Source organism: Helicovermis profundi, assembly GCF_033097505.1.
Lineage (GTDB): Bacteria > Bacillota > Clostridia > Peptostreptococcales > Acidaminobacteraceae > Helicovermis > Helicovermis profundi.
Map to the genome: position 1 here is coordinate 2,665,172 of NZ_AP028654.1, position 57,671 is coordinate 2,722,842.

45 protein-coding genes, 9 tRNA genes and 3 rRNA genes (2 of these 57 running past the window's edge) are annotated in these 57,671 nt (G+C 30.2%); 8 read left to right on the forward strand and 49 right to left on the reverse strand.

Going from position 1 to position 57,671, the window contains the following annotated elements; genetic code table 11:
- The 4 genes from AACH12_RS12110 to AACH12_RS12125 form a co-directional block, all read right to left on the reverse strand.
- Positions 1–317, reverse strand: partial view of an ABC transporter permease gene (locus AACH12_RS12110; RefSeq protein ID WP_338535648.1) — the start only. 532 nt of this gene lie to the left of the window's left edge; the window shows 317 of its 849 coding nt (coding positions 1–317); it begins with the start codon at positions 315–317; its stop codon lies beyond the left edge, outside the window.
- Positions 318–378: 61 nt separating this feature from the next.
- Complete coding sequence (locus AACH12_RS12115) at positions 379–1,392, reverse strand: ABC transporter substrate-binding protein (protein WP_338535649.1); 1,014 nt, start codon at positions 1,390–1,392, stop codon at positions 379–381.
- A gap of 186 nt (positions 1,393–1,578) precedes the next feature.
- Positions 1,579–3,090 carry a putative glycoside hydrolase gene (locus AACH12_RS12120; protein WP_338535650.1) on the reverse strand — a complete coding sequence of 504 codons (1,512 nt, stop codon included), beginning with the start codon at positions 3,088–3,090 and terminating at the stop codon, positions 1,579–1,581.
- Between the two features lie 10 nt (positions 3,091–3,100).
- Positions 3,101–4,003 carry a nitroreductase family protein gene (locus tag AACH12_RS12125; protein ID WP_338535651.1) on the reverse strand — a complete coding sequence of 301 codons (903 nt, stop codon included), beginning with the start codon at positions 4,001–4,003 and terminating at the stop codon, positions 3,101–3,103.
- Between the two features lie 236 nt (positions 4,004–4,239).
- Between AACH12_RS12125 and AACH12_RS12130 the strand changes: the two genes are divergently transcribed.
- The 4 genes from AACH12_RS12130 (at position 4,240) to AACH12_RS12145 (ending at position 8,427) form a co-directional block, all read left to right on the forward strand.
- Positions 4,240–4,872 carry a hypothetical protein gene (locus AACH12_RS12130; protein ID WP_338535652.1) on the forward strand — a complete coding sequence of 211 codons (633 nt, stop codon included), beginning with the start codon at positions 4,240–4,242 and terminating at the stop codon, positions 4,870–4,872.
- Positions 4,873–5,061: 189 nt separating this feature from the next.
- Entirely contained in the window at positions 5,062–6,459 is a 1,398-nt protein-coding gene (locus AACH12_RS12135; RefSeq protein WP_338535653.1) for an MBL fold metallo-hydrolase RNA specificity domain-containing protein, read from the forward strand.
- 62 nt (positions 6,460–6,521) lie between these two features.
- Positions 6,522–7,061: a MarR family winged helix-turn-helix transcriptional regulator gene (locus AACH12_RS12140; RefSeq protein ID WP_338535654.1), complete on the forward strand. Its 540-nt coding sequence runs from the start codon at positions 6,522–6,524 to the stop codon at positions 7,059–7,061.
- A complete protein-coding gene (locus AACH12_RS12145) occupies positions 7,051–8,427 on the forward strand; it encodes an MATE family efflux transporter (RefSeq protein WP_338535655.1) in 1,377 nt (458 codons plus the stop codon). The genes AACH12_RS12140 and AACH12_RS12145 overlap by 11 nt, the downstream gene beginning before the upstream one ends.
- Before the next feature lie 526 nt (positions 8,428–8,953).
- Here AACH12_RS12145 and truA read toward each other — a convergent pair.
- From truA to AACH12_RS12220, 15 genes are all read right to left on the reverse strand, one after another.
- Positions 8,954–9,688: a tRNA pseudouridine(38-40) synthase TruA gene (truA, locus tag AACH12_RS12150; protein WP_338535656.1), complete on the reverse strand. Its 735-nt coding sequence runs from the start codon at positions 9,686–9,688 to the stop codon at positions 8,954–8,956.
- Positions 9,689–9,698: 10 nt separating this feature from the next.
- Positions 9,699–10,166, reverse strand: coding sequence for an HAD family hydrolase (locus AACH12_RS12155; protein WP_338535657.1), 468 nt, complete (start codon positions 10,164–10,166; stop codon positions 9,699–9,701).
- Positions 10,167–10,207: 41 nt separating this feature from the next.
- Positions 10,208–10,660 carry a hypothetical protein gene (locus AACH12_RS12160; protein WP_338535658.1) on the reverse strand — a complete coding sequence of 151 codons (453 nt, stop codon included), beginning with the start codon at positions 10,658–10,660 and terminating at the stop codon, positions 10,208–10,210.
- 108 nt (positions 10,661–10,768) lie between these two features.
- Positions 10,769–14,305, reverse strand: a complete 3,537-nt coding sequence (gene nifJ, locus AACH12_RS12165) for a pyruvate:ferredoxin (flavodoxin) oxidoreductase (RefSeq protein WP_338535659.1) — start codon at positions 14,303–14,305, stop codon at positions 10,769–10,771.
- A gap of 266 nt (positions 14,306–14,571) precedes the next feature.
- Positions 14,572–15,441, reverse strand: coding sequence for a UTP--glucose-1-phosphate uridylyltransferase GalU (gene galU / locus AACH12_RS12170; RefSeq protein WP_338535660.1), 870 nt, complete (start codon positions 15,439–15,441; stop codon positions 14,572–14,574).
- Between the two features lie 36 nt (positions 15,442–15,477).
- A complete protein-coding gene (locus tag AACH12_RS12175) occupies positions 15,478–17,223 on the reverse strand; it encodes a Crp/Fnr family transcriptional regulator (protein WP_338535661.1) in 1,746 nt (581 codons plus the stop codon).
- 17 nt (positions 17,224–17,240) lie between these two features.
- Positions 17,241–18,440 carry a glycosyltransferase family 4 protein gene (locus AACH12_RS12180; protein WP_338535662.1) on the reverse strand — a complete coding sequence of 400 codons (1,200 nt, stop codon included), beginning with the start codon at positions 18,438–18,440 and terminating at the stop codon, positions 17,241–17,243.
- Between the two features lie 29 nt (positions 18,441–18,469).
- Positions 18,470–19,642: a hypothetical protein gene (locus AACH12_RS12185; RefSeq protein WP_338535663.1), complete on the reverse strand. Its 1,173-nt coding sequence runs from the start codon at positions 19,640–19,642 to the stop codon at positions 18,470–18,472.
- Between the two features lie 139 nt (positions 19,643–19,781).
- Complete coding sequence (locus AACH12_RS12190; RefSeq protein ID WP_338535664.1) at positions 19,782–20,528, reverse strand: lytic transglycosylase domain-containing protein; 747 nt, start codon at positions 20,526–20,528, stop codon at positions 19,782–19,784.
- A gap of 140 nt (positions 20,529–20,668) precedes the next feature.
- Positions 20,669–22,129, reverse strand: a complete 1,461-nt coding sequence (locus tag AACH12_RS12195; RefSeq protein ID WP_338535665.1) for a hypothetical protein — start codon at positions 22,127–22,129, stop codon at positions 20,669–20,671.
- A complete protein-coding gene (locus AACH12_RS12200) occupies positions 22,126–23,919 on the reverse strand; it encodes a sensor histidine kinase (protein WP_338535666.1) in 1,794 nt (597 codons plus the stop codon). Before AACH12_RS12200 ends, AACH12_RS12195 begins: the two co-directional genes overlap by 4 nt.
- Positions 23,919–24,596: a response regulator transcription factor gene (locus AACH12_RS12205; protein WP_338537390.1), complete on the reverse strand. Its 678-nt coding sequence runs from the start codon at positions 24,594–24,596 to the stop codon at positions 23,919–23,921. The genes AACH12_RS12200 and AACH12_RS12205 overlap by 1 nt, the downstream gene beginning before the upstream one ends.
- A gap of 16 nt (positions 24,597–24,612) precedes the next feature.
- A complete protein-coding gene (locus AACH12_RS12210) occupies positions 24,613–25,068 on the reverse strand; it encodes a hypothetical protein (RefSeq protein WP_338535667.1) in 456 nt (151 codons plus the stop codon).
- Positions 25,068–25,712 carry a flagellar brake protein gene (locus AACH12_RS12215; protein WP_338535668.1) on the reverse strand — a complete coding sequence of 215 codons (645 nt, stop codon included), beginning with the start codon at positions 25,710–25,712 and terminating at the stop codon, positions 25,068–25,070. Before AACH12_RS12215 ends, AACH12_RS12210 begins: the two co-directional genes overlap by 1 nt.
- A gap of 60 nt (positions 25,713–25,772) precedes the next feature.
- Positions 25,773–27,026, reverse strand: coding sequence for a glutamate-5-semialdehyde dehydrogenase (locus AACH12_RS12220; protein WP_338535669.1), 1,254 nt, complete (start codon positions 27,024–27,026; stop codon positions 25,773–25,775).
- A 350-nt stretch (positions 27,027–27,376) separates the two neighbouring features.
- Here AACH12_RS12220 and AACH12_RS12225 point away from each other — a divergent pair, with 350 nt between their 5' ends.
- Positions 27,377–28,681 carry an IS110 family RNA-guided transposase gene (locus tag AACH12_RS12225; protein ID WP_338535670.1) on the forward strand — a complete coding sequence of 435 codons (1,305 nt, stop codon included), beginning with the start codon at positions 27,377–27,379 and terminating at the stop codon, positions 28,679–28,681.
- Between the two features lie 157 nt (positions 28,682–28,838).
- Here the strand turns inward: AACH12_RS12225 and proB are convergent, their stop codons facing one another.
- The 22 genes from proB to pyrF all read right to left on the reverse strand — a co-directional run bounded on the left by proB (position 28,839) and on the right by pyrF (position 46,721).
- Positions 28,839–29,954 carry a glutamate 5-kinase gene (proB, locus tag AACH12_RS12230; RefSeq protein WP_338535671.1) on the reverse strand — a complete coding sequence of 372 codons (1,116 nt, stop codon included), beginning with the start codon at positions 29,952–29,954 and terminating at the stop codon, positions 28,839–28,841.
- Positions 29,955–30,184: 230 nt separating this feature from the next.
- Positions 30,185–31,909, reverse strand: a complete 1,725-nt coding sequence (locus tag AACH12_RS12235) for a sigma 54-interacting transcriptional regulator (RefSeq protein ID WP_338535672.1) — start codon at positions 31,907–31,909, stop codon at positions 30,185–30,187.
- Positions 31,910–31,979: 70 nt separating this feature from the next.
- Positions 31,980–33,269: a CdaR family protein gene (locus AACH12_RS12240; protein WP_338535673.1), complete on the reverse strand. Its 1,290-nt coding sequence runs from the start codon at positions 33,267–33,269 to the stop codon at positions 31,980–31,982.
- Complete coding sequence (cdaA, locus tag AACH12_RS12245) at positions 33,244–34,083, reverse strand: diadenylate cyclase CdaA (RefSeq protein ID WP_338535674.1); 840 nt, start codon at positions 34,081–34,083, stop codon at positions 33,244–33,246. The genes AACH12_RS12240 and cdaA overlap by 26 nt, the downstream gene beginning before the upstream one ends.
- A gap of 187 nt (positions 34,084–34,270) precedes the next feature.
- A complete protein-coding gene (locus AACH12_RS12250) occupies positions 34,271–34,534 on the reverse strand; it encodes a chorismate mutase (protein WP_338535675.1) in 264 nt (87 codons plus the stop codon).
- A gap of 1 nt (position 34,535) precedes the next feature.
- Positions 34,536–35,636, reverse strand: a complete 1,101-nt coding sequence (gene aroC / locus AACH12_RS12255; RefSeq protein ID WP_338535676.1) for a chorismate synthase — start codon at positions 35,634–35,636, stop codon at positions 34,536–34,538.
- Positions 35,637–35,690: 54 nt separating this feature from the next.
- Complete coding sequence (aroB, locus tag AACH12_RS12260; RefSeq protein WP_338535677.1) at positions 35,691–36,803, reverse strand: 3-dehydroquinate synthase; 1,113 nt, start codon at positions 36,801–36,803, stop codon at positions 35,691–35,693.
- Between the two features lie 240 nt (positions 36,804–37,043).
- Positions 37,044–37,119 (reverse strand) — tRNA-Phe (locus tag AACH12_RS12265).
- Positions 37,120–37,124: 5 nt separating this feature from the next.
- Positions 37,125–37,213 (reverse strand) — tRNA-Ser (locus AACH12_RS12270).
- Positions 37,214–37,221: 8 nt separating this feature from the next.
- Positions 37,222–37,298: transfer RNA gene (locus AACH12_RS12275), tRNA-Arg, on the reverse strand.
- Between the two features lie 6 nt (positions 37,299–37,304).
- Positions 37,305–37,379, reverse strand: a tRNA-Gly gene (locus AACH12_RS12280).
- A gap of 31 nt (positions 37,380–37,410) precedes the next feature.
- A tRNA-Leu gene (locus AACH12_RS12285) sits at positions 37,411–37,494 on the reverse strand.
- Positions 37,495–37,512: 18 nt separating this feature from the next.
- Positions 37,513–37,588, reverse strand: a tRNA-Val gene (locus tag AACH12_RS12290).
- Positions 37,589–37,626: 38 nt separating this feature from the next.
- Positions 37,627–37,701, reverse strand: a tRNA-Glu gene (locus AACH12_RS12295).
- Between the two features lie 15 nt (positions 37,702–37,716).
- A tRNA-Asn gene (locus AACH12_RS12300) sits at positions 37,717–37,791 on the reverse strand.
- Positions 37,792–37,797: 6 nt separating this feature from the next.
- A 5S ribosomal RNA gene (rrf, locus tag AACH12_RS12305) occupies positions 37,798–37,914 on the reverse strand.
- Between the two features lie 105 nt (positions 37,915–38,019).
- Positions 38,020–40,945 (reverse strand): 23S ribosomal RNA (locus tag AACH12_RS12310).
- Between the two features lie 694 nt (positions 40,946–41,639).
- Positions 41,640–41,715 (reverse strand) — tRNA-Ala (locus AACH12_RS12315).
- A 214-nt stretch (positions 41,716–41,929) separates the two neighbouring features.
- A 16S ribosomal RNA gene (locus tag AACH12_RS12320) occupies positions 41,930–43,463 on the reverse strand.
- The 16S, 23S and 5S rRNA genes sit together here with 9 tRNA genes alongside, the layout of an rRNA operon.
- A 474-nt stretch (positions 43,464–43,937) precedes the next feature.
- Entirely contained in the window at positions 43,938–44,843 is a 906-nt protein-coding gene (locus AACH12_RS12325; RefSeq protein WP_338535678.1) for a dihydroorotate dehydrogenase, read from the reverse strand.
- Positions 44,843–45,661, reverse strand: a complete 819-nt coding sequence (locus AACH12_RS12330) for an iron-sulfur cluster-binding protein (protein ID WP_338535679.1) — start codon at positions 45,659–45,661, stop codon at positions 44,843–44,845. Before AACH12_RS12330 ends, AACH12_RS12325 begins: the two co-directional genes overlap by 1 nt.
- 142 nt (positions 45,662–45,803) lie before the next feature.
- The gene (gene pyrF, locus AACH12_RS12335; RefSeq protein ID WP_338535680.1) at positions 45,804–46,721 is read right to left on the reverse strand and encodes an orotidine-5'-phosphate decarboxylase; all 918 of its coding nucleotides are present in this window, start codon (positions 46,719–46,721) and stop codon (positions 45,804–45,806) included.
- Positions 46,722–47,070: 349 nt separating this feature from the next.
- On the opposite strand from pyrF, the gene AACH12_RS12340 reads away from it, so the two are divergent.
- Positions 47,071–48,375 (forward strand): IS110 family RNA-guided transposase, encoded by a 1,305-nt coding sequence (locus tag AACH12_RS12340; RefSeq protein ID WP_338534762.1) that lies wholly within the window; start codon positions 47,071–47,073, stop codon positions 48,373–48,375.
- A gap of 118 nt (positions 48,376–48,493) precedes the next feature.
- Here AACH12_RS12340 and AACH12_RS12345 read toward each other — a convergent pair whose 3' ends face one another.
- On the reverse strand, positions 48,494–49,735 hold the full coding sequence (locus AACH12_RS12345; protein ID WP_338535681.1) for a dihydroorotase: 1,242 nt from the start codon (positions 49,733–49,735) through the stop codon (positions 48,494–48,496).
- 425 nt (positions 49,736–50,160) lie between these two features.
- On the opposite strand from AACH12_RS12345, the gene pyrB reads away from it, so the two are divergent.
- Positions 50,161–51,087, forward strand: a complete 927-nt coding sequence (pyrB, locus tag AACH12_RS12350; RefSeq protein WP_338535682.1) for an aspartate carbamoyltransferase — start codon at positions 50,161–50,163, stop codon at positions 51,085–51,087.
- Complete coding sequence (locus tag AACH12_RS12355) at positions 51,087–51,533, forward strand: aspartate carbamoyltransferase regulatory subunit (protein ID WP_338535683.1); 447 nt, start codon at positions 51,087–51,089, stop codon at positions 51,531–51,533. Before pyrB ends, AACH12_RS12355 begins: the two co-directional genes overlap by 1 nt.
- Before the next feature lie 492 nt (positions 51,534–52,025).
- Here AACH12_RS12355 and AACH12_RS12360 read toward each other — a convergent pair whose 3' ends face one another.
- From AACH12_RS12360 to AACH12_RS12390, 7 genes are all read right to left on the reverse strand, one after another.
- Positions 52,026–53,405, reverse strand: a complete 1,380-nt coding sequence (locus AACH12_RS12360) for a sodium-dependent transporter (RefSeq protein ID WP_338535684.1) — start codon at positions 53,403–53,405, stop codon at positions 52,026–52,028.
- 466 nt (positions 53,406–53,871) lie between these two features.
- Positions 53,872–54,660, reverse strand: a complete 789-nt coding sequence (locus AACH12_RS12365) for a sulfite exporter TauE/SafE family protein (protein ID WP_338535685.1) — start codon at positions 54,658–54,660, stop codon at positions 53,872–53,874.
- Between the two features lie 11 nt (positions 54,661–54,671).
- On the reverse strand, positions 54,672–55,055 hold the full coding sequence (locus AACH12_RS12370; protein WP_338535686.1) for a rhodanese-like domain-containing protein: 384 nt from the start codon (positions 55,053–55,055) through the stop codon (positions 54,672–54,674).
- A 116-nt stretch (positions 55,056–55,171) separates the two neighbouring features.
- A complete protein-coding gene (locus AACH12_RS12375) occupies positions 55,172–56,761 on the reverse strand; it encodes an NAD(P)/FAD-dependent oxidoreductase (protein ID WP_338535687.1) in 1,590 nt (529 codons plus the stop codon).
- 66 nt (positions 56,762–56,827) lie between these two features.
- Positions 56,828–57,229, reverse strand: a complete 402-nt coding sequence (gene ndk, locus AACH12_RS12380) for a nucleoside-diphosphate kinase (RefSeq protein ID WP_338535688.1) — start codon at positions 57,227–57,229, stop codon at positions 56,828–56,830.
- Positions 57,230–57,271: 42 nt separating this feature from the next.
- Entirely contained in the window at positions 57,272–57,493 is a 222-nt protein-coding gene (locus AACH12_RS12385; protein ID WP_338535689.1) for a hypothetical protein, read from the reverse strand.
- Positions 57,494–57,539: 46 nt separating this feature from the next.
- Positions 57,540–57,671, reverse strand: the final stretch of a protein-coding gene (locus tag AACH12_RS12390; RefSeq protein WP_338535690.1) for a glycosyl hydrolase family 18 protein. 1,509 nt of this gene lie beyond the right edge of the window; only the last 132 of its 1,641 coding nucleotides appear in the window; its start codon lies off the right edge, out of view — the gene reads right to left on this strand; the stop codon is at positions 57,540–57,542.

The following is a 57,671-nucleotide window of genomic DNA, read 5'->3' on the forward strand; positions in this document are numbered from 1 at the left end:
GAAATTAAAACTGATGTTAAAACTATTGCAAGAGTCAGCATTGTATCATTCCAATAGCCAAGTAAGCCTATTGTTAATAACATTAGAGAAAAACTTATTCCAGCTTTTATACTTTTAACTTTCCAACCAATTAAGAATAATAAAATTAAAAGAACAAACCAAGGAATAGCAATCAACCCTCTTTGTATTCCAATTAAGAACCACAATATAATTCCTTTAATACTGTCAAAAAAACCTTCGTAATTTATTGTAATCCATTTTATGAAAGTTTCTACTGGATCGCCTAAATGAATTCTAAACAAATTTGGAAACCCCATAATACACCTCCCTGTAAAAGCAAATAAAAAGCAAATGATTTGCTTTTTATTTGTCTTTTATTTATTTTAATGTAGCTAATACTTTTTTGTAAATATCTTCCGAAACCCACTGCTTCCAAACATCCTGTTTTTCCTCTAAAAACCATTTCGCAGTTTCATTAATATCTGCATCATTATTCATCATATATGCAAGAGACTCACTAATTAAAAGAGAATTCGTTTTATATTTTGATAAAAACTCAACAACGTCTGGATCATTTTCGTAAGTTGCTTTATCTACTGTAATTGTACAATCAACGGTTTTAAATTCACACTTATATCCATCATCCCATAAAGCTTGATCAAATGGCGCTTCACCTAATCGTACAATTTCATATTTTCCACTAACCCACGTAGGCTCCCAGTAGTAACCTACCCATGGTTTACCTTTTTCATAAGCCGCAGATAAAGAGGCAGATAATGCTGAATCTGAACCAGAACTTACAAGGTTAAATTTTTTATCCAATCCATATAATTTATACTTTGCTTCCATTACCTCAGATACTGCCCATGAAGGTGGAGCATTAACTATTGCTCCCATACCTGGATCTTCTTGATCTGGGAACAGCTCGCTATATTTATTAAGATCTTCTACTGTTTTTAAATCTGGTGCAAGAGCTTTAATTCCTCTTGATTCATCACCCTCAATTAAATACTTTGGAACATAAAAGCCCTGCGCATTATCATCAAAGTTAACTCCAACTTCAACAATCGATCCATCTTTAACTGCAGTATGATATGATTCTAAATTATCTGGCCAATTTTCCATAAATATATTAACATCACCTTTAGCGTGTGCTGTTATTAAATTCGGACTTGAACCAGGAATCATCTCAATTTCATATCCATATCCCTTTTCTAATATATAACCAGCTACTGCATTATGCAGTCTAATACTATCCCAACTGGCATCAGCAAATACCAATTTTTTATTTACTTCTGTAGTTGAATCTTTTTTAACTTCATTCGTAGTTCCACAACCAGCCAATGAAATTAATAATATTAGTGCAAGTATTACAATTAAAACCTTCTTCAAAATGTTTCCCCCTTTATGTTCTAATTATAGTATATTTTTATATTTGCTATATGTCAAATCTTAAAACGCACTTAAACAGCCATTTTATCTAAAATCAATCAGTAAATGTTTCAATTATTTAACACTTTGCAATGGTAAAGGCAAGTACTCTACAGAATACTTGCCTTATTAATATATAATATAAAATTAATTTGTTAACGCACCTTCATGATAATAATTTCCAGAATTCCAAAGAATATATTCATTAATATTATTATCTTTTAAGGCTTTAATCTGAAGTCTTACTTCATTATCACCATACTTGATATGACCTTTTACCCAAGGTGCTGTAAAATCCTGAATCCAAGGTCTAATTTTTGCTGGAGTTACTAAATTTTCGTCTCTTTTTATTGCATCTTTCACGCATCTATCAACAGTTTCATATGGAAATGCATCTGGAACAGATAAACCATAATTTCCTTCTCCATAATGACTTGGATAAATCATTGGTGAAATAACATCAGCTACATTTGACAGAGCTTCCCATTGCTGACCAATTCCTACATCACCACTAGTTGAAGCACTCCATCCAAATACATCAGCAGAAATATAAACATGGTATGGACTTAATTCCTTATATGCATACTTTAAAAAATTTTGTATTGCTTCAGTCTTGTTTTCATTAAGTAAATTCTTATAATCTAAATTTTTATCTAATTTACCACCACCAGATGCTGGAAACCTTACATAATCAAATTGAATTTCATTAAATCCAACTTTTGCTGCATCCTTTGCAATCTGAACATTATACTCCCAAAGTTTTCTATCATATGGAGACGACCATATCATTCCATTATTTACGTATAACTGAGAAGAATTTTGATAAGTAATGGCTCTATCTCTATGTTCTTTTGCATATCTTGGAGATTTAAATGATACAATCCTTGCAATTAAATAGATATTATTATCTTTTAATTTTTTTACAAAACTTTCAATATCTTTAATATAAGTCACTTTATTAGCGACTGGAGTAATATTTTCTGCATCTTTTGAATAAAACAATAAATTTCCATTATCATCTTTTACATCAATTACAAAAGTATTAATATCCGTATTTTTAGCAAGATCAATCAATTTATCAATTCTTTTAGTTGATGCACTGTGCCCAGTTACATATACACCTTTAACATTTACGTAGGGATTATCTGGGTATCCTTTAGTCTTATCAAATTTTTGATAATCAACATTTTTGTATTTTTTATGAATCATTTCTGATAAATCTTTTGTAATATATTTTGTATCTAATGTGTATTCTAATAAATCATTATATTTTTTTCTAACAACTACATTAGATGGATCTTCACCATTAATAAGAACTAATGTATCCCCTTTATTAAATACAGTAAATTCGCTTGAACTATTGTTGATTAAAGTAGCTCTAACGTTATTTGATTTTATATAATAGGTATTTTCTATTATATATTTTTTAACTTTTTCTGCTCTTTCTTTTCTTGCCTCTTCAATATATTTTAAAATATTTTCTTCATTATTTTTTTCTATTATTCTAATTTCTTTATCAAGTTTAATAAGTATACTCGTTTCACTTCTCATTTTTTCAAGTGCTTCTGACTTCTTATTATCTGCTGTAATCTTAAAAACTAATACAAATGCAACTACTACTACAAAGAAACTAATAATACCTATTCTAACTTTTTTCACATTTCACCTCTTAAAAAGTATAATACCCAATATAATAATAATTATCTGGAGCACCATATTTTTTCTCATCCTCTAATTTTTCTAAATTCCAGTATCCTGGAATACCTTGCCCATGCATAGCTACTTCAAAATAAAGCATAGCTATTCCTGATTCAATCAATTCATAATTATTATTCTCTTGCTCTGAACTTTCAATATATAATATAATTTTTGTTCCATCTAAAATAAATTTCCATGGCTGTCTATTTGTCCAAGATGGAGCAAGTCTCATATAATAAAATACTTCATCATAATTTCTAGTATCTAATTCTTCAGCAGTAATTTTATTGCCCCATTTAGATAAAAATACAATATCCTCAATAGGTTTTCTTCTACTTACAATATTGTCTTTATACTCAATATCTGTGTTTGGGTACCCTTTTCTATTTTCAGAAATTAGTTTATCGTCATTTTCTGCGTAAATTGAAGACACTCTTGCATCAGATTTAGGATAACCAAGCGCTATTATTCCAAGTACTGATTTATGTGATACTAAATTAAGTTTTTCTTTAATTAATCTGTCATTTGCACCTACATCAATCCAGCATGTTCCAATATCTTCTTTGGTAAGCTTTAATACTAACCATTCTCCTAAATAACCTGTCATTTTATAAGCTACTTCATTTTCGTCTCCAAAAATAAGAAGGTAATGTGGTGCTTTAATCATAATACCATGATATCCTATAATTCCATCAAGTTTTTCAGAAATAATACTTCCATCCTTAAAAATGTTAACTTCTAATCCTTGATTTTTAACTGCATTTGGTAAATTATTTGAAAGTGAGTCAATTAAATCAAAATGAGAATCGGACAATTTTTTACTTTTATATTCCCTAATTGACTTTCTTTTTTCAAGTATTTTTAAAAATTTCATTAACTATCCCTCCTGCTTTTATGTAATTTTTCTTGTTTATATTATATCATAGGTTTCAAACATTTTAGTGTCAATTTGTTAACATTAAAACAAAACTTTTTTGTCTATAGTGTACTTTTACTGCTTAAAGTGAATACTTTAAAAAAAATGTGTAAGTCGTACAATTTTTTAGTATAATATAAGTATTAAAATATATAGAAGAGTTATTTTAATTCTTCTATTAACAAGGAGGAAATATGAAAAAAGGTGATTTTATTTGGGTTGGTTCACTTATTGCAATTATTTTATTATTAGTAGTTCCATCAACTCACAAAGTATTTATTTCTGCTACAGCTAGTCATCCCTATTTTGTTGGATTTTTAAAATTTGCTATATTAGCTACTATGGGAGAACTTTTAGCTGGTAGAATTGTTGGTGGCAATTATAAAAAACATAATGGTTTAATTGCAAAAGCATGTGTATGGGGATTTCTTGGAATAGTAATTACTTTAATATTTAATATTTATGCAGCTGGCGTTATTGCAGCTCAAGGTAAAGGACTACTTCTTAGCGGAGCACCAATATTATTCGCATTCTTCACAAGTGCAATTATGAATCTTAGTTTTGCACCAACTATGATGGCATTCCATAGATTTACTGATACATTTATTGATATGAAATACGAAGGTAAAAACCCTAATATTTCAAGCGTTGCTAAAACAATTGATTGGGATAGTTTTGTTTCATTCGTTATTGTTAAAACAATTCCACTGTTTTGGATACCTGCACATACAATAACTTTCTTACTTCCAGCTGAATACAGAGTTCTTGCAGCTGCATTTTTATCAATTGCTCTTGGTGCAATACTTGCATTCGCAAAAAGAAAATAATTAAATTATAGTCAAAGAACAAATATTCAAAAAGGCAAAAACTTTAGTTTGTAAAATTAAAGTTTTTGCTTTTTTTTAAGTTTATTTTTAATATAAAGGGTATAAATAGACTAATAATATTGATTTTAGTATCTTTGACTAAATCATTTGTAGATACAAATTTTTACTATTAATTAAAAGGAGTTTATTATGAAAATTACATTTTTAGGTGCTGCAAAAACAGTTACAGGATCTTGCTATAAAGTTGATACTAGTGATCTAAGTTTTTTAGTTGATTGCGGACAATTTCAAGGTGTAAATGAAGAACAAAATAATACACCTGAATTTGAATTTGATCCTAAAAAAATTGATTTTATGCTCTTAACTCATGCTCATATTGATCATAGTGGAAGGATACCTCTTCTCACTAAAAATGGATTTACAGGTAAAATCTTTTGTACAAGGCCTACTTCCGATTTATGTTCTCTACTACTCAAAGATAGCGCTCATATTCACGAAGAAGATGCAATTTGGGATAATAAAAAAAGACAAAGAGCAGGACTACCATTAATAGAACCTTTATACAGTATTGATGATGCTTACGTTGCTCTTCAGTATTTTTATCCAGTAAACTATGATAAAAAAATTGAGATTAATGACAATATAAGTGTTCGTTTTAATGAAGCAGGACATTTACTAGGTTCATCCTTTATTGAAATATGGATTAAAGAAGATAACGAAACTAAAAAAATCGTTTTTTCAGGTGATCTTGGATCAAGTGGAAATGCACTTCTTAATCCTTTAAAACCGCTAAGTAATTCAGATTATTTGGTTATCGAATCCACCTATGGAAATAGAATTCATGAAAATATTGATCTTAGAATGAAACAACTAATTAATGCAATTGATAAGACAATTGAAAAAGGTGGAACAATAATAATCCCTTCTTTTGCAATTGGAAGAACTCAAGAAGTTATTTATGAATTAAAAGAATACTATATTAAAAATTATGGAATTAAAAAATTCTTAGAAATACCAATTTATATAGATTCACCTTTAGCTATAAACTCTACAAAAGTATTTAAAGAAAATCACATTTATTTAAAAGAAAGCATTTCGAAAAAATATGACCAAGGTCAAGATCCACTAAGTTTTAAAAACATTAGATATCTTGAGTCAATAAAAGCTTCAAGTAAATTAAATCATTCATCTGAACCCAAAGTTATTATTTCAGCAAGTGGAATGTGCGATGCTGGTAGAATTCAGCACCATTTAAAACACTATCTATGGAAACCTACTACAACAGTTATTTTTATTGGTTACCAAGGAATAGGAACACTCGGACGAGAAATATTAAACGGTTTTGATAATGTAGAGATTTTAGATGAAACTATTAAAGTTAATGCTCAAATTTATAGCATATCAGGATTTAGTGGTCATGCTGATAAAAACATGCTACTTGATTGGACTAATCATATTGAAGATTTAAAAAAAATAATTATAGTCCATGGTGAGTCTGACTCACAAAATGAATTAAAAAATGAACTTGAAAAGCAAAAAAATGTTGATATTATCATACCTAAACTATTTGATGAAGTCATTCTTTAAAAACCACAAGAATATTTACAATAAAACAGTTGCATCTGCAACTGTTTTATTGTATTATATAGTTGCAAGCGCAACTATATAATAAGGAGGTAAGTACAATTAATAACAATAGTATCAATATTAACGAGTTAGAAAAAAAAATAAAGAATCAAGAAAACTATCATTTTATTAAAGAAATTTCTGTAATTTCAAGATATAGCCATATTTATCTTAAAAACAACCTTAAAGGCTATGATTTAGGAAGTGGCCAGTTTATGCACTTAATGGTTTTATATAGAAATCCCAACATTAATCAAGATACTTTATCTAAAATAATAAATATAGATAAAGGAACTACTGCAAAAGTAGTAAAAAAGCTCCTTGAAAATGGATATATTACAAGAATACCTTCAGAAAATGATAAAAGAAGCTATAACTTAAATTTAACAGAAAAAGCTTTAAAATTAAAAAAAGAAACAAGTAAAATTAAAAAAAATTGGAATAGTATTATTCTTAATAACATTAGTCAAAACGATTTTGAAATTTTCATTAAAACTTTAAATACAATTAGCGAAAACGCAATTAAATACCATGAGGAAAATAGGTGCGAACATGGAAAATAGAAATAAAATGTTATCTGAAGAAAAAATAAATAAATTGCTTTTAAGATTATCTCTACCTGCTACAATTGGTATGACCGTAAATGCTCTTTATAACGTAATCGATACAATCTTTATCGGTTGGGGCGTTGGACCTCTCGCAATAGGAGGACTCACTATTGCTTTTCCAATACAAATGCTTATTATGGCAATTGCCCAGATGATTGGTATAGGAGCAGCTTCTGCGATTTCAAGAAGTCTTGGAGCTGGAAATAAAGAAAAAGCTGACTACTATGCAGGAAATTCTTATGTATTAGTAGTAATAATCGCTCTAGTATTTTCAATTTTAGGTTCAATTTTTATTGTTCCTCTTCTTAAACTTTTTGGAGCAACTCCAACACTTATGCCATACGCAAAAGACTATTTAACAATAATTTTACTTGGTAGTACATTCTTCTCATTTGCAGTATCATCAAATAACTTAGTAAGATCTGAAGGAAATGCAAAAGTCGCAATGGTATCGATGATTATTGGTACTGGTCTAAATATTATACTTGACCCTATACTAATATTTGGTTTTCATATGGGAATAAAAGGAGCAGCTCTGGCAACTATTATTTCTCAATTTATGTCATTTCTATATATAGTAAAATATATGTATTCTGGAAAGAGTATGTTAAATATAATGCCACACCATTTAAAATTAAAGGGTGAATATGTAATAGAAATAATCACTGTGGGATTACCTTCATTTGTAAGACAAGTAGGAGGAAGTTTCCTTGCAATTATACTAAATCATTCATTGGCATTCTACGGCGGAGATATTGCGATAGCAACTTATGGAATTATTAATAGATTAATTATGTTCTTATTTATGCCAATGTTTGGTGTAGTACAAGGACTTCAACCTATTGCAGGCTTTAATTATGGAGCAAAAAAATACGATCGAGTAAATGAAGTAATAAAATTATCAATAAAAACTCTAATAGTTTTTGCAAGTACAGGTGCTCTACTTGCCTTTTCTTTCCCCAAATACGCATTTATGATATTTACTGATAATGCCGAAGTTATTTCAATTGGTAGCTACGCTATACGATTTATAGTATTTATGCTTCCAATAGTAGGTATTCAAATAATTAGTGCCTCAATATTTCAAGCATTTGGTAAATCAAAACCTTCACTGTTTTTATCAATGCTTAGACAGTTAATTATATTTATTCCATTAGTTCTTATCTTACCTAAAATAGGAAATTTAGGATTAACAGGAATTTGGTTATCTTATCCACTTTCAGATTTCATATCAACACTTATAAGTGGTTTAATGCTAAAAAAAGAAATGAAAAACTTAAATACAATACACGAAAAATCACTTGAAACACAAAAACTTTAACAATATTTCAAAAAAGCTCTTAGCATAGATTCTACGCTAAGAGCTTTTTTTTACATCTGATTCCTCGATGTTTAGCAAAGCTAAACGAGTTTACATAAATAATATTTAATTCAACATTACTAGGTATATACTCTTTTCAAGGCATAAAAATACTTATAAAAAAAAGGCTCACCCAGGCTAGTTCTGACGCTAGAGCTTTTTTAAAAAATCTTGTCCTCAATGTTTAGCTTTAGCTAAACGAGTTAACACAAATAACCTTTAATTCAACATTACTAAGTATATACTCTTTTCAAGGCATAAAAATACTTATAAAAAAAAGACTCACCCAGGCTAGTTCTGACGCTAGAGCTTTTTTAAAACATCTTGTCCTCAATGTTTAGCTTTAGCTAAACGAGTTAACATAAATAATCTTTAATTCAACATTACTAGGTATACACTCTTTTCAAGGCATAAAAATACTTATAAAAAAAAGGCTCATCGCGGCTGGTTCTGACGCTAGAGCTTTTTTTTATAAGTATTTTTAATATTAGTATTTGATTTCCATTAACATTAATCCTTTTGCAGGCACCATATATTTAACTAAACTTCTATCTTTCGCCTCAAGCATCCTTCTTGCATTTTTAGCATTAATATTATTTAAACCTGCATCAATTATAATAGTCATCATTCTTCTAATCATATTATATAAAAATCCATTTCCTGTAAAAACAACATCAATATAACTTTTTTTATTAATAATATCTATTTTGTAAACTTCTCTTTCCATGGATTTCTTCTTTGATTTTGCATTAGTGAATGTTGTAAAATCATGTATTCCAGTAAAAACTTCAGCTACGCTTTTCATTTTATCAATATCAAGTTCATCCTCAATTTGATAGTAATATTTTCTATTAAAGGGATCTCCTATACTTGATGTCCAAATTCTATATCTATAAACTTTTTTACTTACATTAAACCTTGAATGAAATCTTTCATCTTCCTTTGATATGGTCGTAATAGAAATATCTTCGGGTAAATAATGATTAATTTCTTTTAAAAACATTTGTAGATTTAGTTCTTTATCTATATGAAAATTTGCTATTTGTCCTGCAGCATGAACACCCGCATCCGTTCTTGAACTTCCAATAATCTCTACGTTAATACGAAAATATTTTGTAAGAATTTCTTCAATTTTACCTTGAATAGTTAATTCTCCATTCCCAAGTCTTTGCCATCCCTTATACTTTGTTCCATCATAGATAATTTTGATTTTATAATTCATTTTTTCTCCTTTACTCTCTAAGAGTAGCTATAATCCTCTTTGTGTTCATTAATGCTTTATATACATCTTTAAAAGAATTAAAAATAATATCACTATTTAGTAGTGCCTTTTTTGATGCACCTTCACTTCCAATTATACATATACCAAGCTTCGCTGTTTTAATCATTTCAGCATCATTGGACCCATTTCCTACTGCAATTGTATTAGTTTTTCCAATTTTCTCAATAAATTCTTTTTTTTCTTTAGTACCATTCGACGATTTTAATATATTAACACACACTTTTGTATCAGTAAAATATCTTTCAATAGTTCCATAGGTATCAGCTGTAAGAATAAAAACTTTATATATCTTTGAAAGTTCAAGTATTCTTAGTCTATTTTCTTCATCAATAATTCCATTTTCAGCAATTGTCCCATTCATATCAAAAACAATATTTTTAATATGAATTTCATCATAATTTGGAATATTAATTATCATATTACCCCTTCTTTCAAACAAGCGATTAACATTCATTTACTTTAAAGCTTCGACCCTTTAAAATAAGGAAGTGATATATCATCATCTTCAATAATCCATTCTTTATTAAAAATTTCTCTTAATGCATCTAATTTTTCGTCCCAAAACTTACTAAAAAAATTAATTGTATCTTGATCCTTTGTTTCTTCAAATTCTTTTTGAATTAAGTGTATTTCTGTACAAAACTCAGTATTTGGACCACATTTCATAAAAGAAAACTCTACTAAAGTTTTATTCCCATTATACGTTTCTATGTTAATCGATAAATTCTTTTCTCTTTTATAACTAGCAATTGCTGTAGATTTTATAATTCTATTTTTAAAATCAAAAGTCTTATTTTTTAAACTTATTTGTATTTCTTCGTTTAACCACTTACTCGCAAGAGATGAAACCGAGAAATATCTATATGCTTTTATAGCATCACCACTTAATCTTACTGATTTATGAATAAACATTTTTTCACCACCTGATTAATTCTAACAAATATTTTATATATAAGCTAGAAAAATAATTAAAAAAAGGCGCAAAGACTAATGTCTTTGCGCCTTTTTTTAATCTAATTACTAATACTTCATTTCTGCCATTCTTACATAGCCGTCATATCTTTCTTTTGCTTCTTTTTCAGCTTTAGCAAATAATATTTTTGCTTCTTCTGGGAATTGATTTTGAAGTGTTGCATATCTTACCTCTCCAACTAAATGATCTTTAAAATCAAGTGTTGGCTCTTTTGAATCTAAGATAAATGGATTTTGTCCAGCTTCTTTAAGTCTTGGGTCAAATCTCCATAAATGCCAGTATCCTGCTTGTACAGCAAGTTTTTCTCTTTCAATTGTTTTACCCATACCAGCTTTAATTCCATGAGCAATACATGGAGCATAAGCAATAATTAATGATGGTCCATCATAACTTTCTGCTTCTTTAAGAACTTTCATGAATTGATTTTTATCTGCTCCCATTGCAACTTGAGCAACATAAACATAACCATAAGTTGCACTAATCATTCCAAGGTCTTTCTTTTTAACTTTCATTCCAGAAGCTGCAAATTTAGCAACTGCTGCAGTAGGTGTAGCTTTAGATGCTTGTCCACCAGTATTTGAATAAACCTCTGTATCAAATACAAGTACATTTACATTCTCACCTGATGCAAGAACATGGTCAAGTCCACCATAACCGATGTCATAAGCCCATCCGTCACCGCCAATAATCCACATTGACTTTTTAATTAAATAATCTTTATTATTATTAATAAACTCTAAATCTTTTTTAGCATCATCACTATCTACTTTTACAGAATCTAATATTCTAAGTACTTCAATACTAGAAGCTTTTGATTCCTCAGCAGTCTTAGCGTTTAACCATGCTTCAAAAGCAGTTTTTGACTCTTCACAAACTCCAAATGTAAGTAATGATTCAATATGCGATTTTAAAGCTTTAACTTTTGCTTTTACTGCAATAGCCATACCATAACCATACTCAGCATTATCTTCAAATAATGAGTTTGCCCATGCTGGTCCATTTCCATGTTGATTTTTAGTATAAGGTGTAGTAGGTGCTGATGCTCCCCAAATTGAAGAACAACCTGTAGCATTAGCTATAATCATTCTATCACCATATAATTGTGTAACAGCTTTCATATAAGGAGTTTCTCCACAACCTGCACAAGCTCCTGAGAACTCAAATAACGGTTGTGCAAATTGTGAACCTTTTACAGTTGTTAAAGGCATTTTATCATCTTTAACTGGAAGTGATACTGCATAATCCCAGTTTGATACTTCTTTTGCAACCTGTGTATCAAGCGGTTTCATAACGATAGCTTTATTTTTTGAAGGACAAATATCAACACAGTTACCACAACCTGTACAGTCTAGTGTTGAAACTTGAATTTTATACGATAATCCTTCAAGTCCTTTACCCATTGCCTTTTTAACTTCAAATCCCTCTGGTGCATTTTTAACTTCTTCTTCAGTTAAAAGGAATGGTCTAATTGCAGCATGTGGACATACGAACGAACATTGATTACACTGAATACAGTTGTCAACTAACCACTCAGGTACATTTACTGCAATTCCTCTTTTTTCATAAGCAGCTGATCCATTTTCAAATGTACCATCTTCAATATCTTTAAAAGTTGAAACTGGAAGTAAATCTCCCTCTTGTCTATTAATTGGTTCTAATATATTCTTAATAAAATCTGGTCTTTCTTTTTTGTTTTCTTCTTTAGGTGCATCCATAGCAGTAGCCCATGAAGAAGGAACTTTAAATTCTTTAACTGCAGTAAGTCCAAGATCAACCGCTTTATGATTCATATCAACAATATTTTGACCTTTTTTACCATAAGTTTTTGCAATTGCTTCTTTAAGATATTTAACAGCGTCTTCTACTGGAATAACATCTGCTAAATTGAAGAATGCAGCTTGCATTATCATATTAATTCTATTTCCAAGTCCAATTTCAACAGCAATCTTAGTTGCATCAATTGTGTACATTTTAATTTCGTTTTTAGCAATATAATTCTTAAGATTTGAAGGAAGATTTTTTTCTACTTCTTCATCATTCCATTTACAGTTAAGTACAAAAGTACCACCTTTTTTAAGTCCCTTAAGAATCTCATATTGATCAACATATGCTTGATTATGACAAGCTACATAATCCGCTTCATCAATTAAATATGTTGATTGAATTTTTTCTTTACCAAATCTTAAGTGAGAAATAGTTACTCCACCAGATTTTTTAGAATCATACGAGAAATAACCTTGTGCATACATATCAGTATTGTCACCAATAATTTTAATTGCATTTTTATTAGCTCCAACAGTTCCATCAGAACCAAGTCCCCAGAATTTACATCTTACTGTTCCTGGTTTTTCAGTTACAATATACTCTTTTTCTTCTAATGATAAATGAGTAACATCATCATTAATACCAATTGTAAAGTTATTTTTAGGCTCACCATTTAACATATCAAATACAGCTTTAATTTGCGATGGTGTAGTATCTTTTGAACCAAGACCATATCTACCACCAACAATTATAGGTGAATTTTCTACATCATAATAAGCAGTTCTAATATCTTGATATAATGGTTCTCCAATTGAGCCAGGCTCTTTTGTTCTATCAAGTACTGCAATTTTCTTAACTGTTTTAGGCATAATATCAAATAAATATTTTGGAGCAAAGGGTCTAAATAATCTTACTTTAACAAGACCAACTTTTTCTCCTTTAGCACTTAAGTAATCAACAGTTTCTTCAGCAGATTCAGTTACAGAACCCATTGCAATTATAATATTTTCTGCATCTTTTGCTCCTGTATAGTCAAATAAGCCATACTCTCTGCCAGTAACTTTTGAAATTTCTTTCATATAATCTTCAACAATTTCTGGAATTCTATCATAATAACTATTACAAGCTTCTCTAGCTTGGAAGAAAATATCAGGATTTTGAGCTGTACCTCTAGTAACAGGATGCTCCGGATTAAGTGCTCTTTTTCTAAATTCATTTACAGCATCATAATCAACTAATCTTGCATATTCACTATAATCTATTAATTCAACTTTTTGAATTTCATGTGAAGTTCTAAAGCCATCAAAGAAATGAATAAATGGAACTCTTGTTTTTATTGCTGAAAGATGAGCAACTCCAGCTAAATCTATAACTTCTTGAACTGAACCAGAAGCAATTTGTGCAAATCCAGTTTGTCTTGCAGCCATTACGTCTGAGTGATCACCAAAAATTGATAAAGCATGAGATGCAACCGCACGTGCACTTACATGAAATACTCCTGGTAATAATTCTCCTGCAATTTTATACATATTAGGAATCATTAAAAGTAAACCTTGAGATGCAGTAAATGTTGTAGTTAATGCTCCCGCTTGAAGCGATCCATGAACAGCACCAGATGCTCCACCTTCCGATTGTAATTCTGAAACTTGAACTGTTTGTCCAAAAATATTCTTTCTTCCGTGTGCTGCCCAATCATCAACATACTCAGCCATTGGAGATGATGGTGTAATTGGGTAAATAGCAGCTACGTCAGTAAAAGCGTAAGCAACATGTGCTGCAGCTGTATTTCCGTCCATAGTTTTAAAAACTTTTTTAGTCATTTAATAATGCCTCCTCACAAAAAATAGTTATATTCTGCATACAATTACAGTATAGTATACAATATACACGATGTCAATTTAGTTATTAAAAATATAATGTTTTTTTTAAAGCACAGTATTTCAAACCTTTTCAGCGTTAATATTAATTTTTCACAAAAAAACAATGTATATACACTTGTTTTTTTTATACAATTGCATGTGTATATACATTATTAATAAAAGTAAATAATTTAGAGTGAAATTATTAAACTTATAGATCTAAAGCTTTATAATTTTTTTGCTAATAAACTTAGGTATTCTTTTAAATTGTCTTTAATTTCTTCATGTTTTAATCCTAGTTCAATGGTTGCTTTAATAAAGCCTAATTTATCACCAGTATCATATCTTGTTCCAAGAAAATCGTAAGCATATACATCTTTACTTTTCATAAGTTCACGTATACCGTCAGTTAATTGAATTTCTCCGCCTTTTCCTGGTTCTACTTTTTCTAATATATTAAAAATCTCTGAATCTAGTACATATCTTCCAAGTACAGCCACGTTAGATGGTGCAGATTCAATATCTGGTTTTTCAACCATATCTTTTACTTTATATGTCCTTTCGTCAATTTTTTCTGCATCAATTATTCCATATTTATCAACTTGATCTCTATTTACCGTTTGTACTCCAATTACTGAAGATTCGTACTTTTCATATACATCCATTAATTGCTTCAAACAAGGATAATCATTATCTACAATATCATCCCCAAGAAGAACAGCAAATGGCTCATCACCTACAAATGCCTTTGCACAAAGCACTGCATGACCTAATCCTTTTGCTTCCTTTTGTCTAACAAAGTGTATATTAGCCATATTTGAAATATCTTCAGAAATCTTTAAGAGCTTTGTTTTATTTTTTTCTCTTAAAACGCTTTCAAGTTCATATGATATATCAAAATGATTTTCTATTGAATCTTTATTTCTTCCATTTATTATAAGTATTTCTTCAATACCAGAATTAATAGCCTCTTCAACTATATATTGTATAGCTGGTTTATCAACAATTGGAATCATTTCCTTTGGAATTGCTTTTGTTGCTGGCAGTAATCTTGTTCCAAATCCAGCAGCTGGTATTATAGCTTTTTTAACTTTCATTAATCCTTTTACACCCCTTTAATATAACTCTTATTATTATTCAATTTCAGATAAACTCTCTTCTTGAATAATTTTTTCTTTATACTGAATATTACTCCTATTTAATTTATAGTATAATCTATCCAAAAATACAAGTAATAATTTATTGCCTAACACAGGATTCGTCTGTATTAATTTCATTAGGTCAGCTTTCTTTAAAACCATAACTTCAGTAAATTCATTTGCAACACCAGTTACATTATACATTGTTTTGACCATAAATGTTTCTCCAATAACTCCTCCTGTACAAACATTTGCAAGAACAATTTCTTCTTTTTTATTGTTATGTTCTAATATTCTAATACATCCACTCATTACTAAGAATAATTCTAAATCAGTTTGTCCTTCTTTAAAAATGACTCCACTTTCATTATAGGCTCTCATATTAGTTATTGTAGAGAAGATTTTCATCTCATCATCATCAAACTGTTTAAAGTCATCAAATTTTTTGAGATTATCAATTATAACTCTTTTTGAAATATTCTTATATTTTTCACTATCGATTTTATACTCAATCCTTGTAAGATTATTACCTTCAATAATCCTTCTAACATTCATTCTTTCATTTATTGTTACATTTATTAATTCAACCCAATCTTTCTGTTTCCTTCTATACTCTGTAAATGGATCTTTTTTTGGAATAGCTTCATATTTACTTAAATAGATATTTTTTAAAGATTCCTTACAACCTTCAACATCACCATCTGATAAATACTCTAAAGCTAGTAATACATTTGTTTTATAAATTTTATCTTCTAAATCATCCGATAAAAAATCACCAGGATAAGGTTCAAAATCCTTTGAAGTAACTTTTGTCATATTATTTACTTCATATTGAGATCTAATTTTAGTTTGCTCATATAAAAATCTATATATATCTTCTCTAAATCTTTTCCAAATAGGGTGATTTTTCTTTGGTGGTAAATGCTTAATACTTAATTTATTATCTAAGAAAAAATCAAATCCAAACATTTTTGCATTAATTAAATAATCTATATCCTCTCCTCTTGTTACATCTGGATCAAAAGGCACTATTTGAAGCAAGTTTTTATGAATAACCATAGCTCCTCCAAAAGCAAATGGAGTTACTTTAATTCTTGGGTCACACCCAATAATTTTATCAAAAGCTTTCGTTTTTGAACCAAATCTATTCCAATAGGTCATCCATGGTACTATATCAACATCATCATAAAACTCATTATATTTATTTAGATAATATCCTGCTACACCGTATATTCCTTTTCCGTAAATCCTTTTACCAATATATTCAACTGCCATATCAATATATTTAGGTTTCTCAAAAACTTCATCATCATCTATTAATATGGTTACATCAGAACCCAATATATGCGAAGAATATAAACACATATTTCTTACATTCGAATAGCCTTTTAAATTAAGTAAACTATTAGTCCTTTCACTTAAACCCTTTTCTTTTAATAATTTTTTTATTTCTCTAAGATTTTTTTGCGTAAATAAGTATGTTGGAAAAGATAAATCTGCTTTTTTAACAATTTCCATAACTCTTTCTTCTGCTTCTTCTTCAACTTCATCTGATGTAGGACAAACTGGAATAATTAATTTAAATTGATTATTTTCAAGAGTTTTCATACTTTCAAGAGTTCTCCCTAAAGTATCTTCTCCATTTAAATACGTGGGATGATCATATACAGCATCTCCTTCTTTCCATTTTTCATCTTTACTACGCCCCCAATAGGTAGGTATTACAACAGTTATATTCATATTAACCTCCAAACAATTTATTTTATACCAATAGTCTTTTTGTATAAATTTTCAACTTCTGTTATCGAATGCTTCCAAGAAAAATTATCTTTTGCATAGTTACTGCAATTAAGACTTCTTTCAAATTTATCATTCCTTTTTAATTCATTTATGATTGCTTCTGCAAGTGCCATATCATCATCTACAGGAACAAGTTTTCCAACCTTATCAGTAATAAAATCTGGTAATCCTCCTTGATTTGTTCCAACTACAGGAGTTCCACAAGCCAGCGCTTCTATAGCTACTAATCCAAACGGCTCTGTTCTTGAAGGAACTGTACTTACATCAGCAATGTTATACATATCAACTAATTGCTCTTGATTTATATGACCTAAAAAATAAATATGTTCAAGATTTAATTTATCTCTTAAATTATTTAAACTTTCATAGAGTTCTCCATTACCTGCAATAAGCGTAATTACATTACCCTCTACTTCTTTTTCATAAATTTTTGCAGCTTTTAAGAGAACGTCAACACCTTTAAAATGAGTTAATTTTCCTGCAAAAGATACAACATGTTCAGTACATACATTCACTCCAAATTCTTCTAATTTTTTATTTTTATTCATATTTTTTAGTAAAAATAGATTTTCGTCATATCCATTTTGTATAAGTGCTTTTTTATCACTCTTTATTCCATAGAGTTTTGTTACTTCTTCATCTACTTGATTCGAAATAGTAATTATCTTAGAAGCATTTTTAGCACCTTCTAGAGCATACTTATGATATCTCTTATCTTTTACAAATCCCTTTAAATCTGTTCCGTGAGCTGTTACTATATACGGAATATTAGTAAGTGACGCAGCATACGGTGCAATCCACAAATGCTGAGCATGAATAATATCTGGTTTGAATTTTTCAACCTCATCTTTTGTTACTTTAACAAATGTATCAACATAATCTTTTAATTGTTTATCCGTTAAATCATAATAAGTATTATTGCTTCTTGGATGTGAAGTAAAACATGGAAAATTATAATCAAGATCATAATCTGTATTTCCATTATATTTAAATAATATTACTCTTGAATCAAATGATTTAGATTCAGTTTTTGTATGTTCAGGATAAATCACCTTAACTTTATGCCCCATTTCACTAAGTTCTCTCGCTAAATTTTTTGTGTATATTCCACTTCCTGAGCCTTCAAGCGGAAAATGATTAATTATAAGTATTCTCATTCTTACCTCCTTTGTATAATACGCGCCTATTAATTACTTCCTCCATACAATTTTTCAATAAATTCTTTCCACGCACTGGCAAGTTCTCTATATTCCTGAATAACTATATCCAGCCTATCGTAAGATAATTCTAAAACCTCTGGTAAAATTAAAAATCTTTCATCTCCAAAATATCCACTTGCAGCTTTTGCTCCTTCTTTTATTGCATTTCTTTGAATAAGTCTTCTACTTAATACATCTCTACTTTTTATCCAATTTAAAAATGGATTTCTTCCAATCCAACCCATACATGCATAAAAAAATCTATTCCTAATACTTTCATCTAATAGTGGATTTGGTGGAAGTGGATAATTACCATAGGTATTATGAAAAATTTTTAAATCTATATCAATACACTTGTAATTTTCAAGCTTACCAAATTCTAAACCCATAAGTGTATCTTCTCCCCGAGTTAAATAAGTTTCTCCATTAAATTCAAAAGAAGTTGAAAAAAACGGGACTATTTTCTTAAATACTTCTAATTTTATTGCAACATTTCCACCTAATATTTTTGTAGTTTCAAACGGATTTCGATTTCCATAATTAGATAAATTAAGACAATGATTTATCTTACTTTCTCTAATAAAATTATATGCACTTTCCTTTTGTAGACCTACAAAAAGCTCTTTCATACCATCAAAATTCATCTCAGGAATTATATAATATCCAGAATAATCACTCGTTGTTGCATACACGTTTTCTTTGTTTAAATATTCAAGGTGGCTTCCAATAAAATCAATTTCCTTTTTTTGGATTTGACCATCTTCTTCAACTAAACAAACTGGGTACACATCTGTATCCACAAAAAATAAAATATCAATATCATTAATCATGGCTTTCATAATCGTAGCATTTCTATTGGTTCCATATGGAATCATGCTTTTTTCGTTTGTTTTTTCACAATTGATTAGTCTAGCTATAGTTTTATTTAATAGTCTCATTTTCTTTAAACTTGAACACAATTCTCCAAATTCATTAATCTTTACTAAATGAACTTCTACTTTTTCCTTTAATTCATTCACAGCATCATAATTTATATCTCTAGAATATGTAATCACTACACTATCAACTTTATGATCGTATTTTTCAGCATTATCTAAAAAATCATCTAATGGTTCTGCACTTAAAAAGTCCTTTGTAATTATACCGAATGCAATTTTCATTTATTTTATCAACCCCTATCTTTTTTTTATTACCCAAAAGTTAATTAGTAATAACATAATTTTAAAAAAAAATAAAAAAAATTTTGCATATAATCTATGCAAAATTTTCTTACTTACTATTTTATCTTTATTTATTTATTTATTTATTATATGCTAAATATTTTTTTTCGTTTTTAAGAATAATTTTTGAATATGATGTTTCATAGGTTTTATTTTTATTATAATATTTAGCTAAGCCATAAGGACCTCTATTATATTCAGATAGAATTCTATTATAATCACTACCATAAGCTTTTTTTAATACATTTAGATATACTGCTGCAAGTCCAATATTGTAATCAGGATCAAATATTTTATCAGGATCATATTCAATTCCAATTTTATTGCCATAATCCTCTGCTAACCATTTTTCCGTTGAAGGTATTATTTGCATATAACCTCTATCTTCCGCTTTCCCAACTTCCCATTGATTAAAGTTACTTTCATGATCAATCATTGATAATATTAAAGATGGTTTAAGATTATATTTTTTAGCATAACTAAGCAATATCATTGAGGTATTAAAATCTAACGGTGTTCCATCCGAAATTTCTTTCGCCTGATCTAAATAATCATTTAAATCTGAATCTACATTTAAGTAATCCTTATACTTTGAAACTTGATCTATTAAAGCATCTTTTGATTTTAATTCCCCATCTAATTTAGCAATTTGCGTTATCAATTTAATATTTTCATTTTTAACTTCAACAATAGTATTATTTAGTACACTTTGATTATTAATTTCTACTTTATACTTTTTCAAATAATAGTTTGTTGAAAATGAGAGTCCGATAATTGCTAAGCTTAGTATCCCAATCATAAAAAACAATAATTTTTTAGTATTCACGATACTCACTTCCTTTCATAAAATAAATAATCATGGCGCTTAAGCACCATGATCTCGACTTCACATAGTATATCACATACTATTTATTAATCAATTTATTTCTTTTATGATTATTACACAAATTTCTTGGCAAAACAAGGTTAATTATCCTTTATATTACTAAAATTCACTGGTATTTTAATAGTTGTTGCACTTCTGTCAATTAATTTCACATCATACAAAATATCTATCCTATCATCATTTATTAGAAATTCCATATTTTCCAAATTATCAAAATCATCCAGTTTTATATAATTTTTATAACTACTTTTCGATGCATACTCTTTGATTTCATCTAAAATATTTGTTTTATATTTACTAAAATCATCAAATATATCTTTAAGTTCTAATATTCTTCCCGTATTGAAATCAAAATTTATTGAATATAACAAATAATCTGTTCTATTAGTATTATTAAAATTATAATCTGCATAAAATTCTAAAGATAAAATTCCATCCTTATTGTAATTTATAACATAATCTGACCAAAGTGATATCTTTCGATAAAAGTACTCTTTATTATGTTCATAATCATTTATTTTACTTGAAATATCTCTCAGATTTTTATTAAAATATTTCATGATTTTAGATTTGCTATAACCATGAATCTGTGGATAAAAATAGCGTCCATTTTCTTTAGCACCATCAATCGATTCAATTAATATTTTCTCTTTTTCATAATTAAGTACATTAAAATTATAAAAATTATCATTATTTATAATATATTTATAAGTTTTATCATTATATATATATTCGTTTTCACTTAAAAATTTGAGATATCCATTTAAAAAATCATTAAAGCCTTTATTAAATACATTTTCATTAATATATTTATAAATATTTATAACTTCTGGTTTTACCTTTCCCTCTTTAGTTAAAATATCTGGATATGAATTTGCATCAAAAATTCTCCAAAATAAATTAGTTTCATAATTTAGCACAGAATTTGTCTTCTTTGAAAATGGATATTTAAGAATAAACTTATCTCCTTCAACAATTCTGTCAGCAATTTCAAAATATGATAGACTGTTAGCGCTATTTATTTTACTTGGCAAAGAATACTCTCTAAATACTAAATGGAAATACATTTTAGCTTCTTGATTCATATATGGATAATATTTTCTATATCGATCATAATCAATAATCAATTTGTATATTTTATTAATCTTTACTATTTTATACCCGCTATCCAATATTTCGCTTATTAATTCTCTAAAATTTTCATCTTTAATTGTTTTCAATTTTTCTATATTAAATCCTTCTCTAAAAAAACTATATATTTTTTTATGATTTCCATCATAATAAATTTGATCATTATAATAAGCTAAATATTGTTTTTGACTATTTTCAAGTTCAAAAGCAAGTAAAGATACATTTTTTACATCTTTATTTTTTAAACTAGTACTTAAATCCTCCATCAGTATATTTGGTTTATTAACTTTAAGAAGTTTTGTATAATCAAACTTAATATTAGTTAAATTTGTTTGATTTCTATTTACATATATTACTGTGGAAAAAAATATTAAACTACAAATAATTATTAGTACTATTTTTTTTTTCATCGAGATTCACCAACTATATTTAGAGTAAAGTAAAATTCAATTCTTCCATCAATTTTTCTTACACCATAAGAGCAACCATGTATTTCTAGTATATTTTTGACTATAGCAAGTCCAAGTCCAGTTCCAGCAATAACTTTATTTCTTGATTTCTCTATACGGTAAAATTTCTCCCAAATCTTATTTAATGCTTCATCTGATATTACATTTGTTTCATTATTTATTCTACATAGAACTCTTTCAGGGTCTTCTAAATCTTTCTCAAGAATAATATTTATTACTGTAGACGAATAGGTATATCTAATTGCATTTGATAATAAATTTGTTATAACTTGTTCAATTCTTCTCTTATCTGAGTAAGTATCGTAATATATTCCATTTGAACTGTAATTAAATTTTATATTTTTCTCTAATATTTTTTTATTAAATTTCTCTGAAGTATCATGTATTAATTCATTAATACAAAAAGTAGTCTTAACTAATTCTTGATATCCCAAGGTAAGTTTTGATAAGTCAAGCATATCATTGATCAAATTATCCATTTTATCAACTTCATCAAGTATTATATCAATATATTTATCAGTATTTTCAATATCTATTTCATCTTTTATTCCTTCAGAATATCCTTTAATAATTCCAAGCGGTGTTTTTAATTCATGAGAAATTGAACTTATAAAATCCTTCCTCATTGACTCGTGTTCTAGTCCTCTATCAACATCTTTTTTTAATTTTAAATTTGCCTCTGTTAAATCATCTATACTCTTTTTAAGATTAGATGATAAAATATTCAAGCTCCTAGATATGCTTCCAATTTCATCATTTGAATTTACTTTGATTTTTTCATCAAAATCTAATTTCGCCATTTTTTTTGCCATTTTATCGATGTGAATAAGAGGATTTGCAATTAAAAAACTAAAAACAATACTAATTATACATACTAAAATAAATGCACCACCAAAAATCAAAACATAATACTTTTTCAACACTTTTATAGCTTCGACTACACTACTATGTGTTTCATATACTAAACAAGTGTATTCTTTGTTAGATTTATTTACTTTCGATACTATAATTGTATTTTTAGAATTATCATAATTATTATTGTACACAAAAGTAAAATAACCATCATTATTTTCAGATAATTTTTTTCTAGCTTCTTTTGATTTAATAGTATTCCAATAGTCAAGCGCTCCCCAAAGATTTTTAGTATTAATCCCTCTAATTCTATCTTCAAACGATGGCATTACAAAATTTACAACTGTGCCACTAATTTTTAAGGGATATTTGTTCTCTATATCATAAAAATATTTAAGCGACATATCTATCCAATTTTTGCCATTAACATCAATTTTATATGGATAAAATTTAGAATCTTCTAATATATATCCTTCACTATTCATTATTGATCCAATCTGTATTTCTGGATAAACTGTATTTTCATTTGAAATCAAAGCGTTTAATTGTATTTTAAATATTTCTCCAGAATAATCTTCAATAGAAATTTCATAAATATCTTCATTTAACATCCGATTCGATTTATCAAATATACCGATTTTTACATTATTAGTTTGTTCAAAAACTCTAGTTTTAATTTTTAAATCTTGCTTATTCCATGTTGAATTTTCATATAAGTTAATAAAGCTATGTAAATTCTTTTTTATTTCAACATTTTTCTCTTTAAGATAGTATTCTTCAAAATAACTTGTTTGAAAAAATAATATTATACCAATAAAAAAAGTAAAGCTAACAACAAGTATAATAAAAATTTTTAAAATTATACTCCTATTTCGCATTACTTCACCTCAAATTTATATCCAGCTCTAATAATAGTCTTTATATATTTTGCACTTTCGCCTAACTTATTTCTTAATTTTTTAATATGCGTATCTACCGTTCTAAGATCTCCAAAATAATCGTACCCCCATATACTATCCAAAATAATTTCTCTAGTTAGTACTTTATTTTTATTTTTTACGAGTAGTAATAGCAAATCATACTCTTTTGGGCTAAGTGAAATCATTTTTCCATTAACTTTGACCTCATACGAAGCGTAATCAATTACTAAGTTTTCATATTCATATTTAGAAACATTTCCTCTAACGGATCCTTCTGCTCTCTTTAATAAATTTTTAGCTCTTGCAACAAGAACTTTAGGACTAAAAGGTTTAGTTACATATTCATCAGCACCAAGCTCAAAGCCAAGAATCTTATCTTCTTCCTCCGTTTTAGCTGTAATAATTATTATAGGAACATCTGAATTTTTTCTTATTTTTTTACATAATGAAAAACCATCAATTTCGGGTATCATAACATCTAATATTATTAAATCTAATTTATTTGCTTCAATTTTATCGAGTGCTTCTCTTCCATTTGATGCTTCTATAACACTAAAACCTTCTTTTTTAAAATATAAGAAAACTAGTTCTCTTAATCTGTCTTCATCTTCTACAATTAATATTTTTCTCACGATCTAACCACCCTAAAACTTATTTTCTACTCATTTTTAATGCATTTTTTTCATAAACAACAATAAAATCAATCACATCATCAATATTAATTAACTCATCATATCTATTCACATCAACTTCAGAAAATTTAACATTCTTTTCTTTGAGCAATTTTCTTATTTTTGCAAGTTTCCATTTTTTAACAAACGGTGCAATTTCAATTTCTAAATCATCATCTAATGAAGAACTTTCTAAATTTATGTTCTTTTTCAATTCAGTAAAAATAACTTCATGAACCTCTGCAATATCAAATACTTTTACATTGTTTTCAATATACGAAAACATTTTATCAAAATTTTCTGAATCCATATTCTCTACTTTTTCGTACCTAGGTGTTTCAATTACATCTACTGCTTTTTTAGTAATTTCTACTTTCTTGCAACTAACTCCAAAAAAAACTATAAAAAATACTAAAATTACCATTTTTATTTTCATTATAAAATTCCACTTCGCTTTCTTTTTCTTTGCACTGAAAAAATATAGGATACTATTTTAGAACGATCGTTTTCATCAACATCTAAAAATGAAATACGTGATTCATATCTTAGTTTCGAATTTTTTACATTTTTTACCGAAAGAACTTGACCCTTCACTTTTAAAATATTATTGTTTATATCAATATTAACTTCTATAATTTCATCAATAAATAATTCTCCAAGAGTTATACATTTCATACCGCCTGCACTTATATCTTTTGTAGTTCCTTTAACAATATCTGGCCTATTAAATTTTACCTCTCTCATTATTTCTAATCTATAATAGTTCCTACGCTGGAGAATTTCGTGTCTATTCTCTTTTACAAGTACTATATTGTTAAAATTATTAGTTTTTACTCTCTTAACAACTCTCGCATTAAAATCTATAATTCCTATACCATCTTTATGTATATTAAGCCTTATAATATCATTTTCTCTAATAGGATAATAGTTACATTTATAAAGAGGCGAGTTAACTAAAATTTTTTCCTTACTATTAATTCCTTCAATAATGGTTTTTAGTTCAATAAATTCTCCATTATTTTCAACAATAATCATAGCCGAATCGCCTGGTTTTACTATTTTACTAAGGTTGTTTTTCATAAAATTATCACGCTCTTTATATCTTTTTTTTATTCTCTACTATACATTTCAAACTTAATTTCAACGTATATTTCCATTTCCTCTTACCACATATTTGGTTGTAGTTAACGCTTTTACTCCCATTGGCCCTCTAGCATGAAGTTTTTGCGTACTTATTCCAATTTCGCCACCAAATCCAAATTCAGACCCATCAGTAAATCTTGTACTTGCATTTAGATAAACTGTTGAAGCATCTATTTCATTTAAGAATCTCTCAGAAGAACCTACAGATTCTGTAATAATTGACTCTGAATGTTTAGTACCATAAGTATTTATATGATTGATTGCTTCATCTATAGAGTCTACTATTTTTACAGATATTTTCATATCGAGATATTCCGTAGCATAATCCTCTTCTTTTGCAATTCCAACTTTAGAATTTAATTTTCTTGTTCTTTCGCACCCTACTACTTCTACGTTCTTATCTATAAGAGAGTCAATAACTTCTTTTTTATATTCTATGCTATATTTGCTGTGTATAAGTAAAGATTCAATTGCATTACAAACTCCTGTCCTTTGAGTTTTTGCGTTTAATACAATTGGAACTACTTTATTTTTATCTGCAAACTCATCAACATAAACATGACATAAACCTGCTCCAGTTATTATAACTGGTACTTTCGCATTTTCTACAATTGCATTTTTAAGACCTTTTCCACCTCTTGGTATTATGCAATCAACATAATCTTTTGCCCTTATAAGTTCACTCACCATAGCTCTATCTGTATATTCAATTAATTGAACAATATTATTTGGTAATTTTGATTCTTTTATTGCTTCTCTTAAAAGTTTCGCTAAAATTTTATTTGAATATATTGCTTCTTTTCCACCTCTTAAAATAATTGCATTTGATGATTTTATAGCAAGCGATGCAGCATCGATTGTTACATTTGGCCTTGATTCGTAAATCATAGCAATAACACCAATCGGAACTCTTACTTTACTAATCCACAATCCAGTTTCAGTTTTCCATCCTTCTTCAATTTCTCCAATAGGGTCTGGAAATTTTGCGATTTTTACTAAGGCATCTGACATCGATATTATTCTTTCTTCATTAAGCTTTAATCTATCTAAAAGTGCTGAAGATAATTTGTTTTTCTTTCCTTCAATTAAGTCCTTTTCGTTTTCACTAATTATTAGCTGAATATTATCTGTAAGCTTATTGCTAATTAATAATAATGCTTCGTTTTTATCAGATGCATTAAATTTTATTAAGTTAAGTGATGCATCTTTTGCATTTTTACATAAATTCAATATATAATCTTTTTTTTTCATAAATTTCTCCTTTGTATAATTAGGTTAGAAATATTGCTTAAGTTTCTTGCGAATATTCTTACCTAATTCATTTATATTGTTTGTGATTAAAAATAAGTTCAACCACTTAACATACTGTAATTTTTCTATTATAGTTATCTCATAAAGAGTGTATGCGTCTTCTCCTTGAATGACTCATTTCTTGAGTTTATATTCGTAACAAAGCTTGCATTATTGTGAGATTCTTTGATTTAGCTGGTTGAATTTCTCTTTGATCATAAATATTATTAGAGAATTATTCGTGTCACTTACAAGGTTAATTGACTCACTAATTATTGTTACTCTTTATTATTTTAAATGGGGGTTATTTTATGTCTAACTATTACCATTTGCCTGTTGTAGGCATTGATGTTGCTGCTAATTTTTCAGTAGTTACTGCTTTAAAACCTAATGGCGACGTATTCCGTAAGAACCTTAAAATTAGCCATACACTTGAGGGCTTCAATAAACTTCTTCCTTTTCTACAAAAAATTGAAGAAGAGTTTAACGATAGTCCCAAAGTATTTTGCGAATCCACGGGAATATATCATCTTACTCTTCTTCATTTTCTTGTTAAAAATCAGATTGATATACATGTAATAAATCCTCTGATAACTAATTCTAACAAGAATTCGAACATAAGAAAAGTAAAAACTGATAAATTAGATTCTCTTTCCATCGCAAAAATTTGTAAATTTGATAATGTAAAGACTTCAACATTCACTAGTGAGGAGTTTTTACACCTTAAACTCCTAGTTCGTGAGTATTACAAAGTTGTTGATTTAAAGGCAAATTTGAAAAAAACTTTCTCAAATAATATTTATATTAACTATCCAGGACTTCAAAATGCATTTGCTAATATAACAGGTAAGACACCTTTAATATTTATTAGAAAATATCCAACACCTAAACATCTTCTTAGCGCTGAGCCCAAAGTTGTTATTGAACTTCTAACAAAGTCATCAAGACGTGGTTCTAGTTGGGCTAATAATAAATATAACAAACTTATAAAAATCGCTAATAGTGCCAATATCATTGGTATTACTCCCTTGCTTTTTGAATCTAAAGTAATACGTTTTAGCGAAAGTTTTGATTTTTATACAAATCAACTTAGAAATATTGTAGATGAAATTCACCAATATATTGACAATGCATCTTTTGGAGAAGTATTTAAACAAAATATTAATCTTCTTAAAAGTTTCAAAGGTCTTGGTGATATAACCGCAATTACTTTGTTAGTTGAAATGGGTGATATTAATAATTTTTCTAAGCCTCAACAACTTGTAGCTTTTTTCGGTGTAGATCCTAGCGTTAATCAATCTGGCAATTTTAGCGGTGATCGCAATAAAATGTCCAAACGTGGTACTGCTATAGGTAGAAGAGCTTTGTACACAGTCGCTCTTGCTTCAATACGTACAAGTAAAAATAAAAAGCCAATAAATCTTGTTTTGTATGAATATTATCACATAGCCCTTGATAAGAAAAAGAAAAAAGTTAAACTTGTAGCTGTTATGAATAAACTACTTCGCTATATTTTTTCAATACTAAAAAATCAAAAACCATATGAAGTTAGAAATCCACTCATCCACAAAAGGATGTTTTTAGAATCTAAACTTCATAATCCTGTTGCTGCTTAATAAATATTTTTACAGTAAATAATATTGAATGTTCGTTTTTACTCGAGCATTATTTAGTATGCTCATTTTTAATAAGAACTTTTTTTATTAAATTACTTGACTATTACTAGCTGGTCTTTAAAATTTGAAATTAGTTTAATATACTATTTTTTTGACACTATATAATTACTAAATTATTAGCATGAATTACTTCTTCATAATCTGAATGTCCAATCAGTCTTTCTATTTGATTACTATTATGACCTTTAATAATATTTACTTCATATGATGAATAATTTATTATTCCATATCCAACTATATTATTACATTCATCTATTATTTTTACAGAATCACCTTTATCGAATTCACTTCTTACATCTTTTATTCCACTCGCTAACAAACTTTTTCTATTTTTTATAGCAATAGATGCTCCAGTATCTATAATAATTTCTCCACTTGATGTGTAACTTATCCAATTTTTCTTGTTACTTATTTTCTTGTCTCTACCTAAAAAAATTGTTCCGATATTTTTTCCATTCATGATATCTATAAGCACGTTTTCACTTGATCCATTTGCAATAATCATATCGGCACCATAGCTATTAACAATTTTACCAGCCTTTAATTTTGTATCCATACCTCCTGTTCCAAGATTAGTACCTTCTCCATTAGCCAATGCGAGTACTTTATCATTTATCTCTGGAACAACTTCAATTAATTTTGCATTTATATTTTTCCTTGGATTATCTGTATAAAGTCCATCAATATCAGAAAGGATTATAAGTAAATCTGCCTCAATTAGACTTGATACCATTGCAGAAAGCGAATCATTATCACCAACTTTAATTTCCTCTACAACTACAGCATCATTTTCATTTATAATAGGTATAATCTTATGTTGGAATAAACTTAAAAAAGTATTTTTTGCATTTAAAAATCTTTTTCTATTAGACATATCTTCACTATTTAATAAAATTTGTCCTATTGTTTTATTGTACTCCAGAAACAACTTTTGATAAATGTGAAGGAGTGCAACTTGACCAATTGCAGCAGATGCTTGCTTATCTGGAAGATTTTTAGGCTTCTCAGTGAATCCCATTTTTCCAAATCCTGCGGCAATTGCACCTGAAGAAACTAATGTAACTTCTATACCTCTGTTACTAATATCAGCAATATTTCTAACAAGTTGTTCAATTCTAGAATAATTAAGAAGTCCATTATCATAAGTTAATGTAGAAGTTCCGAGTTTTATAACTAATCGTTTTACTTTTTTTATATTTTCTTTTCTATTCATTTTTACCTCACAATAAAATCTGTTAATTTAACTGATTTTGCTATATAATTTAATATTTACACTAATATTTTTCTTAGTATTATCAAATATTATACCATATAAATTTATTCAATGTTTAATATATTTAAGATAAGTATTAAGAGATTCAATCTGATCCCTTTTGAATTTCCAAATTCTTTTTTTATTTTAAAAGTCTACTTTTTATTTTCTAAGATGGGTTTTTTAGTATATTATTTAATATCATATTTTTTAATTTTATAATATAAACTTCTTAGTGAAATATTTAATTTTCTTGCTGCAAGCTCTCTATTGTTTGAACAATCATTTAATATATGTCTAATATATTTTTTTTCAGCATAATCAACAACATCACTTAATTTTTCTCCATTTATTTTATCGATTAATACTTCAAAATTCTCTTCTACTATATCTGTCTTCATTGTTTCATTTTGCATAACTTTTGGCATATGCTCAATGTCAATTATTCTATTATTTGTTTTCATATTTATGATGGCTCTTCCTATAAAATTCTCTAATTCTCGTACGTTACCTCTCCATTCATTATCTAATATTGATTTTAGCGCTTTATCTGATATAGCATTAACATTTCTACCAAATTCTTGATTAAATTTATTTATTAAATGATATACAATTTCTTCGATATCTTCTTTATGATCCCTTAGTGGAGGTATAGTAATAGGAAAAACATTTAATCTATAGTATAAATCCATTCTAAATTTATTTTGTTTTATCGCATTTTCTAAATCAACATTTGTAGCAGATATTACACGAACATTAATTGGGATGGCAATATTGCCTCCAACTCTAATTAGTTCTTTTTCCTGCAAAACTCTTAATAACTTAGATTGCATTCTCATCGATACTTCTGCAATTTCATCTAAAAATATTGTACCACCATTAGCTCTTTCAAAGAGACCTATTTTACCACCTTTTATCGCACCAGTAAAGGCACCTTCTTCATATCCAAATAATTCACTTTCTAAAATACTTTCGCTTAGTGATGCACAGTTAACCCTAATAAATTGAGAATATTTCCTATTACTTGCATTATGTATTGCATGCGCAAACAACTCTTTTCCTGTTCCGCTCTCGCCTCTCAAAATAATTGTTGCAGGAGTTAATGCAGCCAATTTTGCTTTTTCTATTGCATTTACTATTGCTGGATGATTACCTTTTATATCTTCAAAGGTATATTTAGCTTCTAAATGCCTAATAATCTGTTTTGCTTGATCTAATTCTCCAAGCAATCTATTTGTTTCTGTCAAATCGCGAATAACGGCAACACTACCAATTAATTTATTATTTACTAAAATTGGTGCTGCTTCAACAACTACTTCTTTTTTATTTGGTCCAACTCTAAGTTTTACCCCATTAACGGCTTTCTTTGTCTTTAATACTTTTAAATGAACACTTTCTCCATCAGCCAAATCCGTTGCACAATCTTTTCCAATTACATCTTTACTTGTATATCCAGTTAGCCTTGTATATGCTGGATTAATTAATACGTTTATTCCATTTTCATCTACAACATTTATTGCATCTTGAGTAGCATTAAATATAGCTTCAAGTGTGCTTTGTATTTCTTTTAAATTAGTAATTTCTTCAGCTAATTTCTGTATTTCTGTTATTTCTCTAAATACAGCTATTGCACCAATGATTTCTCCATTTTCATCTTTTACTGGCATTCTATTTGTTATTATTGTATTACTTTTAAGAGGTTGTTTTCTATTTAATTCAGATTCTCCTGTTTTAAGTATTATCGGTAATCTGGTACTTTCAATAACCATTTTTATATTTTTGCCTATCGCATCAATAGAATCAATTTCAGTTAATTTTGCTGCTGCATTATTAAATAAAGTTACAATGCCCATTTTATCAACTGCAATCATTGCATCATGCGTCGAATTTAGAATTAATTCAATTTCTCTATTCATTTATTAACCCTCCATAAAGAATGTATAAAATGCTGCCTATAAATAGACAGCACACACTTTAAAATTGGAACTAATTACTAGTCGATGTAGAATCCGTTTTATTTTCATCTGTAACAATAATATTAATATTTGCTGGAAAAATCTCTATATTTTCTACATTAAAGGTATTATTAAGTTCTATTACTGCATCATTATTTCCAATCATAAAATTAGAGCCATCTATACTTAATCTTACATCATCAATCTTTATATTATTTAACACATTTTCTATATCGTATAATTTTATCTTAATAACATTAGGCAACTTAGCTATATTAGTTTGATATTTCGATTCTAAGTTATATATTGGTATTTGACTAATGCTATAACTAAATTCTTTAGATACTATTTTTTCAATATCTATTTTTATTTTTATATCTGATGATTGACTTTCATTCTCTACTCCGTTAGGTAAAACAAGTTTTTTTTCAATAATAAAACTATTGCTTACACCACTAATATCAATTGGTTCTGTGTAAACAGAATTAACGTATTCAAGCGTATTTTTTGCGCCTTTTATTGTAATATTTTCTGGAATCACATTTACACTTACCAATTTATATCCGTTTTTTACATTACCAATAACATTTGTAATCACAGGAATTTTTTTAGTTTTAAAGATATTTTGTTCAACATATACATAGTTCTTGCCAATTGTAATTCCATTAACGATATTTCCGTCGTTATCTATTGGTTTTACCGGTATTTGTTTGCTTATTGAATTCGTAGCATTATTAATATTTAGTTCTCCATAAAGTCTTGCAACTTTATTTACAATCGCTTCTGGTCCTCGTACGAGTATTTCCTCTGGTGAAATTTTCAAATCATCTTTTATATAATCATTTGGTATTTTCCCAGCTATTTTTACTACAACTTTTTTTGACAATTCAACAATTTTATCTAAATTTATTTTAATGTCACTTTTTGATAAATCTTCTATTAATACATTATGACTAATAATTTTCTTCTCTATAGGAACGCTAACTATTCCGCTATTATAACCTCTAAGATCTGCTGTTAAAGCTATATCGCTTTCATTAACATTTAGTATATCATTTCTTCTTCCTTTAATTTTAACATCAATAAAATAATCTTTATCACCTAATATTACCAGTCCGCTTTGATTAAGTTCATCCACATTGATTAATTGAACCTTTACATTTTCAATGACTTTTACAAGTTCAGGATTTACTTGATCAATAACATACATCCACAAAAATAATGCAAAAATCAACGAAAACAACTTCGGAGCAATATTTCTTCTGAATTTGGAATTTTTGAACTGACTATTTAAACTAGATAATTTTGTTTTTATGTTCATTATTAAATCTCCATCTACGTTTTATTAATACTTGATTATTGCTTGGTCTAAATGCTTCAACTAAAATATTTTCGAGTGTATTAGTATCAAGAAATCTATTTAGTTTTCCATCCATTGCAACTGAAATAGCACCCGTTTCTTCAGACACTATAATTACAACTGCATCAGATATTTCTGCAACTCCAAGTGCAGCTCTATGCCTTGTACCTAATTCTTTACTTATTTTTTGATTTTCTGTAAGAGGCAAAATGCAACCGGCTGCCATAATTTTGTTTTTTCTAACTACTAATGCACCATCATGAAGTGGCGTATTAGGTATAAATATATTTAACAGAAGCTCACTACTTACTAAACTATCAATTTTAATTCCAGTCGATATTATTTCATTTAAGCCAGTTTGTTTTTCCATAACTATAAGTGCACCTGTTCTGTCCCTCGATAAACTTGCAACTGACTTTGTTATTTCCTTAAAAGTTCTTTTTCTCTCTTCTTCAAAAACATCTGCAAGTGATTGCTCGAATAATTTAGAGCGTCCAATATATTCTAATGCTCGTCTAAGTTCAGGTTGAAAAACAATTAAAAGAGCAACCAATCCTAACGTCATAGTGTTTTTTAAAATAAATTGAACAACATAAAGCTGAGCCCATTCACTAAGTTTTTGAATTATAAGTAAAATTATCAATCCCTTTATTAATTGTTCAGCTCTGGTTTCTTTAATTAAAAACAATAATTTATTAAAAACATACGCAACAATTAATATATCAATAATATCTTGAATTCTAATATTCATAAATACATTTATAATTGATTCCATAGTATACACCCTTTAAAATTTTATCTGATGATTTAAAGCAGAAATTACTCAATATCTGACTTACTAGGAAATCAAAATAAACCTGCTAAGTCAATAGTACTACACCTAAAGCCAATAATTCATTTATATTACTCTATATTAGTATACTATAAATACTAAATAATTTTTATCTATTTATCATTTTTATTTACATATTTTTTTGATATTCCTTTGAAATACTTAGTATACTTTTAAATAATTCTTTAATATAGTTTTTTTTATTAAGATCTTTTAGAAAAATACAAGTATTATTAATAATTTCTTTTTCCCTTTTTTCGTCATATAAACTAATTTCATTATCTTTTTTACTATGAGCAATTTCTAAAGCCAAATCTAATCTTTTTTCTATCAATTCAACTATTTGTTTATCGCATTTATCAATTTCTTCTCTTAAAATATCTATTTTTTCCATATTACCACCAATTAATCCCATCATACTCATTTTCAATTAAATCAAGAACTGCAATTGCCATTATCGCCTCCACAACAGGAAGTGCTCTTTTAACAATACAAGGGTCATGTCTACCTTCTATTGTTAATTTCTTATCTTTTTTTTCTTTAATATCTACTGTATCTTGCTCTATAAAAATTGAAGGTGTTGGCTTAAAAACTACACTAAAGTCAAGTGGCATTCCCGTAGTAATCCCACCAATAATTCCTCCATTGTTATTCGTTTTTGTTTTAATTTGATTGTTTTTAATATAATACTGATCATTTGCATCACTTCCAAGCATCGAAGCAAAATCAAATCCTTTCCCAAATTCAATTCCCTTTACAGCTGGAATCGAAAAAGCTAAATTTGATATTTTTCCTTCTACTGAATCAAAATATGGGCTACCAAGTCCTGGTGGTACATTAAAAGCAACACATTGAACTCTTCCTCCAACAGAATTACCAGCTTCACTAGCTTTAATTATTGCTTTTTTCATATCTTCCATTATCTCTTTCTCAAATACTGGAAATTCATTATCTGAAATTTTTTTAAAAATTTCAGAATTCAACATTTTCCCTTTTACATTTTCTGATTTCACATTAGAGATTTGAGTTATTACAGAAAAAATATCAATATTAAGTTTTTTTAAAGCCAATTTCGCAATTGCTCCCGCAAACACAATTGGTGCAGTTATTCTCCCTGAAAAATGTCCTCCACCTCTATAATCATTAAATCCTTTATATTTTACAAATCCCGAATAATCAGCATGACCCGGTCTCATAAAATCTTTAGTTTTTTCATAATCTTTTGAGTGTTGACTTGTATTTTCAATTATAACTGTTAATGGTGTTCCAGTACTTTTTCCATTGAAAACTCCAGATATAATATTTGGAATATCATCTTCTTTTCGTTTTGTTGAAAATTTATCTTTACCAGGCTTTCTTCTATTTAATTCTGATTTTATAAAATTCATATCAATTTCTACTCCAGATGGAAAACCATCTATTGTAATACCTATTGCTTTACCATGTGATTCTCCAAATAAACTTAACTTTATTTTGCTACTCCATATTCCACTCATCATACACCACCCAAGTTTTGTATTATAATAACAATCTCTATATTCTGAAATACTCTAATTTTCGCTGTACTTATCGATTAGATAGTTATCAAATTTTTCTAAAAATTCGTCTAAACTCATTTTAAATATAATAGCTTTCCTAGCATTATTAATTACAATAATATTAACACTCTCATTAAAAAATTTTTTATCATTTCTCACTACATTATTAAAAAATTTTCTATCTAATCTCACAGTTTTACTAAATCCAAATTTATCTAAAACACTCCTTATTTCACCACTATAATCAATTTTAACAAGACCTTTTTTATACGCAAATTCACTTATTATAAACATACCTTCAGCAATTGCTTGACCATGAGTAATAACACCATACCCATATTGTTTTTCAATGACATGTCCTATAGTATGTCCGAAATTAAGTATCATCCTTTCACCTTTATCATACATATCATTTTCTACAAAATATTTTTTTATTAATAAAGATTTCTCTATTATTTCACTATATTTTTTTGAAATTTCTTTCACATTTTCTAAATTCATAAGCAATTTTCCAAGACTATCATCATATATATAACTATATTTAATAATTTCTCCTAACCCATCTTTTATTTGTTCAATACTAAGAGTCTTTAAAAATTCTGTATCAACAATAACTAATTTTGGATTATAGAAGGCTCCTACTAAGTTTTTACCTTCTTCAATATTTACTGCTACTTTACCACCTACACTACTATCAACTTGAGATAAAAGTGTCGTAGGGATTTGAATAAAATTAATACCTCGTAAAAAACTTGAAGCCACAAATCCTACAATATCACCAACTACTCCACCCCCAAGTGCAATAATTGTATCATCCCTTCTTATATTATACTTAGCAAGTTTAGAATATAAAAATTCACAAGTAGTCAAGTTTTTACTTGTTTCTCCATTTTTCATTACTATCTTTTTTACTAAATAATTATTTTTTGTTAAATGATTTTCTATTTTACTATAGTATAACGATTCAACAATATCATCAGTTATTATAACTATTTTTTTGCTCTTTGTGACCTTCTTAATATATAAAATACTTTTTTCGAATATATTATTTCCTAAAATAATATTATAATCATCATTTGTATTAATGTTTATAATTTTTATTTTATTTTTTTCATTATTCACCATAGAAATTGCCACCTTTTTCAACTTATTTTATATGTGTTTCAAACAGAATAACAGTTTTATAGGTTTTTATCAATACTTTTATTTTATATGCTATTTATATTCAACTATTTTTAGTATTTGAAAAAAAATCTAGGTTCTCAAATTTAGTAAATCGCTTAATTTAAATTCATATACCCAATCAATTTATATATATTTGGATATAACAAAAAGTCTGTTTACATTATGTAAACAGACTTTTTTTGGTGCCCAGAGGCGGAATCGAACCACCGACACGGGGATTTTCAGTCCCCTGCTCTACCGACTGAGCTATCTGGGCAAAACTGGCGGAGAGGGAGGGATTCGAACCCTCGTGGGCTTGCACCCTAACGGTTTTCAAGACCGCCCCGTTATGACCACTTCGGTACCTCTCCAAAAAAAATGGTGCAACCGCGGGGATTCGAACCCAGGACCTACGCCTTAGAAGGGCGTTGCTCTATCCAGCTGAGCTACGGATGCACATTTTGGAGCAGAAGACGAGATTTGAACTCGCGACCCTCGCCTTGGCAAGGCGATGCTCTACCACTGAGCCACTTCTGCACATTATTAAATTTATACTAATTAAAACTAATGGTGCGGGTGGAGGGACTTGAACCCCCACGTACAAGACACTAGATCCTAAGTCTAGCGCGTCTGCCAATTCCGCCACACCCGCATGTGGATATAAAATTAATGGTGGGAGTAACAGGGCTCGAACCTGTGACCCCCTGCTTGTAAGGCAGATGCTCTCCCAGCTGAGCTATACTCCCACATTTGTTTCATTTTGCTAGGATGTTTCTTATATAAATGGTGACTCCTAGGGGAATTGAACCCCTGTTACCGCCGTGAAAGGGCGGTGTCTTAACCGCTTGACCAAGGAGCCCTAAGATTAATGAGTTGGCTCCAAGGGTGGGGCTCGAACCCACAGCCTATCGGTTAACAGCCGATTGCTCCACCATTGAGCTACCTTGGAACAAATAACTAGCAACGACCTACTCTCCCAGGGGACTGCTCCCCAAGTACCATCGGCGCTAAGAAGCTTAACTTCTGTGTTCGGTATGGGTACAGGTGTAGCCTTCTTGCCATCATCACTAGATTCATTTGCTACAATTTACTTCATTCATTGAATTACTCGTAAATTCTATCAAATATTTTTGGAATTGTTCTTCCAAAACTGCATATGGATTAAACGTTTTTTCTTGTGGTCAAGACCTCGACCTATTAGTATCTATCAGCTTCATACATTGCTGCACTTTCACCCTAGACCTATCAACCAGATTTTCTACCTGGGGTCTTACTCACTTGAAGTGATGGGAAATCTTATCTTAAGAGGGGCTTCGCGCTTAGATGCCTTCAGCGCTTATCCTTTCCATACTTAGCTACTCAGCTATGCTCTTGGCAGAACAACTGATACACCATTGGTATGTCCATCCCGGTCCTCTCGTACTAAGGACAGATTCTCTCAAATTTCCTGCGCCCACAGCGGATAGGGACCGAACTGTCTCACGACGTTCTGAACCCAGCTCGCGTGCCTCTTTAATGGGCGAACAGCCCAACCCTTGGGACCTAATTCAGCCCCAGGATGAGACGAGCCGACATCGAGGTGCCAAACCTCCCCGTCGATGTGGACTCTTGGGGGAGATAAGCCTGTTATCCCCGGGGTAGCTTTTATCCGTTGAGCGACGGCCCTTCCATTCGGTACCGCCGGATCACTAAGTCCTACTTTCGTACTTGCTCGACCTGTATGTCTCGCAATCAAGCTCCCTTCTGCCTTTGCACTCTTTGAATGATTTCCAACCATTCTGAGGGAACCTTTGAGCGCCTCCGTTACTCTTTGGGAGGCGACCGCCCCAGTCAAACTGCCCGCCTGACATTGTCCCTGTACCGGATCACGGTACCAGGTTAGAACGCTGATATACAAAGGGTGGTATCCCAAAGGCGACTCCTCACAAACTGGCGTTCATGTATCACAGTCTCCCACCTATTCTGTACATTATATATCAAAGTCCAGCGCCAAGCTGCAGTAAAGCTCCACGGGGTCTTTCCGTCCTGCTGCGGGTAACCGGCATCTTTACCGGTACTACAATTTCACCGAGTCTATTGTTGAGACAGCGCCCAAATCGTTACGCCTTTCGTGCGGGTCGGAACTTACCCGACAAGGAATTTCGCTACCTTAGGACCGTTATAGTTACGGCCGCCGTTTACTGGGGCTTCGATTCAATGCCTCGCTTACGCTAACATCTCCTCATAACCTTCCAGCACCGGGCAGGCGTCAGCCCCTATACTTCATCTTTCGATTTAGCAGAGACCTGTGTTTTTGGTAAACAGTCGCTTGGGCCTATTCTCTGCGGCCGACCTTAGCTCTGAACCTAGATCGGCACCCCTTCTCCCGAAGTTACGGGGTCATTTTGCCGAGTTCCTTAACAATAGTTATCTCGCTCACCTTAGTATTCTCTACCTACCTACCTGTGTCGGTTTACGGTACAGGCACCTTTTATCTAAATAGCGGCTTTTCTTGACAGTGTGAAATCAGTTACTTCGTTACTTGTTTTTCACTCCCCATCACACATCATATGAACAATACGCCGGATTTACCTAACATATCTAACTCTGTGCTTGGACGTACTCTTCCATTCGTACGCTTAACCTATCCTTCTGTGTCACCACTTCTTTCATACAATAAACGGTGGTACAGGAATCTTTACCTGTTGTCCATCGACTACGACTTTCGTCCTCGCCTTAGGTCCTGACTTACCCTGAGCGGACGAACCTTCCTCAGGAACCCTTAGGTTTTCGGTGGGCAGGATTCTCACCTGCCTCTCGCTACTCATGCCAACATTCTCTCTTCTGCAAAGTCCACAGCTCCTTACGGTACTGCTTCGCTCCATGCAGAATGCTCCCCTACCCATATACGATAGTATATGCCAAAGCTTCGGTAGTAGATTTTAGCCCCGGTAATTTTCGGCGCACAATCACTCGACTAGTGAGCTATTACGCACTCTTTAAATGAGTGGCTGCTTCTAAGCCAACATCCTAGTTGTCTAAGCAACTGCACATCCTTTCCCACTTAATCTACATTTTGGGACCTTAGCTGTTGGTCTGGGCTGTTTCCCTTTCGACCACGAATCTTATCATACGTAGTCTGACTCCTAAATTAAAGATTCCGGCATTCGGAGTTTGATAGGCTTCGGTAGTCGGTGAAAACCCCTAGGCCATTCAGTGCTCTACCTCCGGATCTCATCATTTAAGGCTAGCCCTAAAGCTATTTCGGGGAGAACCAGCTATCTCCGAGTTCGATTGGAATTTCTCCGCTATCCACAAGTCATCCCAACCTTTTTCAACAGATATGGGTTCGGGCCTCCACAAAATTTTACTTTTGCTTCACCCTGCTCATGGATAGGTCACCCGGTTTCGGGTCTACGACATGCAACTAAGACGCCCTCTTAAGACTCGCTTTCGCTTCGGCTCCTTGTCTTAAACAATTAACCTCGCTACATATCGTAACTCGTTGGCCCGTTCTACAAAAAGTACCCGGTTGTTCTCATATGGAACTTCCGGTGCTTGTAAACATAGGGTTTCAGGTTCTTTTCACTCCCCTCCCGGGGTTCTTTTCACCTTTCCCTCACGGTACTATTCTCTATCGGTCACTAGGTAGTATTTAGCCTTGGGAGATGGTCCTCCCTGTTTCCCACAAAGTTTCACGTGCTCCGTGGTACTCTGGATTAGAGTCGCGGGTCTTCATCTTTCGCCTACTGGACTTTCACCATCTTCGGTTCGCATTCCCATACGATTCGGCTAGATTACCTCCATCACTTTATTCTCTATCCTCAACCCCGACTTCCGTAGATGTCGGTTTGGGCTCTTCCCCGTTCGCTCGCCGCTACTTAGGGAATCGATTTTTCTTTCTCTTCCTTCAGGTACTTAGATGTTTCAGTTCCCTGAGTTTCCTTCTCATAACCTATTTATTCAGTTATGGATGACTAGTTATTACACTAGCCGGGTTTCCCCATTCGGACATTTCCGGATCTACACTCGCTTGCAGCTCCCCGAAACTTTTCGCAGCTTACCACGTCCTTCATCGGCTCCTAGTGCCAAGGCATCCGCCCTATGCTCTTATTCTCTTGACCTTTTTTTTATTACAATTTACTTCGTATTTCTTCGTCATCTTCTTTACTCGGCACACTCACGTATAAAATACGCTTCATTCGCCTCATTCATAGATTCCTTGAACTACTCGTAAATTCTAATAAAAACCTTTTTTCATTATAATTTCCTTCGCTCTACTTCGCCAACTTCTTCACTCGGCACACTCACGTATAAAATACGCTTCGTTCGCCTCGCTCATCGACGCCTTGTATTGCTCGTAAATTTTAATGAAAACTTTTTGTTTAACTGATTTATTTGCATAAATTTCGTTAAACGATGAGTGTTACTACTTTATTAGTAATAACTTTATTTAAACAGCTTTCGCTTTTTAAACTTGTTTCATTTGTTTCTTTTGTCTTCTCGTTTTTTATCCATATGCAGTTTTCAAAGAACAATATGCGCGAACTTTTAGCAGATGCCAAATTTTAAGTTATTAAGCATTTACAAATTTATTTGTATAATGCGTATAATTTAAAATTTGATTTCGTGCGTTAGCGCGAAGAGCTAAACGTTAGTTTAGCGAATGCATCATACAACAGTTTTTAAGTTGTATTAACGAATGCATCATACAACTACTTATTAAAGTTGTATTTAGCAAATGCATCATTATATTTTCCACCATGATATTATAACATTGTTGTAATATCATGATTTTTCGTTATAACTTTGCATCTATGGTGGAGACGAGGAGACTTGAACTCCTGACCCCCTGCGTGCAAGGCAGGTGCTCTCCCAACTGAGCTACGCCCCCATAATTTGTGATAATTTGTTTGACATTTCTGCGTCACTTACTTCACTCGGCACACTCACGTATAAAATACGCTTCACTCGCCTCGCTCATTAGTTCCTTGCTCTGCTCGTAAATTTTCACAAATTCACTCACATGGCATTTCACAAATCATCTTTTTAGTTTGAAAGTATTAAACTTTCAAAACTGAACAGCAATAAACCTTTAGTCTCCTTAGAAAGGAGGTGATCCAGCCGCACCTTCCGATACGGCTACCTTGTTACGACTTCACCCTAGTCATTGATTTCACCTTCGACAGCTTCCTCCACTTACGTGGTTAGATCACCGGCTTCGGGTGCCCCCAACTTCCATGGTGTGACGGGCGGTGTGTACAAGACCCGGGAACGCATTCACCGCGACATTCTGATTCACGATTACTAGCAACTCCAACTTCATGTAGGCGAGTTGCAGCCTACAATCCGAACTGAGATCGGCTTTTTAGGATTCGCTCCAGATCACTCCTTAGCTGCCCGTTGTACCGACCATTGTAGCACGTGTGTAGCCCAAATCATAAGGGGCATGATGATTTGACGTCATCCCCACCTTCCTCCGGTTTGTCACCGGCAGTCTCTCTAGAGTGCCCAGCCTTACCTGATGGCAACTAAAAATAGGGGTTGCGCTCGTTGCGGGACTTAACCCAACATCTCACGACACGAGCTGACGACAACCATGCACCACCTGTCTTATATGTCTCCGAAGAGAAATACTCGATTAAGAATAGGTCATATAGATGTCAAGATTTGGTAAGGTTCTTCGCGTTGCTTCGAATTAAACCACATGCTCCGCTGCTTGTGCGGGTCCCCGTCAATTCCTTTGAGTTTCATACTTGCGTACGTACTCCCCAGGCGGAATACTTAATGCGTTAGCTCCGGCACCGAGATTCGACTCCCGACACCTAGTATTCATCGTTTACGGCGTGGACTACCAGGGTATCTAATCCTGTTTGCTCCCCACGCTTTCGTGCCTCAGTGTCAGTTACAGTCCAGAAAGTCGCCTTCGCCACTGGTGTTCCTCCTAATATCTACGCATTTCACCGCTACACTAGGAATTCCACTTTCCTCTCCTGCACTCAAGTCTAACAGTTTCAAAAGCTTACATCGGTTGAGCCGTTGCCTTTCACTTCTGACTTGTTAAACCACCTACGCACCCTTTACGCCCAATGATTCCGGATAACGCTTGCACCCTACGTATTACCGCGGCTGCTGGCACGTAGTTAGCCGGTGCTTATTCCTAAGGTACCGTCTTTTATCTTCCCTTAGAAAAGAGTTTTACAACCCGAAAGCCTTCATCACTCACGCGGCGTTGCTGCATCAGGCTTGCGCCCATTGTGCAATATTCCCCACTGCTGCCTCCCGTAGGAGTCTGGACCGTGTCTCAGTTCCAGTGTGGCCGATCACCCTCTCAGGTCGGCTACTGATCGTCGCCTTGGTAAACCGTTACTCTACCAACTAGCTAATCAGACGCGGGTCCATCCTATACCGCCGGAGCTTTTACCACTGAATCACTCAATTCTGTGGTCTTATAAGGTATTAATCACCGTTTCCAGTGGCTATCCCTTTGTATAGGGTAGGTTACCCACGCGTTACTCACCCGTCCGCCGCTTTCCATCAACTCATTCACCCGAAGGTTCATTCATTAACTTCACGCTCGACTTGCATGTGTTAGGCACGCCGCCAGCGTTCATCCTGAGCCAGGATCAAACTCTTAAAAAAATTTGCTGGCGTTTTTATACTTGTTTCTTCAAGTTCGTTTTTTATACTTGCTCGCAAGTTTGTTTCCTTCATCATTTTGACTAGGTTCCGCTTGTTTAATACAACTTACTTCGTATTTTTATTTTCTCTCCCTCACTCAACTCAGTCATGTATTAAATACATTCCTTCATTTCGCTCGTCGATAAATTAAAACTACTTGTTAATTCTATCAAACCTTACGTTTTTACTGTTCAGTTTTCAAAGTTCAATTTTTCTCTCACAACGACTGTTGCGACTCATTTATAATAGCATTTCATTTTTACTTTGTCAAGCATTTTATGCTATTTTTTTCAAAACTTTTTTTAAATTGAAGAAGTAATTATTTCTTCACAAAAGATAAAAATAAATGAACCGTCTATGTGACAGCTCATTTATAATACCACCTGATTTTATTCATGTCAACAGTAAATTTAATAAAAAAATATTCTGAACTTTCTAATAATGAGCCTTGCCCCATATACTATTTAATGAAGTCAAATTATTTTCCTGCAAATATTTTTTTAAATTTTCTAGAATTTCTTTTGTTATATATGGATTTGTGAAGTTTGCAGTACCAATTGCAACAGCTTTTGCTCCTGCTAAAATAAATTCAATTACATCTTTTTCACTACTAATCCCACCCATACCGAGTATAGGTATTTTTATCATTTTATAAGTATCATATATCATTTTAACAGCTACTGGTTTAACAGCCGGACCAGATAATCCTCCTGAAATATTACCTAAAAGAGGTTTCATTGTTTTTATATCAATCTTCATACCCGAGATAGTGTTTATCATAGATATACAATCAGCACCCGCTATTTCTGCTGCTAATGCTATTTCCGTTATATTTTTTACATTCGGACTAAGTTTAACAATAAGATGTTTTTTCGTTTTATTTCTCACCTTTCTAACCACTTCACTAACCATTAAAGGATCTGTTCCAAAAGCCATTCCACCACACTTTACATTCGGACATGAAATATTTAATTCAATTGAGTCAACTTCAGTATTTGATATGATCTCTGTAATTTCTTCATACTCTTCAATAGTATTTCCATTGATATTTGCTATGATTTTCGTATCATATTCTTTAAGAAAAGGTAATTCCTCTTCAATAAATTTATACACACCAGGATTCTGAAGACCCACGCAATTAAGCATCCCCATAGGAGTTTCCGCTACCCTAGGTGCATCATTTCCAATACGCGGCTTTAAAGTAAGTCCCTTAACAGAAATAGCTCCCAAATCATTCAAATCTATAAATTCAGAATATTCCCTAGCAAATCCAAAGGTTCCAGAAGCAACAGTTATTGGATTTTTTAATTTTAATCCATTTAAATCTACTGATAAATCCATTATATAAACACCTCCTCGCCTTTAAATACCGGTCCATCTTTACATACACATACAGACGTTTCTTCTGTTATTTTTTTAGTACAGCAAAGACAAGCGCCTACTCCACATGCCATTCTTTCTTCAAGTGATGCATAAAACTCAATATTTCCATCTATTTCTTTTGCTATATTATAAACTGATCTCATCATTATTTCTGGACCACAGGTATAAATAACTTCAATGTTTTTATCTTCTATAAACTTCTTTAATTCATAAGTCGGATATTCTCCGTAAAGCAATGAAACATTGCCATTATATTTTTTTTCTTTATCAGATTTCTTCTCTACATAAACATCTACGCTTTTCGAGAAATTGCTAAATTCTTCAATTTGGTATGCGTTTTCTAAAAAGCCAAGTTTAGAGAAAATCTCACACGACTTATCAATATCAATTCCAAGTTGTACAAGTGGCGCATTACCAACCCCACCACCTATTAACAATATTTTTTTATTTTTATAAAGGTTACTAAAGCCATTGCCTAGTGGTCCCATAATATCTAAAAATTCTCCAACTTTCTTAGATAAAAAAGATTTTGTTCCATCTCCTTCAAGTTTAATTATAAAATTTATCTTTTCTTCATCAAATTTATTAACGCTTATAGGCCTTCTCAAAATCATCGAATCATTTGCTGGCTTTATATTGAAAAATTGACCTACTTTTATATTAAAAAATTCATTTTTAACACAAATTTCAAGTATATCTTTTTCTATTAAGTTAATAGTTAGTATTTCACAATTTTCTATTTTCATAGCTTGTTTAAAAAATAATGCAAATGACATATTCATTTTCAAAAAACTTGTAAATAAATTCCACGCTTCAAAAGAAGAATTTATTTCACTGAAATTTTGTCATAATACACAGTATTTTTTAAATCTTTCACCGCCTTTATTTATTTTTTTTAATAAATCATATCTAAAAATATTACCATCTATATTTGTTTACATTTTTCAAATTTAAATTTATATCTTCATTCATTTCTTTAACAGCAATTCTTGCTGATTCACCAATATTTTTACCAATCCTATTAAAAGCATAGATAATCCCTCTCGATGAATTTACAAGAGCACCTAATCCGTCTTTATTAAATCCACTTACAACATCACTACCTTTCCCCCCTTGTGCTCCATATCCCGGCACAAGCAGATAACTCCTTGGAATCAATTTTCTTATCTGCGAAAGTTCACTACTATAAGTCGCTCCAGTTACAGCACCAATTGAATGATAATTATTTTTGCCTAGTGTATCATCTGCAAAAGAATTTATACTCGCACATACATACTCATAAATTTTTTTATTATTAGAAATTCTATCTTGTATTTCACCAGATGATTTATTTGATGTTTTAACTAATAAGAATATCATTCCCCCATCTTCTTTAATATCTTCTATAAATTCTTTCACCGTATCACTACCTAAATACGGGTTAATTGTCACAGCATCAGTCTTAAAATCATTAACTTGTTTGCCACTAAAAAGAACTTTTCCAAGATGAGCATTAGAATACGCCTTTGAAGTAGACCCAATATCACTTCTTTTAACATCACTAATAACAATGAGACCTTTTTCTTTTGCATATTTAATAGTATCCCTAAAAGCAATCATTCCTTCTATCCCGTACATTTCATAGTAAGCAACTTGCGGTTTTACAGCAGGAACTAAATCATAAACAGAATCAATTATTTTTTTATTAAATTCAAATAAAATATTTGATAATGAAGCCCCCTCTCTAATTTTCTTACTAATAAAATTTTCAGGCATCAATTCAATTCTAGGATCTAATCCAACTACAATATGACTCTTCTTTAAATCAACTTTCTCAATCAACTTATCAATAATCATTTTTATCTCCTTGTATAATTAGGTTAGAAATATTGCTTAAGTTTCTTGCGAATATTCTTACCTAATTCATTTATATTGTTTGTGATTAAAAATAAGTTCAACCACTTAACATACTGTAATTTTTCTATTATAGTTATCTCATAAAGAGTATATGCGTCTTCTCCTTGAATGACTCATTTCTTGAGTTTATATTCGTAACAAAGCTTGCATTATTGTGAGATTCTTTGATTTAGCTGGTTGAATTTCTCTTTGATCATAAATATTATTAGAGAATTATTCGTGTCACTTACAAGGTTAATTGACTCACTAATTATTGTTACTCTTTATTATTTTAAATGGGGGTTATTTTATGTCTAACTATTACCATTTGCCTGTTGTAGGCATTGATGTTGCTGCTAATTTTTCAGTAGTTACTGCTTTAAAACCTAATGGCGACGTATTCCGTAAGAACCTTAAAATTAGCCATACACTTGGGGGCTTCAATAAACTTCTTCTTTTTCTACAAAAAATTGAAGAAGAGTTTAACGATAGTCCCAAAGTATTTTGCGAATCCACGGGAATATATCATCTTACTCTTCTTCATTTTCTTGTTAAAAATCAGATTGATATACATGTAATAAATCCTCTGATAACTAATTCTAACAAGAATTCGAACATAAGAAAAGTAAAAACTGATAAATTAGATTCTCTTTCCATCGCAAAAATTTGTAAATTTGATAATGTAAAGACTTCAACATTCACTAGTGAGGAGTTTTTACACCTTAAACTCCTAGTTCGTGAGTATTACAAAGTTGTTGATTTAAAGGCAAATTTGAAAAAAACTTTCTCAAATAATATTTATATTAACTATCCAGGACTTCAAAATGCATTTGCTAATATAACAGGTAAGACACCTTTAATATTTATTAGAAAATATCCAACACCTAAACATCTTCTTAACGCTGAGCCCAAAGTTGTTATTGAACTTCTAACAAAGTCATCAAGACGTGGTTCTAGTTGGGCTAATAATAAATATAACAAACTTATAAAAATCGCTAATAGTGCCAATATCATTGGTATTACTCCCTTGCTTTTTGAATCTAAAGTAATACGTTTTAGCGAAAGTTTTGATTTTTATACAAATCAACTTAGAAATATTGTAGATGAAATTCACCAATATATTGACAATGCCTCTTTTGGAGAAGTATTTAAACAAAATATTAATCTTCTTAAAAGTTTCAAAGGTCTTGGTGATATAACTGCAATTACTTTGTTAGTTGAAATGGGTGATATTAATAATTTTTCTAAGCCTCAACAACTTGTAGCTTTTTTCGGTGTAGATCCTAGCGTTAATCAATCTGGCAATTTTAGCGGTGATCGCAATAAAATGTCCAAACGTGGTACTGCTATAGGTAGAAGAGCTTTGTACACAGTCGCTCTTGCTTCAATACGTACAAGTAAAAATAAAAAGCCAATAAATCTTGTTTTGTATGAATATTATCACATAGCCCTTGATAAGAAAAAGAAAAAAGTTAAACTTGTAGCTGTTATGAATAAACTACTTCGCTATATTTTTTCAATACTAAAAAATCAAAAACCATATGAAGTTAGAAATCCACTCGTCCACAAAAGGATGTTTTTAGAATCTAAACTTCATAATCCTGTTGCTGCTTAATAAATATTTTTACAGTAAATAATATTGAATGTTCATTTTTACTCGAGCATTATTTAGTATGCTCATTTTTAATAAGAACTTTTTTTATTAAATTACTTGACTATTACTAGCTGGTCTTTTATATAGAATAAACAACATTTCCATCAACAATCACAAGCTTTGTCTCACCAAACAGTTTTTTACCATTAAATGGTGTGTTTTTTCCTTTCGATACAAATTCATTTGAATCGACTATCCATTCTTTACTTAAATCAAATACTGAAATATTTGCCTTTTTACCAACTTTAATTTCACCTAAATCCAGATTCAAAAGCAAAGAAGGATTTTTAGAATATAATTCAATTAATCTATAAATCGATATTTTTCCCCTCAAAACCAAATCAGTATATCCAATAAAAAAAGAAGTTTCTATTCCTGATATACCGAAACTAGAACTCCTATAATCATTTTTTTTAGAATCCATCTCGTGTGGAGCATGATCAGATGCAATTATATCAATAGTTCCGTCAATAATCGCTTCAATAATAAAATCAACATCTTTCTTTTCTCTAATAGGCGGATTAACCTTATATAGGGAGTTAAATTCTTTTATTTGACCCACATCTAAAGAAAAATGATGTGGTGTTACATCACATGTTACTTTCTGCTTATCAAATTTCGCTCTTCTTATTTCAACAACTGATTCTTTAGAACTCATATGTGTCAAATGAAGTTTTCCACCAATTCCTTTGTTTGCTTCTATATCCCTCTTTACAATGCTACTTTCAATAATAGATGGTGTCGGATTATCAAGGTAATTTACCGATTCATCATGATCCTCACAATGCGACATAATAACAACATCATTTTTACTTGAAAATTCTAAAGCTTTTTTGAAAATATTAATATCTCTAGTTGTATATCCATCATCCGTAAAAAGCTTTGCTCCTTCATTAAATAGATTCAAATATTCAACACATTTTTCACCTTTTAAATCTACTGATATGCCACAAGATTGAAAAATATTTAGTTTACTTTTTTTCTTAATCAACGAGTTTGCTAATCTAAAAGATTCAACGTCGCATATTGTAGGTTTAGTATTTGGCATAGCAACTAAAGTTGTAAAACCACCTTTTAAAGCAGCCGACGTCGCTGTTTTAATTGTTTCTTTTTCTGAAAAACCTGGTTCTCTCAGATGAACATGAATATCTATTAATCCTGGGGTTACAACAAATTCTTTCAAATCGTAAACAATATATCCATCTAAAGATTTAATATTTTCACCTAACTCTTTAATAAATCCATTTTCAATTAAAATATCCATTTTCCCAGAGTTAAGAAAACTTGAATTTATTACATTGCAATTTCTAAGTAAAATCATTTTCAACCTCCATTTTATAACAAAAAAACTTCGCATAAATGCGAAGTAATAGTATAAATTAATATAAATATTCATTATTTATAGTATTCCTTCGCGGCATCTCGTACCAACTTAAAGGATTATATTTATTTTTTCAACAATAACACACAATACAGCGAGTGTCAATCGCTAGAATTAGTATTTTATTTAAAGAATTTATTATTATAAAAATTGAAATCACATCTTTGAATAATTTATATATATTTTTACTTTTTATGTTTTTTAGCAATTTTATCAATTTATTAACTTGACTGACAAGTTAATAAATGTTACTATTATACAAGCAAAAACCTTTAATTTAGCCCGAGAGGCTACAAGGGAACATAAAATTGTTGAATTTTTTTGTCCCTTTAAATTGATACCGAGAGATCAAAAAGGAGGAAATAATGAATAAAGTAAAACACTTGATTGAACCAGACGATTTAACAAACTCTGAAATCGAAAGTTTAATTTCTAAAGGAATGGATATTTATGATAACCCTAAAAACTATTCTGATGTTTGCAAAGGAAAAATAATGGCTTCACTTTTTTTCGAACCAAGCACTCGAACAAAGTTTAGTTTTGATTCCGCTATGATTAGACTAGGAGGCAATGTAATCGGATTTAGTGATGCATCTACTAGTTCAACATCAAAAGGTGAAAGTTTAGCTGATACAATAAAAGTAATGAGTTTTTATTCTGATATCATTGTTATGAGGCATCCAAAAGAAGGTGCTCCTAAACTTGCGTCAATGGTAAGTGAAGTTCCAATTATTAACGGAGGAGACGGCGGACATCAACACCCCACTCAAACACTTACAGATTTAATAACTATTAAGAGATTTAAAGGAAATATTACAAATCATACAATTGGATTTTGTGGAGATTTAAAACATGGACGAACTGTTCATTCACTAATTAAAACACTTTCAAGATTTGAAGGAAACAATTTTATCCTAGTTTCGCCAAAAGAATTAAGGCTTCCTGAAGGCTTAAAATATCAATTAACTAAACAATATGGAACAAAATTTACAGAAGTAGAAACACTTGATGAAGTTATGGATAAACTTGATGTTCTATACATGACAAGAATTCAAAAAGAGAGATTTTTTAATGAAGAAGATTATTTAAGACTAAAAAATTCTTATATCCTTACAAACGATAAAATTTCTAACGCAAAAGCTAATATGATAATTATGCATCCTCTACCAAGAGTAAACGAAATATCTTATGAAATTGATGACGACCCAAGATCTGTTTATTTTGAACAATCTAGAATGGGAGTATTCGTAAGAATGGCTCTAATCACAACTTTACTTGAGGAGGCTAAATAATGTTAGAAGTCAAAGGCATAAAAGAAGGAATCGTTATAGATCATATTAAAGCAGGAAACGGGTTAAAATTGTTTAATCTATTAATGCTTGAATATATAAATTGTCCTATTGTTTTAGTAATGAATGTCGATAGCAAAAATTTAGAAAAAAAAGATATTATAAAAATCGAAGATAAATTCGACTTAGACTTAGATAAATTAGGTTTAATCGATTCAAATATAACTGTAAATATTATTAAAAATAATAAAGTAATTGATAAGAAAAATGTTACAATACCAAAAAAAGTTAAAGGCACTTTCAAATGTAGTAATCCAAGATGTATAACAAATTCGGATGATTATATAAGCCCAAGTTTCAAACTTATAGATTCTAAGGGAACACCTGAGTATCTATGTGAATACTGCGAGGAGATAACCAAATATGACGGTTATTTACTTAATAAATAAGCTTTGTATGAAATAACTCTTCATGCAAAACTCATTAACTTCTTTCCCATTATATCTTTGAAGCGACTAGATAATCTCTAGTCGTACTTTTTTTGCGCGAAAAAAGAAAGCTGTGCAGCAAAAAACATAATTATATAAAAAATAAGCTTGCTTATTTTTTTATATAATTATGTTTTTTGCTATAGGGCTAAAAGCCCGCGATGAGTTAAACATAGCTTAACGAATGCACGACTTAATTACCTTAAATACAACTAGATCTTTAAAAGATAAAAATCCTAGAAATATGAAGATGAATTCATTCATCGAAAGTAAATCTTAGTTTTGTTAACATAGAACGATGAGTTAAACATAGTTTAACGAATGCACGGCTTATTCATATTTAGTTCTTTAATCTACAAATATATACTAAAAACATTCAATCACACTTCTTTTAAGTAAAAAATAAAAAGGATAGTCATAAATGACCATCCTTAAATATTAAATTTTCATTTTCTAGAATATTCCAAATACCATATTAATAAATGTAACAACAATTAAAACAGGTGCAACATATCTAGTTAATATTTTGAAAAGTCCATACCAAGGAACACTAAGTGCTCCACTATCTGAAACTTCATCTTTAACATCTTTGTCAAGCATTACATATCCAACAAATAACGAGATAAATAATCCACCTATTGGAAGAAGTAAATCTGACATTTCAATCATCCAATCAAAGAAACCAAACATATGCATGATTCCACCTTTATATAGTGGCAATTTAAAGTTAATAGTTCCGTTAGTTAAGGATTCAAAAGCGCCAACAGCTGTAATAGCTATAGTAGCCAACCAAGTAGCTTTATGTCTAGACCATCCAAGATTTTCTGTAAAGTAAGCAACAATAACTTCAAGAATTGAAACTGAAGAAGTAAGGGCTGCAACTGCAAGAAGTAAGAAGAACATAATAGCAAATATATATCCACCTGGCATTTGATTAAATACATTTGGTAATGTAATAAATACAAGTGATGGACCAGCTCCAGGTTCAACCCCAAATGCGAATACAGCTGGGAATATTGCAATACCAGCAAGTAGAGCAATTGCAGTATCTGCTATAGTTACTTGAAGAGCAGTTTCTCCTAAATTCTCCTTTTTACCAATATAAGATCCATAAGTAATCATAGTACCCATACCAAGTGAAAGTGAGAAAAACGCATGTCCAAGTGCTGACATCATTCCCTCAGCAGTAAGTTTAGAAAAATCAGGTTTAAATAAGAAATTTAGTCCTGCAGATGCTCCAGGAAGTGTTACTGCTCTTACATCAAGAATAAGAATAACTACAAGAAGTAAAGGCATAAGAATTTTAGTATATCTTTCTATACCATCTTTTACTCCACCTAAAATAACTCCAGCAGTAAGTCCCATAAAGATTACTTGCCAGAAAATAGGAAGCCAAGGATTTCCTACTAAACCGCCAAACATAGCCCCAAGTTGATCAGGTGTATTACCTACAAATTTATTAGCAATAGATAAAAATACGTAATGTAGCGTCCAACCTGCAACAACACCGTAGAATGATAAAATAACTACTGCTGCTACAAAACCCAGCCATCCAGTTAAATACCAAGGACTATTAGGTTTTAAAGTTTTAAATGAATCAATCGCATTCTTTTGGGCTCTACGTCCAATAAGAAATTCAGAAAGCATAACAGGAAGTCCGATAATTGCAATACAAAATAAATAAAATAAAATAAATGCTGCTCCACCGTAACGACCAGTAATATATGGAAACTTCCATATGTTACCTAAACCAATAGCAGATCCTGCTGCTGCTGCAATAATACCAAGTTTTGAACTAAATCCATCTCTTGGCTGAAGATTATTGTTCTCCATTTTTTATTCCCCCTTTTAATAATATTATATTCAAATGAAAACCATTTAAATAACAAAATAAATAATTATCCACAAAACATTCTCTTTTTCTATAATTATGAATATTTTATGAACAACAATTAGCTTGATTTTAGCACATATGTTACAAATAATCAATATATATAAATTATTTTATTCATTAAATACTAAAAGAATTGCGTTAATTTTATAACACGGTTAATATATAAGTAAATCCTTTTCATATATATGTAATTTCAACTTTTTTTATAACTCTTACTAAAAGTTTAGCATAAAAATACACGAATTTCAATGATTATTCAGAAAATTTTGATAAAAGAAAATTATTTTATTATTTTTTTATATATACAATATAATTAGAAATAAAAAAGAACTCAGCTTTTCAATATAAGCTAAGTCCTAGTATTTTTAAGTATTTCCTTTATTTTTTCAGAATTTTTTATTACAACTACCTTAAAGCATTTATAATCATTATAATTGCTGCTAAAAAATTAGTATATGCGAATAATCTTTTCAAATTCTTGGGTTTACTTTTAAGTGCAAATTTACTTCCTATTAATCCACCAATTAACGTAACTACAGAGAGCGGTACCGCATAATAAAAATTAACATCGCCTTGCAAAAGATGTCCCATGAATCCCATTAGAGCTGTTACAGCAATTAATGACGACGCAGTACCTACTGCATACTTCATAGGCAAATAGCAGGTAAGCACCATAAGAGGAACTAAAAATGATCCACCTGAAACTCCAACCATACCAGAACCAAAACCAGTAAGAACTATTATAGGAACTGCTACTAATAAATTTACAAAGTAATCTTCTTCTTCAAATTTAAATTTCCAAACACCAAATTTCAAATTAGTTTGTTCTCTATTTTTCTCTTTAACTTTTATCAACATCATTATACCTGATATAAAAAGCAAAATAGAAAATACAATTTTTAAAGTTGAACCTTCAAAATTATGAGAAAAATATCCACCCAAAAATGCTGATACCGATATTAATGAGCCTATTAAAACTGCTAAGGGCCAAATTAAGGTTTTATTTTTGTTAAATACCAATAATGCAGCAATAGACGCTGTAAATAAAATAAATTGACCAGTTGACGCAGCATTTTGCATTGAGAGTTGAGCAAAGACTAAAATAAGGACATAAAAGTTACCTCCACCTTTTCCAACCATGGTCATACTTATTGAAACTATGAAAATTAATAGTGCTATTAAAATAAAATTCATCTCTATACCTCTTATTTTCTAGATGCTTTATAAATCTTGCCAGTTTTAAATAATGAAGTTAATTCATTATAGCCACCATCAAAAATTTTAGCATTATAATTTTCATTTATAAAAAATGCAAAGGCTATTGTAGACCTTACTTTTCCAGGGCAAAATGTAACAATTAATTTATCTTTAGGAATTTCTTCTAACCTTTCTGGTAATTCCTCAAATGGAATATTCAAATATTTAAATGAAAAAAACTCTGCCTCATTAATCGTTACTACCGAAACTTCTTCTTTAGAACGCACATCAAGTAATAGTACATTTTCCGTCTCAAGGAATTTTTCTGGAAGCATTTTATGTTTACCAGTTCCCCAAAATTCAAAGTCCATAACTTTAAATATTTCTCTCATAATAGTTTACCTCCTAAAATATAATAGATTCTTTTTAATATTACAAAATTCTAATATGCTAAAAACAGCATATTCCTTTTTCTTTTATTTGTCAATCAATATTTGTTAGATTATTATCATAATTTATTTGAATATTTTTCTATAATTTTTTCAGCAACTTTTAGTCCATCAACAGCTGAAGATACAATACCCCCAGCATATCCTGCCCCTTCCCCGCATGGGAAAATCCCTTTATGAGATGTACTTTCAAAACTTTCTAAATTTCTAACTATTCTAATTGGAGATGACGACCTTGTTTCTGGTCCTGTTAGGAGTGCATCGAAATCAGAAAATCCTTTTAATCTTTTATTTAAATTTGGAAGTGCTTCTTTTAGAGCGTCAACAATAAAGTCTGGAAGATACTCTTTAGGATGAACTTTTTCTACTCCTGGCTTATAAGACGATTCAATGCTATATACACTTTCCTTTTTTTCTTTTGCTTCTTCTAAAAATTCTCCAACTCTAATAGATGGGGCAAAATAATTATTCTCTGTAACTTCAAATGCTTTTCTTTCTATTTTCCTTTGTAAATACATACCTGCAAGCGGATGTTCACTTTCAAAATCCTTTGGATATACGCTAACTAGTAGTGCACTATTTGCGTTTTCTTCATTTCTTAAATGCTCACTCATTCCATTTGTAACGATTGTATTTTTTTCTGAAGACGAAGCTACTACCTTTCCGCCAGGACACATACAAAATGTATATACACTTCTTCCGCTTTTAGTTTGATAAGTTAAGTGATACTCAGCTGAACCAAGTTTTACTTCTAAATCTTCATTACCATATTGCACTTTGTTAATCATCTTTTGCTTGTGTTCAATTCTCATACCAATAGCAAAGGGCTTTTGCTTTATTTCAAATTCGTTTTTATATAATTCTTCAAACGTATCTCTCGCACTATGACCAATAGCTAAAATTAAATTGTTTGTTATATATTCCTTAGAATTATTTACTTCAATTTTTATTAAATCTTTTTCTTTATTTATTTTATTAACGCGTGAATTAAAAATAACTTCTCCACCATTTTTTATTATTTTTTCTCTTATTTTAATTACTACTTCTTTTAGTAAATCAGTTCCTATATGAGGTTTATTTTTAAATAAAATTTCTGATGGAGCTCCTGCTTTTACTAATTCTTCTAATACTTTTCTGCTTCTTAAATCTTTTATACGAGTTGTAAGTTTTCCATCAGAAAACGTACCTGCACCGCCCTCACCGAACTGAACATTAGATTCAGTATTTAGTACTCCTTCTTTCCAAAATTTTTCAACGCTTAATGTCCTTTTTTCAACATTTTCGCCTCTTTCAAATACAAGTGGTTTATATCCATTTTCACTTAAAAGTAATGCTGCAAACATACCCGATGGACCAAAACCAACAATAATGGGTCTATGTTCTAATTTCAATTTTCCCATATTCGGACTTATGTATTTTGTAATTGGACTTTTTTTAAAATTTGTCTTTTTCAATATTGCATTCTCATTTTTAAGCTCTACGTCAATAGTATATACGTATTTTACATTACCTTTTCTTGCATCTATAGATTCTCTAAATATTTCATATGATAGTATTTCATTTTTACTTATACGTAATTTTTTCGATATTTCATTTTTAAAATCAATATTATTATTTAGTTCAACTTTAATCTCATTTACTCTAATCATTTTTTTCTCCTGTTTATACATAAAGAAGGAACTATTATCAGCTATAGTGAAAATAGTTCCTTTGTTTTAATTACCAAACCATATTTCTATTTCACGAATTGCATCCTCTATTACCGCCGATCCATGAACTGCATTCATTTGTACACCTGAGCCATATAAATATCTTATAGTACAAGGGTCTGCTTTTTTAGGATTTGTTGCACCATTAATTTTTCGAACTAGGCTCACAGCATTTTCTCCACTAGCAAGTACAGCTACAATTTTGCCACTCATCATAAATTCAACTAGGCCTTTATAAAAATCTCTCTCTATATGTTCTGCATAGTGTTTTGCTAATATTTCTTCTGTCGGAACACACATATACATATCTTCAATAGTAAGTCCATTTTCTTCGTACATTTTAATAATGGTACCTATTAATTTTTTCTCAACTGCATCTGGTTTTATAAGAATTAAAGTTTTCTCCATAATATCCCCTCCATGCAATATTTATAACCAAAATAAATTTATTTACTCATTATTATTATCTATTCTTATATTTTTCTCATTATAAATTTTGTAAGCTTTATTTAATTCAATCATGCCGAGTTCTTTCGCTCGTTTTATAACGTAATCATCACTAACTTCTGACACTCCATTTTTAGTAATAATAATAGTTAAAAATCCATTAATTACTAAAATAACACCAATAACAAATAAAATAAAATATTTATACACTTTCTTAATTTCCATAGTATCACCTATTTATAAATTTATTTAAGTTTTGAAAACATTTCTACTATTTTTTATTTAATTCTTTATTTATTATATCCCAAATTTCAATATTTTCATAACCTCTTCGCCAAGATGCTATCCCAATTAGTTTATACTTATTAACTAAAGAAACTTTTTCACTTATTGATTTTTCGTC

Coding starts and splice junctions, on each gene's coding strand:
- AACH12_RS12125 (WP_338535651.1), bottom strand. CDS start 4,003: ATGAAATTTTTAAAAATACTTGAAAAAAGAAAGTCAATTAGGGAATAT.
- AACH12_RS12130 (WP_338535652.1), top strand. CDS start 4,240: ATGAAAAAAGGTGATTTTATTTGGGTTGGTTCACTTATTGCAATTATT.
- AACH12_RS12135 (WP_338535653.1), top strand. CDS start 5,062: ATGAAAATTACATTTTTAGGTGCTGCAAAAACAGTTACAGGATCTTGC.
- AACH12_RS12145 (WP_338535655.1), top strand. CDS start 7,051: ATGGAAAATAGAAATAAAATGTTATCTGAAGAAAAAATAAATAAATTG.
- truA (WP_338535656.1), bottom strand. CDS start 9,688: ATGAATTATAAAATCAAAATTATCTATGATGGAACAAAGTATAAGGGA.
- AACH12_RS12155 (WP_338535657.1), bottom strand. CDS start 10,166: ATGATAATTAATATTCCAAATTATGATGAAATTCATATTAAAAATATT.
- AACH12_RS12160 (WP_338535658.1), bottom strand. CDS start 10,660: ATGTTTATTCATAAATCAGTAAGATTAAGTGGTGATGCTATAAAAGCA.
- nifJ (WP_338535659.1), bottom strand. CDS start 14,305: ATGACTAAAAAAGTTTTTAAAACTATGGACGGAAATACAGCTGCAGCA.
- galU (WP_338535660.1), bottom strand. CDS start 15,441: ATGAAAGTTAAAAAAGCTATAATACCAGCTGCTGGATTTGGAACAAGA.
- AACH12_RS12175 (WP_338535661.1), bottom strand. CDS start 17,223: ATGAATATAACTGTTGTAATACCTACCTATTGGGGGCGTAGTAAAGAT.
- AACH12_RS12180 (WP_338535662.1), bottom strand. CDS start 18,440: ATGAGAATACTTATAATTAATCATTTTCCGCTTGAAGGCTCAGGAAGT.
- AACH12_RS12185 (WP_338535663.1), bottom strand. CDS start 19,642: ATGAAAATTGCATTCGGTATAATTACAAAGGACTTTTTAAGTGCAGAA.
- AACH12_RS12195 (WP_338535665.1), bottom strand. CDS start 22,129: ATGAAAAAAAAAATAGTACTAATAATTATTTGTAGTTTAATATTTTTT.
- AACH12_RS12200 (WP_338535666.1), bottom strand. CDS start 23,919: ATGCGAAATAGGAGTATAATTTTAAAAATTTTTATTATACTTGTTGTT.
- AACH12_RS12210 (WP_338535667.1), bottom strand. CDS start 25,068: ATGAAAATAAAAATGGTAATTTTAGTATTTTTTATAGTTTTTTTTGGA.
- AACH12_RS12215 (WP_338535668.1), bottom strand. CDS start 25,712: ATGAAAAACAACCTTAGTAAAATAGTAAAACCAGGCGATTCGGCTATG.
- AACH12_RS12220 (WP_338535669.1), bottom strand. CDS start 27,026: ATGAAAAAAAAAGATTATATATTGAATTTATGTAAAAATGCAAAAGAT.
- AACH12_RS12225 (WP_338535670.1), top strand. CDS start 27,377: ATGTCTAACTATTACCATTTGCCTGTTGTAGGCATTGATGTTGCTGCT.
- proB (WP_338535671.1), bottom strand. CDS start 29,954: ATGAATAGAAAAGAAAATATAAAAAAAGTAAAACGATTAGTTATAAAA.
- AACH12_RS12235 (WP_338535672.1), bottom strand. CDS start 31,909: ATGAATAGAGAAATTGAATTAATTCTAAATTCGACGCATGATGCAATG.
- AACH12_RS12240 (WP_338535673.1), bottom strand. CDS start 33,269: ATGAACATAAAAACAAAATTATCTAGTTTAAATAGTCAGTTCAAAAAT.
- cdaA (WP_338535674.1), bottom strand. CDS start 34,083: ATGGAATCAATTATAAATGTATTTATGAATATTAGAATTCAAGATATT.
- AACH12_RS12250 (WP_338535675.1), bottom strand. CDS start 34,534: ATGGAAAAAATAGATATTTTAAGAGAAGAAATTGATAAATGCGATAAA.
- aroC (WP_338535676.1), bottom strand. CDS start 35,636: ATGAGTGGAATATGGAGTAGCAAAATAAAGTTAAGTTTATTTGGAGAA.
- aroB (WP_338535677.1), bottom strand. CDS start 36,803: ATGGTGAATAATGAAAAAAATAAAATAAAAATTATAAACATTAATACA.
- AACH12_RS12325 (WP_338535678.1), bottom strand. CDS start 44,843: ATGGATTTATCAGTAGATTTAAATGGATTAAAATTAAAAAATCCAATA.
- AACH12_RS12330 (WP_338535679.1), bottom strand. CDS start 45,661: ATGTCATTTGCATTATTTTTTAAACAAGCTATGAAAATAGAAAATTGT.
- pyrF (WP_338535680.1), bottom strand. CDS start 46,721: ATGATTATTGATAAGTTGATTGAGAAAGTTGATTTAAAGAAGAGTCAT.
- AACH12_RS12340 (WP_338534762.1), top strand. CDS start 47,071: ATGTCTAACTATTACCATTTGCCTGTTGTAGGCATTGATGTTGCTGCT.
- AACH12_RS12345 (WP_338535681.1), bottom strand. CDS start 49,735: ATGATTTTACTTAGAAATTGCAATGTAATAAATTCAAGTTTTCTTAAC.
- pyrB (WP_338535682.1), top strand. CDS start 50,161: ATGAATAAAGTAAAACACTTGATTGAACCAGACGATTTAACAAACTCT.
- AACH12_RS12355 (WP_338535683.1), top strand. CDS start 51,087: ATGTTAGAAGTCAAAGGCATAAAAGAAGGAATCGTTATAGATCATATT.
- AACH12_RS12360 (WP_338535684.1), bottom strand. CDS start 53,405: ATGGAGAACAATAATCTTCAGCCAAGAGATGGATTTAGTTCAAAACTT.
- AACH12_RS12365 (WP_338535685.1), bottom strand. CDS start 54,660: ATGAATTTTATTTTAATAGCACTATTAATTTTCATAGTTTCAATAAGT.
- AACH12_RS12370 (WP_338535686.1), bottom strand. CDS start 55,055: ATGAGAGAAATATTTAAAGTTATGGACTTTGAATTTTGGGGAACTGGT.
- AACH12_RS12375 (WP_338535687.1), bottom strand. CDS start 56,761: ATGATTAGAGTAAATGAGATTAAAGTTGAACTAAATAATAATATTGAT.
- ndk (WP_338535688.1), bottom strand. CDS start 57,229: ATGGAGAAAACTTTAATTCTTATAAAACCAGATGCAGTTGAGAAAAAA.
- AACH12_RS12385 (WP_338535689.1), bottom strand. CDS start 57,493: ATGGAAATTAAGAAAGTGTATAAATATTTTATTTTATTTGTTATTGGT.